Here is a 55,832-nt window from a genome sequence, read left to right on the forward strand (position 1 = left end):
CCAGGTCGAGCACCGCGGTACTCGGGCGCAGCCGGCGCCAGACGGCGGGTCCGGCCGGCAGCGGCCGGAGGCGCCGGGCGGCGGCGCGCGCACTGGTCCAGTTCGACCGACTCATCGCAGCTCCGGGGGTTGGCGTCACCGCTGCGCGGCGACTTGATCGAGCCGAGCCTAGCGACAGTCGGCGCGCCGCACATTGCCCGGGAAGGGTAGGCGGTCCATACCCCTGGTGGGGTACATGCGTGCCCGTCCGCTGAATCGTTGGCTGGCTGGGTGCCCTTGGTTTCGCCGGGTATAGCTGGTATCGCCGTTACCCCTGCTGAGGTACCGAAATCGACCCCCGCAGGTGGACGCAGCGCACGTGGACCGGACCGTAGCTTTCCCGGCATGACTGTTCCCGTCCCCACCAGCAGCAGCCCATCCGCTCCCGCCGAGGCCAACCGGGCAGGCAGAAGCGCGGGGAAGAAGACCCCGCGCCGGAGCCGGAGCGGCTGGATCTGCATGATCTTCCTGGCCACGATGACGGCCGCGATCGCCGCGCGCTATTTCACGCTCGACCCCAAGCTCTTCCTCGCACAGCAGCGCGCCGTCTATGTCGCGAATCTCGTCCCACTGCTCCTTCATGTGGGCGGCGGCATCCTGGCGCTCGCCCTGGGCCCGTGGCAGTTCGCACCACGGATCAGGGCGTGGCACTCGGCGGCGCATCGGGTGATCGGGCGGATCTACCTGCTCAGCGCCCTGGCAGCCGGGATCGGCGGCCTGCTGCTGGTGCCGAAGGGGCTCTACTGGCCGATCGCACCCCTCGGGTTCGCCGGGCTCGCCATAGCCCTGCTGCACGCGTCCGGTATGGCGTTCGCCACGATTCGCCGCCGGGCGATCATCGAGCATCAGATCTGGATGATCAGGTCCTACTCCCTCATCTTCGCCGCGGTCACTTTCCGCCTCTGGCTGGCGGTCTTCTCCAGCACCGCCCTTTCCTTCGACCGGGCATATATGAGCGGAGCGTGGCTCTCCTGGCCGATCAATCTGTTGGTTGCCCAGTGGCTGATCGTTCGGATCCGGTCCCGTCGCCGGGCTTACCGATCCGTGCCAGAGTCCGGCTCGTGACCTCCGGCGCCCTTGCCGGTCTTGACGAGATCCCGTGGGCCAAACTACGCCACGCCTACGGGTCTGCGGCCGACGTCCCGGGCTTGGTCCGGGATCTTGCGCCGTTCCCCGAGTTCAGCGGAGTGCTGATGTTCGCGGCGGTCGGCGACGACGCGATAGCCCAGTGGCAGACCGACCCCGGGGACCCGAACGCCTGGAACATCGTGATCAAAATGGCTGCGTGGATGGCGACCTGGAGTTCGGCGGCGATTTCTCGACCTCGTCATTGCGATGCTCGAAGAAGCACCCGAGGTCGACGACTTGGAGTACTACCCCGCGCTGATGGCCGTGTTCGTTCCCAACAACGGGGCGGTCCCGGACAGCGGCCGCGTGCAGCGCGCGCTTGACCTTGGGCGGTTGGTCTGGCGTCCCTTCGGGGTGACCGACGAGGAGATGACCGCCGGTTCCTCCGCACATCTCCGGCTCATCTGCAAGGAGGGGCTGAGCGGCTTGACCTCCGCGGTGACGACGGCCGTCGCATGGTGGACGGCTTGAGCCAGGGCGTCGGCTGTCGCCCAGGCTGGTGGCGGTGAGTCGGGTCCGTCTGGGCCGTCGAGGCGGATGACGGCGTGGAAGTGGACGACGCCGCGGCGCTGGTATTCGGCGACCTTGGCGAAGGCGATGCTGACGTGTTCGCGCAGGGCTTTGACGGTCAGGCCGTTGAGTTTGGCGAAGCGGCGGCGTACCGCCTGCGAACGCCAACGAGACAAGAAGACCGGCCGCCGGCGGCGCGGCCTGATCTCCTGGCCCGTCCTCGTCCTGACCGGCGCCATCGTCCTGTCCCTGGCCGCCAACCTGCAACAAGCCGATCCGACCGTGTGGGGCTGGATCAGCGCCGCCACACCGGCCGCCGCCTTCCTCGTCGCGGTCTCGATGCTCGAACGCCGGACGTCCGGCCCTCATCCCAACTCGTCCCAGGACGTCTCCGAGACGTCCCCAGGAGACCTCTCACCGTCCCGTCCGCGTCCCGACGAACCCGCAGCCGTCCCCGCCGCTGATCGTCCCGCTCTCGTCCCCGCCCAGGACGATCAACCAGGACCGTCCCCGGCACTCGTCGACTACGCCCGCCGCGTGGCCGACGAACACCAACCGCGCAAGAAGAGCGCACCCAAGCTGCGCGACGGTGTCATGAAGCGTGGCACCACCTGGTCATACGTGATCAGGGTCCGAGACCCCGAAACTGGCGAGAGCAAGCCTCGATGGGTGGGGGGCTTTGCCGCCGAGGACGATGCCAAGGCGGCTCGTGATGAGGCACGGGTCAAGGCCCGACGTGGCGAGTACGTCGACCGCAACACGATCACAGTCCGCGAGTACCTCGACGAGTGGATCGAGGCCCACGCGGTCGAGATCAAGCCCAAGACGCTTGCCGACTATCGCCACATGATCGACCGGTACATCAAGCCCAACATCGGCCCCCTGCGATTGCAGGCAGTCCGGGCGTCCACGATCACGAAGCTGTACCGGGATCTCAGGGCAGGCGGCGGCAAGAACGGACGGCCTCTGTCCTCCCGCACGGTCGACTACGTCCACGCCGTTCTCCGGAAAGCCTTCCGTGACGCGGTGAACGTTGACGAGTTGCTCTCGTCCAGCCCCGTCGAGAAGGCCAAGCGCCCCCGCCGCGAGATCAGCGAGCCGGGCACCGTCTGGACCACAGACCAGCTCAGGGCGTTTCTCCGGCACGCCCGTGAACACCGGCTCTGGGCCTTCTTCCACGTTGCGGCCTACACAGGCACTCGGCGTGGCGAGCTCCTCCACCTCCGCTGGTCCAACGTGGACCTCGACGGCAAACAGCTTGACATCAGCGGCTCAGCCTCGTTCATTGACGGTGAACGCATCGAGGGGACCACCAAGAGCGGCAGGAAGCGCATTGTTAGTCTCGACGACGGCACGATCCAGGTACTTCGTAACCAGCACAAGATGCAGGCCGCCGACAAGCTGAAAGTCGGGCCCGAGTGGCGAGGGGGAGGCGACTACGTGTTCACCACAGGATGGGGCGAACCGGTCCACCCGGACACCGTCAGCTCGCTATTCCCGGTCCTGATCAAGCGCTACAACGAAGCTCACCCGGACACCCCGCTGCCGCATGCCCGGCTGCATGACCTCCGCCACATCCACGCGACTACGCTCCTCCTCGCCGGCGTGCCAGTGCACGTCGTTGCGGCCCGCCTCGGTCATGCCAACCCGTCGATCACGCTCCGCGTGTACGCCCACGTGATCCATGCGGCGGAAGCGTCAGCGGCGGACGTCTTCGCTCAGGCGATCGGCGAGTAGTGGGAGCCACCCGGGAGCCACGCTGTTAGCAAAGGTGTTAGCAAGATCCCGAGATTGTCCTGACAAACAAGAAGGCCCGCTCCAGGTTTTCCCTGGTCGCGGGCCTTTCGTATGTGCGCGGCCGGAGGTACTCGAAACCCCAACCTTCTGATCCGTAGTCAGATGCTCTATCCATTGAGCTACGGCCGCTCGCTGCGTAAGCAAGCATAGCGGGTTCTGGGGGATGCCTCGAACCAGTTTGGGCAATCACGATCGACTTGACTCGATCTTGCGGGGCCAGAGGGTGTAGCTGAGTGGCCAGAGGAGGGCGATCAAGGGGACCTTGAGCAGGCCGAACATGAAGGTGATCAAGGGTTCCGTACGTGTCGGGGCGTTTACCAGCCAGACCAGAGCCAAGACGATCAAAAAGGCTATTCCGTACGCGAGGACGATACGGAGCCATATGCCCCATTCATAGCGAGCCCTGGGCATCCCGCCCGCCGGGGGCTTCCAGGGGGGTGGGCCGTCTGCGAAGCGGTGGTGGAACTTGGCGTCGGCCCATCGGACGGTGCGGTGGCCGAAGACGATCGAGTACGCCAGGTACGCGGCTGCCAGGCCGTGGCGGAAGTCGGCTGTCGCGCCTCCTCTCATGTCGATGACGGCCGCGACCAGCAGGATCACGTCCAGGAGCGGCACGCTGAGGAGGAGGGCGGTGCTGAGTTTGCGGCGGTTCCACAGGTAGCGGCTGGCCAGACCGAGTCCGAGCAGCAGCCAGAAGCCGACTTCGCAGCCGATCAGGATGGCGACAATCACGCTGTCTATAGTCCAGGTTGGCCAGGCCTTTCACATCATCTGTGGATACGAACCTGTGGATACATCGAAGGATGTATCCACAGGCAATCCTTCGAAGGATGGAAGCAGTTGCCGTAGGTGGTGGGATGGGGGCATGAAGCGCGAGGTAGTTGGGGGGGCTCTGGCCTTCTGCGTGGGGTCGATCCTGATCGCGGGTGGGGCCTACAACCATCGCGGGGCGTCCCAGTGGCTGCTTGTCGCGCCGCTCGCGCTGACCTGTGCGGGGGTTCTGGTACGGCGGCGCGCTCCATTGTGGTCTCTCGGGCTGGGCACGGTGGGCATCGCGATCGACGTGGCCGTGGGGCCCTCGCTCGGCACATTGTTGGTGTACACCGACAATCTCTACAGCGCGGCGCTCTACGGGCCTGCCCGGTTGGCGCGGTGGTTACTGGGTGCCACAACGGTGATGGCGGTGGCGGCCGGCGCGGTGGTGGGCTTTCTGACGCGCGACTGGATGGTGCTGGCGGTGATCGGGATCCAGGCGGGGCTGATCCTGGTGACGCCGGTGACCACCGCCATGGTGCTGCGGCAGCATCGTGATCAGGCGGCCGCCGAGCGGGCCAGGGCCGAACAGGTGGCGCGGCTGGCCGACCTCGACCGGCAGGCGGCGATCACGGCCGAGCGAACGCAGATGGCCCGCGAGCTGCATGACATGATCGCCAACCACTTCAGCGCCATCGCCATCCAGTCGACTGCGGCGCTGTCCAGGAGGGATCTCGATCAGGCGACCATCCGCAAGATCATGGAGTCCGTCAGGGAGAACAGCGTGAAGGGGCTGGCCGAGATGCGGACCATGATCGGGCTGTTGCGTCAGGAGGGCGACGAGCCCGAGGCGACCAGGCTGCGGCTGGCCGACGCGGAGAGCCTGGTTGACCGGTCGCGACGGGCCGGGATGGCGATCAACATGCGTGTCGAGGGAGAGCCGCAGGAGTTGCCTGTTCCGATCGATCTGGCCGCTTATCGGATCCTGCAGGAGGCGTTGACGAACGCGCTCAAGCACGGTGAGCAGCCTGCGACGGTCGGGATCGCGTACGAGCCCGAGCGGGTGACCGTGACCGTCGACAATCCGGTGAACGGGCGCAAAGTGCGGCTGCCCGGGGCCGGGGCCGGGCTGGTCGGGATGAGGGAGCGTGCCGGGTTGGTGGGGGGCACGTTTGAGGCGGGCGCGGACGCGGGGGTCTGGCGGGTGGTGGCGGTCCTTCCGACCTCGGCGGAGATCGCGTGAGGGGCCTCGGAGGCTGAGGTGGGGAGGTTTCGAGCCCGGCCGTCAATGGCGGGTTCGAGGAGGTGCTGGGTTCGGGACGTGACGGGGTCGGGGACGTAGCGGGGTCGAGGACGTAGCGGGGTCGGGGACGTAACGGATTCGGGGATAGGGCGGTGGAGGTGCGATGGCGGTCAAGGTGTTGGTTGCGGACGATCATGCGGCGGTTCGGGCGGGGATCGTGCTGATCCTCGATGGCGCCGAGGACATCGAGGTGGTGGGCGAGGCCGGGGATGGCGAGGAGGCCGTTGCTCTGGCGCGGGAGATGCGTCCCGACGTGGTGCTGATGGATGTGCACATGCCGCGGCTTGATGGGATCTCCGCCACTCGCGAGTTGGCAGGGGTGACGGACGTGTTGATTCTGACCACGTTCGACGTGGACGAGTATGTCTTTGGGGCGCTGCGGGCGGGGGCTGCTGGGTTCCTGTTGAAGAACACGGATGCTGAGGCGTTGGTTCAGGCCGTGCGGCTCGTGGCGAGGGGCGATGGGCTGATCTCGCCGTCCGTGACGCGGCGGTTGATCTCCGCCTTCGCCGAGCAGGTGCCGCGCCGGGAGCAGGGTGGAGATACGGGTGCGTTGACGCCGCGCGAGCGGGAGGTGCTGGCCTGCGTGGCTCGTGGGCTGTCCAATGCCGAGATCGCCAAGGAGCTCGACATGGCTGAGGCCACGACCAAGACGCACGTGAGCAGGGTGCTGGGCAAGCTCGGATTGAAGAGCAGGGTTCAAGCAGCGATCTACTATTCAGAGGGGGTATAGGGCCGTAGTCTGAACGCCGTGTACCCGCCACCCCCGCCGCCCCAGCCGCCGCAGCGTCCGACGGGGCTGATCGTGGGCCTGGCGTTCGCCGGCGCCTTTGCCTACCTGGTTCTGAACCTCTTTGTGGGGCTCGCCGTGCTGAGCGCACAGGGACGGGTCGCCATCGGGGTCGCTGCCGCGTTCCTGGCTGCCGTCGGGCTCGGGGTTGGGCTGGTGCTCGTGCTGGTGCGTAAGCCGTGGTCTCAGGGGCTGGGTATGGGGCTGATGATCGGCTGGGCACTCGCCTCGATCGTCTCGGTGGGCTACTGCACAGGGCTCAACCCCGGGCTGTACGGCTAAATGAGCACGCCCTGTGCCGCGAGGCCGCGAGAGGTGGGTGCCGCCCGTTTGGGGGGCCGAATCCGGTGAGCGCCTCCTCCGGAAAGCCGTGCCTGGTGAACCCCTGCGTGGAAACGCCGGGTCGGGTGCATCTCTGCGTGGATTCGGGCCGGGTGAGCCTCTGGGCCGGAGCTCGCGCCAGATGAACGCGCCTGCGTCGAAAGCCGCACCGGGCGAGCGCTCGTGGTCGAAGGTCACTCCCGGACGAGCGTCTGGGCCCGCAAAGCAGGTCAGACGGGTTGTCGTCCTGGAAGGCCGCGTCGGATGAGCGCGTCTAGGGCCGAAGGCCGTATACGCCCTGATGGTGGGCTGGTGGCTGGCGACAGGTTAGAGCACGCCAACGGGCAGGGGCCTGATGCCGGGCTGGAGCCGGGTGTCACGCAGGGGCCCAGTGCCGAGCTGGGGCCTGCAGACGGGCTGGCGCCTGGTGTCGGGGTGGGGGCTTGTGTCGGGCTGGAGCCGGGTGTCACGCAGGGGCCTGGTGTCGGGGTGGGGCCTGCAGACGGGCTGGTGGCTGGTGTCAGGTTGGAGCCTGCCAACGGGCAGGGGCCAGGTGTCGGGCTGGAGGCCGGTATCCGGTTGAGGGTTGGTGGCGGGTTGGGGTTGTGCGGTTGCCATGCCGTTTCATGAGGTTTTCGTAGGGCTGGGGGTGCTGGTCGCCTCCGTGGTGTTCGTGTTTGAGGCTCGGCGTCGTGGTGCGCTCAATGAGCAGTCCTTGGCCGCCGTCACCGGGGCGCTGGTCGGCGGGGCTATCGGCATGCGGCTGGCGGGGTGGCTGGAGACGCTGGATCTGGAGGAGCTCTGGCTGTATGGGTCGCGGAGCATTCTCGGCGGCCTGACCGGCGCGTACGTGGGCGTGCTGATCGCCAAGAGGGTCATCGGCTACAAGGAGAGGACGGGAGACCTGTTCGCGCCCGCCGTGGCCCTCGGGATGGCCGTCGGGCGGATCGGCTGCCATCTGACCGAGGCGCCAGGGCGTCCCACTGATCTGCCGTGGGGGGTGCACGCGCCTCCCTCCACGCCCGAGTGCCCGGGATGTCTGACGGGGCAGGCGATGCATCCGTCCTTCATCTATGAGGTCGTTTTCCAGCTTGTCGCGTACGGCGCGCTGGTGTGGGCGCGCAGACGGGTCACCCAGCCGGGCGAGCTGTTCACGCTCTACCTCGCGGCGTATGCGGCTTTCCGTTTCGTCGTGGAGTTCACGCGGGCGAACGAGACAGTCTGGCTCGATCTCACCAGGCCGCAGTGGTTCCTGATCCCGAGTTTGGCGCTGCTGGCACTCAGGCTGGCGTACGGGTGGCGGCGCGGCCACTACGATCCACTTTTCCAGCGGAAGGTCATGACATGAGCACAGGGATGGGTCTGCGGGGCGACCGCATCCTCCGGTACGTCAACGCGTTCTGCCCGCGTTGCCACGGCCAAGATCTGGGCCAGGTGCAACGGCTCAGCGGCTACCTGGCCGTTCGCGACGGCAGAGTGTGGCTGGAGCGCGGCTGCCGCGAGCACGGGTTAATCCGTACGCTGTACGACGAGGACCCGGAGATCCTGGCGTACCTGGAGGAGTGGACCGCTCCCACCAAGCAGCACGTGCCGGACCTCGCGGGGAACTTCGTGCCCGTCCCCGCCGCCTACCTGCACGGGCTCCCCGAGATGCAGACCCAGCACACCTGCATCCTCCTGGAGGACATCGCCGAGGCCTGCAACCTGCGCTGTCCCACCTGCTTCGCCGACAGCTCACCCGACCTGGCGGGCGTGGTCCCGGTGGCGGAGGTGCTGGCCAACGTCGACCAGCGGCTGGCCCGCGAGAACGGCAGGCTGGACGTCCTCATGCTGAGCGGCGGCGAGCCCACCCTGCACCCCGAGCTCGCGACGCTGCTCGCGGAGCTCGAACAGCGGCCGATCACTCGCATCCTGATCAACACCAACGGCGTCCTCATCGCCAGGGACGACGCCCTGCTCGACCTGCTGACCGAGCATCGCGAGCGCGTCGAGGTCTACCTGCAGTACGACGGGAGCTCGGCCGCGGCGTCCGTCCATCATCGGGGTGGTGACCTGCGGCGGTTCAAGACGCGGGCGGTGGAACGGCTCTCTGCGCGGGAGATCTTCACGACCCTGGTGATGACGGCGGCACTGGGTGTCAACGACGGCGAGATCGGCGACGTGGTACGGCTCGCGCTCGACACGCCGTTCGTGGGCGGGGTGTCGCTGCAGCCGCAGTTCGGCTCGGGCAGGTCCGGGCCGATCGACCCGATGGACCGGCTCACGCACACCGGCGTGCTCAAGCGGCTCGGTCCGCAGACCGGCGGCCTGGTGACGTGGCGTGACCTGACCGCGCTGCCGTGCTCGCACCCGCACTGCTGCTCGGTCGGCTACCTGATCCGCGACGACGCGGGTGAATGGCGCTCGCTGGTCGCGCTGATCGGCCACGACCGGCTCAAGGAGAACCTGGGGCTGGTCTCCAACCGCATCGCCGACACCGAACTCCCCCGCGAGCTGCGGTTGGCCGTCCAGGAGTCGCTGCTGGGGCTGCTGTCGGAGCAGTCGTCGCTGTCGCACCCGCAGATCGGCGACCTGTGGCGGAACATCTGTGAGAACTGCGACCTCGGCGTGTCGACGCTGCTGGCCATGGCCTCGTCGGCGCTGCCCGGCCGGCGGAAGAAGCTGCGCCGGATGCTGGGCGAGCGGGTGGTGCGGGTGACAGTCAAGCCGTTCATGGACGTCTCGACGATGATCGAGGAGCGGCTCACCCAGTGCTGCGTGCACGTCGGCACGCGGTCCGACCAGGACCAGTGCGCGCCGTTCTGCGCCGTGCAGGCGTGGCCGCAGCTGTCGCGGCAGCGCCTGTCGGCGGTGGCCTCGCAGCCCGTGCTCGAACAGGTGATCATGTGAAGGCCGAGCCGTACGATCCGCTCCGGTTGTGCGTGTACGCGACCGTGGCGCTGCTGGCCTGGCTGCTCGGCCCGTGGGCGGTGCTGGGGTTCGCGGGCCTGGGTTTCGCGGGGTACTGGAAGGCGCGGCGAGCCGGGCTGACGCGGAGCAAGTGCCTGCTCAGGGACACCCGGCTGGTGCTGGCCTATCTCGGGCTGCTGGCGCTGGTCGCGGTGGCGGCGATCGTCCGCTCGCTGTGGTGAGGCGCTCCACGATCCGGGCGATCGTGGAGCACGGGGAAGGCGGCTATTCGGCGGCTGGGACGAACAGGCTGAGGGTCTCGGCGATGCAGGCCGGACGCTTCTCGCCCTCGACCTCGATCGTCACCTTCACGTTGGACAGGTACCCGGCGGGGGTGCCCTTGACGTCGGTGACCTCGGCCGTGGCCCTGACACGCGCGCCGACCGGCACCGGCCTGGGGAAACGGACCTTGTTCAGCCCGTAGTTGATCCCCATCGCGACGCTCTCGACCGTCATCAGCTCGTCCATGAGCGACGGCAGCAGCGACAGGCTCAGGTAGCCGTGGGCGATCGTGCCGCCGAACGGGCCGGCCTTGGCCCGCTCGACGTCCACGTGGATCCACTGGTGGTCGTCGGTGGCGTCGGCGAAGAGGTTGACCTGTTCCTGGGTGACAGTGCGCCACTCGGTCGGGCCGAACTTCTCGCCGACGGCCGCCTTGAGTTCCTGTACGTTCGCGAAGGTCCGCATGGTTGCGAACGCTATTGCTCCTCCGGGCCGGCTGCCAAGTTCAGCACCACGAGCTCGTCGCCCTTCTTCGCAGCGTTGTAGAGGATCGGGCCCGGCTCTGACTTGGTGCCCACTCCGACCCAGCTGTCAGCCTTCGGGAGCTCGGCGAACACGCCGGTCTGCAGGTCGTAGAGACCGTCAGCGCCTGCCATCAGCAATTGCCCTCTGTAGGGAGGCCCCCCGAAGCCGGCACCCCTGAGGATCCGGGGGATCACGCGAGCGTGGGTTCCGTCGACGTGCTGGACGAGCGTACCCTTCGGCACCCTGCCATAGCACCAGACGGGGGCACAGCGCAGGCCCCGCACGCCTTCCCGCGCCTTGACGTGCTGGACCTCGCCGGTATCCAGGTTTACGACCTTGGTCTGGTTACGGTTGAAGTCGCTCCTGCTGACGTCACTGGCCCATGGCCAGTCGGTCAGGAAAAGTCCCTTTCCTGCGGCAATCGGCCGGGCGGCTCCACCGGTGAGGGGCATCGAGTAGACGCCCCCCTTCTCCATCGACCACACGACGCTGTCACCCGCCAGCCGCATCACGCCGATGCCCTTGTCCGTGAGACTGCCGAACACCTGGGGCCGGCCGCCAGACCTGGATGACTTCCAGAGGTCGACCACTGCGACGCCCTCGGGCGTTCTCCTGTTGACGTACCAGACCACGTTCTGAACGTCGAGGTCGAGCTGCTGCGGGTAGTTCAGCACCTCACGAGGCGACGGCACCTCCGTCAGGACACGTGACCGGCCGGTGCTGGAGTCGTAGATCTCCAGCCTGCGGTTCTGCGACGACGACTGCTTCGTGGCCAGCAGCAGCACCTCGGTGGCGCTGATGCCGTCGAGCGGGCGATACGCCCAGCCGTCGGCGTGCGTGGCCGGCATGGTGAAGACCGACCCTGGCCACAGCTTCTCGATGGGCACGGACTTGATCGTCCCCGGCAGCTTCCCGGTGGGGACGGCCATACCTGGCGGCTCCTTGGTCGGGATGACCACTTCGCCGGAGGGCTGCACCGCCACGTCGCCTCCGCCCCCGCTGGTGGAGGCGCCCCTGGCGACAGCCGTGCTCACCGCCACCACCGTGACCACGGCCACCGCCGCGAGCGCCTGCGTCCGTCGTCTCGTCCGCCTGCGTCTGCGGTGTGCGACGCCGGTGAGCAGGTCGGGGGCCGGGGCCCGCTCTGCCGCCTCGCGCAGCGCGCGGGTCAGCTCGTCCTCTGTCCTCATGCCCGTTCCCTTTCGAGCACCGCAGGCCTGACACGGAGCGTGGCGAGCGCCCGGAAAGCCTGGCTGCGTACGGTTCCCCGTGAGATGCCGAGGATTTCAGCGATCTCCTGATCCGACAGGTCCTCGTAGTAGCGCAGGACGAGCACGGCCCGCTGCTTCCTCGGCAGCGTCGCCAGCTCCTTCCACAGCTCCCCGAAGGAGTGACTGTCGAGGTAGAAGCCCTCGGGGACGTCGTCGGTCACCTGCTCCCTACGCCGCCTGCGCCACCAGCTGACGTGCTGGCGGGCCATGGTCGTGCGCACGTACGCCTCGGGCGCGTCCTTGTTGCGGACGCGCCCCCAGCTGTCGCTCAGCCTGAGCAGCGCCTCCTGCACCAGGTCGGCGGCGTCGTCGGCGTTGCCGGTGAGCACGTAGCCGTACCGGAGGAGGGCGGCGCCCCTCGCCCGGACGAAATCCTCGAACTCCACAACACCGAGACGCACGGGGCTTCCGCCCTGTTGCAAAGATCTTTACCTGAAAGCATCGCGCACCTGTTCGAGTCCGCGCTACAGTTTCATCCACCGAATCGAACATGGGTTCGGCCAGGTGAGAGGGGGTGTGTTCGATGACCGTACTGGCGACCGGGTCCCCGCGGACACGCCGTAGCGCTTTCTGCCCAAATCTAAGACGGCCGCTATATCCCGCAATAAAGTCCGAGAGCGTGGACCCTGTGCGCAATCCCTACGCCCCCGGAGCCGGGCAGCGTCCGCCGGAGCTGGCTGGGCGCGACCGCGAGTTGCAGCAGTTCGAGGTCGTGCTTGAGCGGGTGGCCCGCGGCCGTCCCGAGCGCAGCATGGTCGTCACCGGCCTGCGCGGCGTCGGCAAGACCGTGCTCCTCAACACCTTCAAGTCCATGGCGATGCAGCGGCTGTGGGGAACGGGCAAGATCGAGGCCCGTCCCGACCAGTCGATCCGCCGTCCCGTCGCCGCCGCCCTGCACATGGCGATCCGCGAGCTGGCCCCGCGGCACCGCGCGCCCGAGCGCATCGAGGAGTTCCTCGGTGTGCTCAAGGCGTTCGCCATGCGCGATCCGGGCGCGGCCAAGGGCACCTCGCACTGGTCGCCCGGCATCGAGGTGCCCGCCAGCCGGGGCCGCGCCGACTCCGGCGACCTCGAGATCGACCTGACCGAGCTGTTCGTCGACGCGGCGAGCGTGGCCACCGACCTCGGCGTCGGCATCGCGCTCTTCATAGACGAGATGCAGGACGTCCAGCCCGCCGACGTGTCCGCGCTCTGCGCCGCCTGTCACGAGCTGTCGCAGTCGGGCGGGCCGCTGATCGTGGTCGGAGCGGGGCTGCCGCACCTGCCGAGCGTGCTGTCGGCCAGCAAGAGCTACTCGGAGCGGCTCTTCCGGTACGCGCGCATCGACAAGCTCGACCGCGAGGCCGCCGACCTCGCGCTGATCCTGCCGGCGCGCGAGGAGGAGGTCGAGTTCACCCAGGACGCCCTCGACGCGCTCTACGAGGCGGCCGACGGCTACCCCTACTTCGTCCAGGCGTACGGCAAGGTGGCCTGGGATCTCGCGCCGCGCAGCCCGATCACCCTCGACGACGTCAAGGTGTCGGCGCCCGAGGCCGAGGAGGAGCTCGCAGTGGGCTTCTTCGGCAGCCGCTACGAGCGCGCCACCCCCGCCGAGCGCGACTACATGCACGCCATGGCCCAGATCGGCGACGAGCCGGTCGCCACCGCCGAGGTGGCCGACGCCCTCGGCCGCAAGCCGTCCAGCCTGTCCCCTGCTCGCGACAGCCTCATCAAGAAGGGGCTCATCTACAGCGCGGAACGCGGCCTGATCGCGTTCACAGTGCCGCATTTCGGGAGGTTCCTGCGTGCGCAACCGATCTGATCGGCACACCTAGACCTCTATTGGGCTGTCTAGTGGGGAAGCTAGATAGCCCAATAGAGCTATACCGTCATGCCTGTCGAGGGAAATCTATGGCTCTCTAGCGCCAGGCCGATACTGGGCTATATTCCGGAAGAGACTCCGGGCTGACGACGGCGACCCTGACGGCGGGTCGGCGTCCGCTGAGGTAGACCGCGAACACGACGTCCGCCTTGTCGTGGTTCTGGAAGACGAAGAACCGCCAGCACAGCTCCCGCCAGCTGTCGTACGGCTCGGCCGAGGCGAGCTGGTCGCGGTGCGCGCGCCAGGTGCCGCTCGACCGGAGCCTGGAGAGGGTGACCTGCTCGGCGGGCGCTCTGCGCTGCTCGCAGGGTGCGCGGTACCTGATCCTGTCGATCATCTCCTCGATCTCCGGCGACAGCAGCGCGAGGACGACCACGCCTCCCGCCGACAGCCACGAGATCTGGGTGAAGGCCATCCAGCCCGGCACGTCCGCCCATACCGACACCAGCGCCATCGCGGTGAGCACCACGGTCCTGCCGATCGAGCGGCGCCCCACGGGCGCCGAGCTGACCTCGCCGAAGCAGCCGCAGCCCGCGTCCGGCCGCCGGCGGCTCAGCTCCAGCAGCACGTACGTGGAGAGCGCGAAGAACGCGACGGTCGCCCACCTGAAGATCGGCGACGTGCTGAACGTGACGCCCACGGCCAGGACCAGCTCCCCCACGGCGCACGCGAGCAGCGCCGGAACCTGCATCCGTCCGGACACCAGGACGGCGGGCCCGAACCGGGTGAGCGCTCGCGCTTCCCCGCCGGAGCGCACCGTGACGACCTTGGCGACCGCGCCCATGACCAGCAGCACGATCAGAACCGGCAGCTGCGATGCCAGCACGTGCGTCACCCCAATCCGATCTGAGCGTTGAAACACCCCTTGACCAGGTCGCCGCCCAGCTCCACGAAGGTGGGCGCCGACAGCTCGGCGATCCGTCCGCGCGGCGAGGTGCCGCATTCCACGCAACGGTCGCAGAAACGTCCGGCAAGGCAACCGCAGGCCACGACCTGCACGTTAGCGGACCGCTCCGCGCAGACGTTCTTGACTTGCAGCAGCGAGCCGATCGCGAGGTACGGCAGACCCACGCAGGACACCTCGGCGTCCGGGCACCCGGTGTCGGAGCTCTCGACCATCGGGTACGCGAGCCCGCGCTCCTCCTCGTCGAAGGCGTCCGACCAGGTGGCGGTGCCGGAGATGCGCGACTGAGTCCCGCCGTAGGCGGGCGGCGGGGCGGGGACGGCCCGCGCGGGGTAGGCGGGCTGCGAGGTGGCAGGCAGCAGCGCGAGGACGGCGCCGTCGCGCCTGACGCCGATCGCGTCGAAGAGGTAACCGGGTTCGAACTGCGGATGGCGGACGCGGAGGCGTCCGGTAGCGCGGTACGGGATGACGATGGTGCGGCGCCCGCGGTGCGAGCCGCAGTCGAGCTCGACCGTCACGTCCCTGCGTCCCTCGATCGACAGGATCGTGCCCGTGACGCGGGTCGTGTCGGCCCAGATCCGCTCGACGACCCTGCCCTCGCGCAGCATGCGCATCATGACCGACGAGCCGACCGGCAGGTCCGCGGGGGCGCTGTCGGCGCCGTGCCAGGCGGTCGCCCACGGCGCGATGACGAGCCGCTCCTCCTCGCCACCGGACGTCTCGACGGTGACGAGGTGCGGGCTGATGTCGAGGATCTTCCCGGCGACCGCGCGTAACGGGTCACCGCCCGCCGGATCGGGGCCGGGGACGCCGGATTCGCGGCCCAACGCGGCTGCCGCCAACACCCGGCGGCGTTCGACGCTCGGATACGCCATCAACACCCCTCCTTCTTCGCCATATCAGACTCACATGACTCCCCGGACGGCTCACGTCGTACGGCTCAGAAGAGAGCAAAATACGCAACCCTCAGGGAAGGTGTTGACACCCGGCGTCGAAGAAACCGCCACCGACCTTGACCTACCTTTATCGTTGGCGGGCCGAATCCTGAATTGCGGTTCAGCCTCAACATGACATCCGGCTGCGATTCTGGCCACGATGCAGACCACGAAATGGGAAGAGGAGTTCCGCGAGTACGTCCAGGCCCGCGGTCCTGCTCTGCTGCGCACGGCCCACCAGCTCACCGGACACCCGCTGGACGCCGAGGACCTGCTCCAGAACGCGCTGACCAAGACCTACCTCGCCTGGGACCGGATCCAGGACCGGGGAGCGCTCGACGGCTACGTCCGGCGGGCGATGGTCAACATCAACATCTCGCAGTGGCGGCGGCGCAAGCTGCAGGAGTACCCGTCGGACGAGCTGCCCGAGGCCACCTCCGAGGGGGAGGCCAGCGGCGACGGGCACGAACTCCTGGAGCAGGCGCTGGACCGGCTGCCCGAGCGGATGCGGGCCGCGATCGTGCTGCGCTACTACGAGGACATGACCGAACCGGAGATCGCCAGGACGCTCGGCATCAGCCTCGGGACGGTCAAGAGCACGGTGTCGCGGGCCATGGCCAAGCTCAGGGCGGACCTGGGCATGCGTCCTCCACAGCCCCAGCCGTAGCGCAGGGACGCACGACGTCCCTGATCGTGCGGAGCGTCTGGAGGAAGCGGTCGAGTTCGTCCGCGCCGAGCAGGCCCGTGAAGGACTGCTCGATGTCCTTCAGGTGCAGTGGCAGCACCGCTTCCAGCCGCTCGCCGCCCAAGGGGGTGAGCGTGGCGTAGGAGGCGCGCCTGTCGGTGGCGCAGGCGACCCTGGCGACCAGCCCCTCACGTTCCAGCCGGTCGACCACTCGGGTCACGCCGCTGGTGGACAGGCCGGTCTGCGCCGCCAGGTCGCTCATCCGCAGGCTCTCGCGCGGGGAGCGGGCCAGCCTGATCAGCGTCTCGAAGTCGATGTCCGACAACCCGGCGGCCTGCAGCACCGGCTGCATCCGCGCGGCGAGGCCGGCGTAGACCTCGGCGAGCAGGCCCATTGCCGTCAGCCGGGGGTCGTCAGTTGGTATCACGCTCATAGCCTATCCGATGATAGTTGACGTGAGGAATATTCCTCCTGTAGACATTTGTTGCCGCAGACATCCGCACCGCAACCTCTCTCTCGTCAAGGAGAACTCCCATGACCACTCGCACCTGGGAAGGCCTGACCATCCCCGCCGCCGGCACGTACAACCTCGACGTCGCCCACACGCGCGTCGGCTTCATCGTCAAGCACATGATGGTCAGCAAGGTCCGCGGCAGCTTCGGCCACTTCAGCGGCTCGGTCACGATCGCCGAGAACCCGCTCGAGTCGTCCGCCGAACTCACCATCAAGACCGAGTCCATCAACACCGGGGTCGCCGACCGCGACGGCCACCTCCGCAGCGACGACTTCCTGTCGGTCGAGAAGTTCCCGGAGATCACCTTCAAGAGCACCCGGGTGACCGGCCACTCCGGCGACGAGTTCACCGTCGTCGGCGACCTCACCGTCCGTGACGTCACCAGGGAGGTCGAACTCACCGTCGAGTACGGCGGCGCCGGCACCAACCCCTGGGGGCAGGCGGTATGGGGCTTCTCCATCAGCACCGAGTTCGACCGCGAGGACTTCGGCCTGACCTGGAACCAGGCGCTGGAGACCGGCGGCGTGCTGGTGGGCAAGAAGATCAAGGTCGAGATCGAGGGCGAGGCCAACCCCGCCGCCTGAACCACCGGCCGAAAGCCCGCCCAACGCGCCGGGGCGGGCTTCGTCCACAGGCGGTTATTCACAGGCGGTGGATAACCTTAGACGTCCCGTGGACAACCCCGGACCGGCCCCGGCTCCGCCCCCGTCCGGCCCTGTTGGACGGCCGCTCGGACGCCTGTCCGATGGACTGACGGCGGCTGAACGACGGTCGGATAGCGGTTGGACGGCGACGCGACCGGCAACCACTTTGCCGCCTCGCCAGAAGGCCGGTACGCTGTCCTGAGCCAGGTGGCTACCGGGAGGATTCGCCTAGTCAGGTCTATGGCGCCGCACTGCTAATGCGGTTTGGTGGCAACACCATCCGGGGTTCAAATCCCCGATCCTCCGCACGTCGGAAGGCCCTTCCCCGTTCAAGGGAAGGGCCTTTTTCGATCTTCGTGGGGTCACGGGTTGCAGTTGGCGTCAGACCGAGGCCCACAGAACCGAGTCCATGCGGTCACTGGCGTCCCTCATCTGGTGGGTTGCGAGGCTCGTCGGTGGCATGGGTCGGCCTCAACGGCGCCGGCGAGAGCACGCTGATCAAGCTGCTGTGCCGCTTCTACGACCCGTGCCGGGGATCGATCCTCTGGGACGGCGTCGACATCCGCGACGTGCCCCGACCGAGCTGCGCGCCCGCATGGGCGTGCTGTTCCAGGACTACATGAGCTACGACCTGACCGCCGCCGAGAACATCGGGGTCGGCGACATCGAGGCCCTGACGGACCGCGGACGGGTGGAGACGGCGGCGCGGGCGGCCGGCGCCCGCGACATCGTCCGGACGCTCCCCTGCGGCTACGACACCATGAGCCGCGTCTTCTTCGGCCCCGAGGACGAGGACCCGCAGGCCGGGTGAAGCTCTCCGGCGGCCAGTGGCAGCGCCTGGCCCCGGCCCTGGCCCTGGCCCTGGTGCGCGAGGGCCGCGACCTGCTGATTCTCGACGAGCCCAGGTGTTTCCCTGGACACCGGCGTGCAAGATCAGATAGGGAGGAACAGCCTTCCTTCCTCCCGATCGGAATCACGCGTGCCCACATCGCCTCGATCATCGCTGCCACGCCCGGAAGCCGCTCCCGCCGCGACCCGGGCGTACCGCGCCGTCCGTGCGGTGACAGCGGTCGCGGCCACGGCGCTCCTCCTCGTCACGACCGCCAAGGACCAGGGGCCGGAGAAGGTCACATCGGCCGCGTCGAAGGAGTGCGCGCCGTGGAGGATGTCGGTGTACATGAACAAGCAGCCCACACCCGGAGAGCGGGAGACCGCGTTCGTCTGCGCGAACAGGCAGCGCTTGACCTTCAACGGCCGCTACGCCCACATACCTGACGTGCATCTGGTCAAGATCGGCCGGCGCCTGTGCGAGGTGTCGTTGCGTAACGACTCGCGGGAGATGCAGACCGTCATGGAGACCCGCGGTTTCGTGGTCAACACGGAGGAGAACACCAAGGCGCTCGGATACCTGTGTCCAGCACTCAACCGGCGCCGGTTCGCCGAGGAGGAGGCGCAGCGGAAGCGGGAACAAGACGTCATCGCGACCGCCGAGCGGCGGTGCGCCTCTCTTCCCGACCACCGGCCGCCGGCGCGCCCCTCGCTGCGGGCCAGGGCCACAGTATGGGTGGCGCAGACGGGCATGCTCAATGTCTTCGAGGAAGGATCGGATACCGTCTATCCGTCCTCTCTGGACCGGGCGTTCGCCAACAAGGTGGTCGGCGCCACACCCGGTGATCTCACCATTCTCACAGCCGACACCTACACGCACGTCTGCGTCGCCGTCGAGGCGTACGACAAGCGCCCTCCGGTGGAGGTCGAAGGCTGGGAGAAGGTCGTCGAGGTCGGATACCAGAGCACCGATGGAGAAATGGTGTTCATCGACGATGAGGGCGAGGTGGAGAAGGGGCTACCCGATCTCGCGATCCACGACGCCGGTCGATACCGGGTGCGGGTGCACATGCGGGGGGCGAAAGCGGCCCTGGCCGACGACGGAGACGCCAGGCAGGCATTCCTCATCATCGTCTATCCCGGGGCGTCCACGCGGACCCAGGTGCTCAGGTAGCCACACTCCGTCCGGCACGCGGGAACGGAAAACGGCGGCCCCCGGTACCGCATCCGTAGATTTTGAGGTGGCGGGTCGCCTCGCTGGCGGTAATGGCTGATCAGGGCGCGGGTTCGGTGCTCCTGCCGGAGTCTGGGCACCCGTTCCCTCCGTCGGGGTAGCTAAATATTTCCGTGTACGCGGAGGCAACGACGAAACCCGAAGCGGGTTGCAGTTTGGGTTGCAGTTCGCTCGCGTTCCAGCCCGTTCCAGGACGGCCGCCCAGCCGTGTTGGTAGCGCAACGGGTACCACGACGTTCTGCGCGATGTGAACGCGCAAATCACGCAGGTTCAGGTCCTACCGTGTTCTGGCGCTGGCCATATCGGTGGCCGACGAACGGAAACGGGAGGATGTATGAAACGAATCCGGCGAATGTTGCTCGTCTTCTTTCTCAGTGCCGCCGCCCTACTCGTGAGCGCCCCCGCACATGCGGCAAGTGGCGGTGGCTGCGATGCTCCACACTGGTACAACGGAGGCCAGAGTAGCGTCAAGGCGTGCATCTCCTATGACTGGAACTGGGGCTGGCCCGTCTACCTCCCTACCGGATACTTCTCCGGACCGACGCCGGGCGGCTGCACCTACGCGATGACCATTGAGTACTGGCGCAACGACGGTTCCTACGGCAACTACCGGTACGGGAACAGCTGTCCTCCCGGTCAGATCCCTGACGGCGGGAACTGGAAAGCCGATGACTACAGCGCGATGCGCATCATCGTGTACGTGTTCGTAAACGGCAACGAGGTGGCCGAGTCATGGTCACCGATCCAGTACAAGTAGCCCCGAAGAAGGCATTGTCCTTCCAGCCCAGGCGAGATATGTGAAACCCAGGCCACGGGCTGACGGCCTCATTTCGATGCCCGTGGCCATACGTCTTTACTGACCGGCACGGCAGCCCACAGCCACATCATTAGCGGCATATGCAGGTCGTTGAGTTCGGTCACGTCCCGGACGGGCTGTGTTGCGGTGTCCGGGGGCCGTTGCTGCTGGGACTGGTGCGGCCGGTGCCCGTTGTAGTGGTTCAGGTACTCGCCGAGCACGAGAGCCAGATGGCGTTCACTGGGGATCAAGATCCGGTCCAGGAGTTCGCGGCGCAGGGTAGTTGCAGTGTTAGTTGCAACGGCTACGGATCTCCCCAGAGAGCGGACACCAGGCGCTCCCCCGCGTCGCGCATCAGCGGTGTGGATTCGTGGGTGTACCGCTCGGTGGTGGTCACTCGGGTGTGGCCGAGGATCTGCTGCACGACCCGGATTCACACCCTGCTCGATGAGGAGTGTCGCGGCGGTGGCGCGCGTCGTATCTCATCACCGGGCAGCCGCTCTCATACCCTCTACTCCGCCGCGAGCCGCGGCGGCTTTCACACCGACGGTGAAAGCGGATCACCTCATCGGTGGAGTAAACAAGTGTGACTGCCAAATCGACGGCTCCGGATCTCGCCGATCCTCGGGGGACGATCAGCGACGAGGTCCTGCTGGAACTGTCGCGCCGACGACCTGAGCGGTTCGGGGAGATCTACGACCGGTACGTCCGCGAGATCCACGCCTACCTGGGCCGACGGCTCGACCGGCAGGCTGCCGACGATCTGGCGGCCGAGGTCTTCCTGGCCGCGTTCCGCAAGCGCGAGACGTTCGCCCCCCGCCGCGGCACGGTCCGCTCCTGGCTGTACGGCTTCGCGAGCAACGTGATCGCGCAGCACCGGCGTACCGAGATGCGGCGGCTGGCCGCGTTGCAGCGCAGCGCGGGCGCCCACGACGGCCGCGAGCACGGCCACGAGGACCGCGTGGTCACCCGCGTGGACGCCGCGAGCGCACAGGGGCGGCTGGCGGCCGAGCTGCGCGCGCTACCCGACGGCGATCGGGACGTGCTGCTGCTGAGCGCCCTGGGCGAGCTCAGCCACGAGGAGGTGGCCAGGGCGCTCGACATCCCGTACGGCACCGTCGGCTCGCGGCTGTCGCGGGTCAGGAAGAAGCTCCGCGCCGCCCTGGGCGGCGTCGATCCCATGTGTGGAGGCTCTGATGGATGACTTCCGGGCAGTGCGGGAGCTGCTGCCCGCACCGCCGCTCTCACCGGAGGTGGAACAGGCGGGCCGCGAGCTCCTGAACGCGGCCTTCGCCGAGGAGCGCAGCCGGCGCGGCCGCCGGTCGGCCAGGTGGAGCGCGCTCGGGCTCGGCCTGGCGGGCGCCGCCGCCGCGGCCCTCCTGATCGCGCAGGCCGCGCCGCCCGCGCCGTCCGCCCCCCGCGCCTCCCTCGCCCAGACGGACGGCAAACGGTTCCTGCTGGCCGCGGCGAAGTCCGCGGCGGCCCTGCCGGACGCCGGCCGTTGGTGGGGCGCGACCGAGGTCCGCGGCCGGCAGTTCCACGACCCCACCGGCCGGTACGTCCTGCGCGAGAGCGAGACGGTCGAGACCTGGCTCCCCGCCGACCCGGAGGGCCGAACCTGGTACCGCCGCACCCTCGCGGGGATCAGTCCCGCCACGCCCGCGGACGAGGCGGCCTGGCGCGCAGCGGGTTCGCCGACGTCGTGGACATACACCCGGCGCTCGGAGGCGGGCCATAAAGGCCTGCTCAGCACGCGGGCCGGGAAGCCCGAGACCTGGTCCACCGAGGACTGGGACTTCCGCATCCTCACCGCCGGCAAGCCGCTGACCAAGATGGACGAGGTACCCGACACCCCCGAAGGGCTCAAGGCGCTCATCGGCGCCGACGACCCCACGACGATCGACACCGCCGCCCGGCTGCTGTTCTTCGCCCCGGTGTCGAGCCGGACCCGAGCGGCGGCCTACCGGCTGCTCGCCTCCCTGCCCGGGGTCGAGGCCGCCGGGCAGGTGACCGACGTGCTGGGCCGCGCAGGGCAGGCCGTCGAGTACGACTCCGGCGAGTTCGCCCCGCCGGACTTTCCGGGGGCGACCAGAACCCGGCTGGTGATCGACCCGACCTCCGGCCGGCCGCTCGCCATCGAGACCCGCTCCGCCGCCGACGGGCTGCTCCTGACCTACACCGCGATCAGAGACGGCCGCTGGACCGACGGCAACCCCTTGAAGAACGCCATGAAGGAGAACTGAATGCGATTCGTAGTGACCGCCGCCGGGCTGGCCCTGGTCGGCGTCACCGCGCTTCCGGCCGCCGCCGACGCGCCGAAGGGCGCGTACTGGCGGGTCGAGACGATCTACACAGCGACGCATCCGCACACGGTGGGCAGCGGCTACCACCTGACCGAGCGCTCTGTGAGCACCGACTGGACGGCTCCCGACGGCACCGGCTGGAGCGGCTACCGCGAGCTGGGGGCCCGGCCCGCCACCGCGAAGGACGAGGCGGCCTGGCGCGCCGACGGCTCGCCGTCCACGTGGGCCTACCGAACCGAGGGCATGAAAGTCCGCCTGTCGACCCGGCCCGGAAAGGGGTCGCTGACGCGGACGAAGGGCCGGCCCGGGTGGCCCTGGGGCGAGGAGAACGTGACGTACCAGCAGGCCCAGGCGTTGCCCGCAAACGCGGAGGCGCTGCGCGAGCGACTGACCGCCGACGTGGACACCTGGATCGACGAGGCCGCCGAGCAGGCCAAGACCACCGCTCCGAAGGCCACCAAGCAGGACTGGCTGGCCTACCGCGACGGGTACGTGGCCGAGCGGGCCGCCGCCCTGCTGTACGCGCTCCCCGCGCCGGACAAGGTGCGGGCCGCCGCGTACCAGGTGATCAAAACCACCCAAGGCGTCACCGACCTCGGCCCGGCCAAGGACGACAAGGGCCGCGCCGGGCAGAGGCTGGCCCTGCCGGTCCACGCCGACGGCGAGTCGGTCAGCAAGGAGCAGCTCCTCGTGGACACCGAAACGATGACCGTGCTGGAGATCTCCACCGAGCTCACCGCCGACGGCAAGCGGGTGCTCGGCAAGCCGGGCACGCAGACGATCACGGCCGGCTGGACCGACGACAAGCGCGTCCCCCGCTAACACCGCCTCGCCGCCGGGGAGCACCCGGACTGGGACGAGTACCGGTCGGTGATGGTGTCCGACCGCAGGGTGCTCATGGCGATGACGGTCGACCACGTGTACAGCGCCAGGATCCGCTGACAGCGCTCCGCCTATCCGGGTTCAGCTGATGATCTGCGTGATCTCGTTGCGGTCCCGGGTGTACACCACCTTGCAGCGGGCGCCGTTGACCAGGGGCAGGAACGGTGGCACGTGGCCGCACTCGACATCGGCGATGATCGGTACGGCGAGGCTGCGCAGGGCGTCGAGCACCGCCTCATGCTGGGTGAGTGAGCCGGTGCCCGGTGCCCGGGTGCGACCGACGAGCACCGCGTTCGCATTGGTGAAGAACCCGGCGAGCCGCATCCCGTGCAGGTTGCGGCAGATCGTCGCCGCGTCGTGCCCGCCCGCCTCGACGTAGACCACAAGCCCTTCAGGCGCCATGGCCCGGGCGAAGGACGCGACGTCGCCATAGGGTGTCCCGGTGAGGTTGCACAGGGTCTCGATGCAGCCTCCGATGAGGCGGCCCTCGACCTCTACGTCGCCGTTGTCGTCCAGGCGTGTCCAACGTCCGGGGGTGTCAAGGGTGAACTCGTGCGCTTCCGGGGTGGTCTGGTAGTCGTCCCAGCCTTGCGCCCGGTAGCGGTTCGGCGGGGTCTGTGTGAACGCCGTCCCCGGCTGCATCGTGGCGATGTCCAGCCAGCTGAGCAGCCCTTCGGGGGTGCGGTACGGCGTGTCCATCAGGTTGTTGCCATGGATGGTCGCCGTCCCGGTGAGCAGGGTGATCGGCGTGATGATCGTCGACATGTCGGAGTAGCCCACCAGCCAGGTCGGATCGGCTTCACGTAGTGCGTCCCAGTCGAGGAGCGGCAAGAGGTCGATCGCGGTCTCCCCGCCCCACGGTGGCACGACGGCCCTGATCTGCGGGTCGGTGAGCATCGTCATCAGTTCGTGTGCCCGTTCGGCCGCCGGAGCGCTGACGTGACTGGTGCCGTCCATGCAGTTTCCGAGGACTACCTGATATCCGTGGGCCTCCACTGTGCGTATGGCAACCTGGAGGCGATCTCGCAGGCTGTCGTCCACTCCGCTGGAGGGGGCGGTGACACCGACACGATCACCGGGACGTAATGGGGCGGGTAAGCGCACATTCATGCCCATGATCCTGGCCAGCCCTCTGCAGGATGGCCAGTTGATTTTCACCAGCCAATCGCTGCAGAGGCAGTCGATCACGACGCCGGTCGAGCAGGCTCTTCCCCGTTCAGGGGAGCATGGAGCAACGTCGTACGCTCGGCCGGCGCCGCACACCTGGCGAATGCTCACGCCACCAGCGACTGCTCGGCCAGTTCGGTCAGCGTCACCGTGCACAGGCCACCGCGCGGCGGGTGCACAACCGCGCCTGGAGAGCGCGCGCAGGCGCTGGGCCGTCGGCCGCGCTGTTCGGACTCGTCACCGGTCTGCGCACCAGCCGCGCGAACAAGGGAGAATCTCGACGATGAGCATAACTCCCGCCCAGTTACGCGACCTCGCCAGTCGTGCCGACGCGCTCTGTTCCGAGGCCCGTGCCCTGTACGCCGATCTGCCCGCCGAATCGCCCGAACGCGTCCACCTCCAGGCGGCGCACCATGCGGCGGAATGGCTGAAGAGAGCGGGCGAAGACCTGGTGCGCGCGGCCGGAGACCTGGCCCAGTTCCGGGCCCTGTCGGAGCAGGAGTGCGGCTTCCCGTGGGGCGTCTGCCCCGAGCACGGCAACACGCTCTCCTCCATGGCCAACGTGTCCACCTGCCGGGTGTGCCGCCGCACCTGGAACTACGACCGGCGCGGCCAGAAGTGCCGCGAGCCGGTGACGTGGAAGGTGACCGACCAGGTCGGAGCGGAGACGCTGATGTGCGACGGGCACGTCCTCGGCGCTCGCGCGGCCATGCACGGCGCCGCCTTCATGCGCCTCGACGTCGGCCAAGAGCCTGACAACCTCACCTGAGGCGCGTGCTGCCCGGTGTGCGCCCGGCGAGGTCAGCTCTGATTCCGGTGAATCCTTTCGCGGTGTGAGGGCCTCTTATGGGGTGATGGCCACACTGGGGAAGGAGATGGGGATGGGTGACGTCGTGATGCCGGCGGTGCGGCAGGCACTACTTTTCAGGACCTCGTGCCGGCGACAGCAAGGGCGTAGACGTGGCTGACCGCTCCTGGGCGAGCGCGCAGCTCATCAAGGCCGCGCAGACTGGTGATCGCGAGTCGATCACTGCGGTGATCTATGGTGCCCATTCCCACGTGCGGCGCTTCGCGGAGCATCTCTGTGCGTCCCCGCAGGATGCCGAAGACGCCGCGCAGGAAGCGCTGATCATCCTCTACCGGAAGATCGGCTCACTGCGCGCCACCGGGGCACTGGCATCATGGATGTTCCGAATCGTCCGGAACGAGTGCCTGCGCCGCGCTCGACTGCTGTTCGAGCACCATGACGAGGCCGAAGCCGGTCTGGCGACGTCAGCCGAGGACGAGGCCATCCGGCGCCTGGAAGCCGAACTCGTCGCGCAGGCGATCCAGGAGTTGCCAGACGTTCAGCGCAGAGTGTTGATCATGCGGGACGTCCTGGGCTACCCGGGGCGGAGTGTCGCAGAGGCGCTCGGCTTGAGCAACGCCGCCATGAAGTCCCAGCTGCACCGGGCCCGCAACAGGCTCCGGCTCAGCTTGGGCGGCGTGACCGGCCCCACCGAAGGCCCGCATGACCCCGGGACCATCAGCGCCTGACCTGTGTAGACCGCATTTCCACAACCTGAGTACTAAGGGGAAGTTCCGCCATGCTCGAAACCGGATCGCCCGCGCCCGACCTAGTGCTGGAGGACACCGACGGCCGGGCCGTCCGCCTGTCCGACTACCAGGGGAACCATGCCGTGCTGATCTATTTCATGCGGTCGACGTCGTGCCCGGTCTGCAACAGGCACGTCCAAGACCTCATCAGGTGCCGCGACGAGTTCGCCGCTGACGACGTTCAGGTGCTTGTCGCGCTTCCTGCGGACCGTCAAGAAGCGGTCGCGTGGAAGGCCAAGCGCCAGGTCCCGTTCCCCGTCCTCGTAGGCCGCCGGGGCACCCCGCACGAGATGATCGGCCTGAGCAGAAAGGTCTTCGGCTCGCTGCAGCAGTCAGGCAGCATCCTCATCGATTCGCAGGGCATCATCCGTCACGCTCACGGCGCCACCATGCCCACCAGCAGCTACGACAAGAAAGGGATCACTGCGGCCATCCAGGATCTCCGCACCCACGCGTGATCCAGAAGGGCACCTGGACTGAACATGCGCGTCCAAGAGTCTGACGACCCCAACGGAGGGATGCAGGCAGGCGAGCAACGCTCACGAGGTGGCGTGCTCCGTCACCTCGTTCCCTGGTTCTTCCTGCGCTCCTCGGCCAGCTTGGCGAACTCGGACTCGGAGGCGGCGAACTTCAGGGCGGACTTCTTCGGGTCGGTCGCGACGAAGTAGAGCCAGGGGCCCTTGGCCGGTCTCAGTGCCGCTTTGATGGCGTCTTCACCCGGATTGTCGATGGGGCCGGGCGGCAGGCCGAATCGCTTGAAGGTGTTGTACCGCGAGCGGCTCTTGAGATCCTCGTTCGAGGCCTCGACGCCGTATTTGTTCAGGCCGTACATGAGCGGGCTGTCCATTTTCAGCCTCATCTCGGGCGTGTGGCCGAGCCGGTTGTAGATGACCCGCGCGACCTTGGGCATGTCGCGGATGTTGCCCGCCTCGGCCTGGACGATGCTGGCGATGATCACGATCTCCAGTGGCGTTCGGCCGACACGTCGGGCGCCGTCCACGAGGTCGTTGTCGTCGGCGAAGCGGTTGAAGCGGGCCACCATCGCGGCGAGGAGCTCGTCGGGAGTCGACCTGGACGAGACCTCGTACGCGGCGGGGAAGGCGAAGCCTTCCAGCTCGCCCCTGGCGTAGGCCGGAAGGCCGAGCGCCTCGCCGTTCCCGGCGGCCCTGACGAACTCCGCCAGCGGCCTGCCGGTGGCGGCCGACAGCTGCCGCAGGGTGTCCGAGAGCCGCAGCCCCGCGTTCACGGTCAGGACCTGTCCGGCCCGCGCCGTGGAGCCCCGCCCGGTGGAGGGCGCTCCCGGTCGGGAGGACATGTCGTCGACCACGAGCGTGGAGCCGAGGGCCAGCACGGCGACCGCTGCCGCCGCCGCGAGGGCGAGGCCGCGGCGGCGCGGTCGGACCTGGAGGTACCGGTCCGGTGGGGGCGGCGGTTCCTCGTCAGCCATCTCGGAGAGGGTCTCGCGGAGCAGGTCCTCAACGTTCATCGGAACTCCCTCACGGTGCTCAGTTCGGGCGCGGCCTTCTTCAGACGCTCCAGGGACCGGTAGATCTGGCTGCGCACCGACCCCACTCCGACGCCGAGCAACTGCGCGATCTCGGTCTCGGACAGGTCTTCGAAGTAGCGCAGCACGAGCATGGTCCGCTGCCGGGGCGTCAAGCGGGCCAGAGCCGCGCGCATCACCAGGCGGAGATCGGCGGCCTCGGCGTGCCCGTCGCCGATCTGGTCGGGCAGCCATCCGGTGGGCACCTCGGTGACGCGGGAACGGCGCCGCCACCAGCTCACTCGTTCGTGGTACATGACGCGGCGGACGTACCCTTCGATGGCAGCCGGGTCGCGCAGGCCGCGCCACTTGGCGGCCGTCTTGGTCAGCGCCGACTGCACCAGGTCCTCGGCGGCGTGCCGGTCACCGGTCAGCAGGTACGCGGTACGGAACAGCGCGGCTGAACGATCGACGACGAACTCCCGGAATGCCGCCTCAAATCCTGGATCCACCCGTCCTCCTCGCGATGTCACCAAGCAAGGACGCGGGCAGAGCACCGATCTATGCCGGTGTCACCGAACTTGCCCTGGCCCGCCGTACCGGGTCGCCTAGCATGTCGGGGATGAGGCTGATCGGCGCCCTGCTCGTCGCGCTCTCCGTGGCCGCGGCGGGGTGCGCGTCCAGCGGTGGCGGGAAGGCCGCCACACCCGCTCCCAGGACCGACCAGCCCACGGCGTCCACGTCCGAAGTCGAGACGCCCACGTCGGGGCCGGTCGTCACGCCCACGGCCGGCGGCTCGGGCTGGCGGCACGTCTACGTCAGCGAGCGACGCCTGGACCGTCCACGGCGTCGGGCAGCCCTACGCCAGGCACTGGGACGGCCAGACCTGGAGCGAGGTGCGGCTCCCCGCTGACGCGCAGTCGCTCAGCGGCACCGGCCCCGGTGATCTGTGGGCCGTGGGCGCCCGCCACGAGGGGCCGGCCGCGCCGCGCACCGGCGCGGTCTGGGCCGTCGGCCACCTGGAGGCCGACGGCGGTTTCTGGCGCCGCGCGGCCATCGCCCAGTACGGCTAGTGGGCCTGGGCGACGGGCGGCCCCTCGCTCGCCTGGACGAGGACGAACCCCTGCCCCTGGAAGGCGAGCTGCATGGCCTCGCCGCTGCCCCGGCCGATCAGCGCACCGACCTTCATGCTGCGGTTGACGCCGACGTGCAGGCCGGCGCTCCAGCAGACGGCCGCCTGGCCGTCGGCGTAGGTCGGCATCCGCGAGGCGTCGAGGAGCACGGGCGTGCCGTGCGCGGTGACCGCGACCCACCCGGTGCCCTTGATCGTCATGTTGAACAGGCCGCCCGCGGCGATGCCCGCCCCCTGGACGCGCTGGATGTCCCAGCTGAGCTGGGGGTCGAAGGCCAGGAGGTTGCGCCCGTTGACGGTGAGGGCCTCGGACTCGAGGTAGAACAAATGGACGTCGTGGGCGTTGTCGGCCAGGTACAGCTGCCCTTGGCCGCTGACGCGCATGAGCGGCGCGCCCTCGCCGGTGACCATCTTCTTGAACAGCTTGCCGACCCCGCCCGCGCCTTCGTAGTCGAAGTCCATCTGGCCCTGGAAGGCGACCATCGAGCCCTGCCTGGCGAGCACCTCGTGCGAGAGCTGGATGCGGAGCATCTTGGCGTTCTGCAGGACGAAGTGGGCGGGGACCTGCTGGGAGTCCAGGTTCCCGAAGAGCGCGCTGCGCATGTGGCCCCTTTCTGGCTGACGTGCTCGACACGGTGATGACGAACGGGCCAAGGTCCAGGTTCCCTACCTGCCGTTATCGGGCCGGTTCCTGCGGTAGTCGCCGGGGGTCGTGCCGTACCACTGGCGGAAGGCCAGGTGGAAGCCGACGGGCGAGCGGTAGCCGACGCGTTCGGAGATCCGGCCGTGCGGCAGCGCCGTCTCGGCGAGCAGCCGGGCGGCCTCCTGCATCCTGCGCGCGGTCAGGTGCCGCATCGGCGCCTCACCGACCAGCTCGCGAAAGGTCGCGGCGAACGCCGAGCGTGACAGCCCGGCCTCGGCGGCCAGCGTCTCCACCGTCCACGGCTCGGCGAACCTGGTGTGGACGGCGAGCAGCGCCTGGCTGATCGCCGGATGGCGCAGGGCGCGCAGCACCGGCTCGTCCGCGGCCAGGTTGCCGAGCGCGGCGCGCAGGGCGAGTACGAAGGTCAGCTCGAACGCGCGCAGGGCGACGAGCTGGGCGCCGGGCTCGGCCGTGTCCCATTCGCCGGCGAGCCGGGCGAGGGTGTCGGCGAGCAGCGGCTGGCCGCTCATCATGGCGCTGTCGAGCACGAGCACCCGGGGCAGCGCCCGGTACAGCGGGGCGGCGGCCGCGGCGTCGTAGTGCAGGCCGCCGCAGAGCATGGTCGTCTCCGGGCCCGGCCCGTCGATCCGCACGGTGCGCACGGCTCCGGGCGTCCGCTGCGGCAGCAGGCGGGCCAGCGGCACGGTCGGCCTGCCGGGTGCGTCGGCCAGGTGGTGGGCGCTCCCGCGCGGGAAGACGGCCAGGTCGCCAGCGCGTAGCTGGATCGGCCCGGTTTCAGGGAGTTCGACCGTGCACGTGCCTTGCTGCACGTAGTGGAGGATCGCGCAGTCGTCCCGCTCGCCTGCCACGCCCCACGGGGCGCGTGCCGACCAGCGGCTGTAGAAGACGCCGTGCAGGCGGAGCGGGGCGAGCAGCTCGCTGAGCAGGTCGCCGTCCACGGACGATCCTTAAAGTTTCGGGGATCTGGGTTTATGGAGGGTATCGCAGCCGCTGGACAGGCTGTCGCCCATGACATTTCTCGTGATCGGCGCGACAGGCGCCCAGGGCGGCGCGGTCGCCCGCGAACTCGTGGCATCGGGGCAGCGCGTACGCGGGCTGGCCCGCTCGGACCGGATGCCCGACGGCGTCCGGCCCTTCGTCGGCGACCTCGGCGACGCGGCTCTGGTCAATGCGGCGTTCACAGGGGTGAGCCACGCGTCGGTGCTGCTGCCGATGGTGTACGAGCCGGAGCTGGTGGCCGCCTACGTGCGCAACGTGATCGAGGCCGCGCAGGCCGCCGGGGTGGAGCGGCTGGTGTTCAACACAGGCAACCGGACTCCCCCGGAGGCCACCGGCGTGGCCGCGTTCGAGACGCGGCGGGCCGCGGTGGCGTCGCTGCTGGAGTCCGGGGTGCCCACGGTGGTGCTGCGCCCGCCGGTCTACCTCGACAACCTGCTCGCGCCGTGGGTGGCGGGCCCGCTGGCGAGCGAGGGCCTGCTGCGCTATCCGCTGCCCGCCGGGCTCCCCGTGGCCTGGCTCAGCCACGCCGACCTGGCCACCATCACGGTCGCCGCGCTCACCCGCGACGGGCTGGACGGCGCCGTCCTGGACGTGGGCGGCCCCGACACGGTGACCGGCACCGAGCTGGCGGCGGCGTTCGGGCCGGAGGTGCGCTACGCGGAGCAGGACGTGGACGAGTTCGAGCACGCCCTGGCCCGCGCCCTGGGCGAGCCGACCGCCGCCGGGGTCGCCGCCACCTACCGCTGGCTCGCGACCACCGCGGGCGCCGTCGACCCCGTCGATCCGGACATGGTCGATCCGGGCCTGGCGGAACGGCTGGGCGTCCGGCTGACACCGCTGCGCGAGTGGATCGCGGCCCAGCCGTGGCCGTCGGCGTGACGCGCTCGCTCGTCGAGGCGGAGGTCGCCCGGCACCCTCGGGTCAACGCGGATGGCAACCTCGAACGTGCGGGCAGCATCTAACGACGTAGTCCGTCGGAGATGCGGAGTGATGAGATGGCGTCGGCCCTGCTTCCTGGAGACCCTCCTCGGTTAGGGGATTTCTGGCTCGCCGGGCGGCTGGGGGCCGGAGGGCAGGGGGTGGTGTACGAGGCGTACGACCCGCAGGGCGTCCGGGTGGCCGTCAAGGTGCTGCACGGCGACGCGGCCGGCGATCCGGACCTGCGCTCGCGGTTCGGCAAGGAGGCCGCCGCCGCCCAGCGGGTGGCCGCGTTCTGCACCGCCCGGGTGCTGGCGGCCGAGTTGGACGCGCCCAAGCCGTACATCGTCAGCGAGTACGTCGAGGGGCCGAGCCTGCGCGAGGCGATCACCGAAGGGCGTCGCTTCACCGGCGACGACCTGTACCGCCTGGCCACGGCGGTGGCCACCGCGCTGGCCGCCATCCACGACGCCGGCGTCGTCCACCGCGACCTCAAACCCGACAACGTGCTGCTGGGCCCCGACGGTCCGCGCGTGATCGACTTCGGGGTGGCGCGGACCCTGGAGATGTCACTGACCGCCACCGGCCAGGTGGCCGGCACGCCGACCTACATGGCTCCGGAGGTGTTCACCGGCCAGCGAGCCGGCGCGCCCGCCGACGTGTTCTCCTGGGGCGCGATCGTGCTCTACGCCGCCAACGGCGACGACCCCTTCCGGGCCGAGAATCTGGGCGCGGTCATGCACCGGGTCCTGTCGGCCGACCCGGACCTCGCCCCGCTGCCCGGCTCGCTGCGTCCGCTGGTCTCGGCGGCTCTGGCGAAGAACCCGCTCGCCAGGCCCACCGCGCGCGAGCTGCTGCTCGGCCTGGTCAGCGGCGCGCAGGGCGGCCAGGCCGAGCTGCTCACCATCGGCAGCGCCGAAGCCGGGCTCCTCGGCCGGGGCACCGCGGCCGACCCCGCGCTCGGCACGCTGGCCGAGGACGCCTACGGGTTCCTCAACCCGTCGGAACGGGACCTGGTTCCCAACCTGTTCCTGCGCCTGGTGACGCTCACGGACGCGGGCGAGCTGGCCGTCCGGGCCGCGTCCCGCGCGGAGCTGGCCGGGACGCCGCAGGAGCGAGCCGCCTTCGACCGGATCCTGGACGTCTTCTCGTACCTGCTCACCGTCCGGGGCGACGACATCGCCCTGACCCGGCCGGCCCTGGTGCAGGCCTGGCCGCGCCTGCGGTCCTGGGTCGGCGACGAGCGCGACGGCCTGCCCACCCACGACACGATCCGCTCGGCCGCCCGCCACTGGGACACCCACGGACGCCGCGAAGGCGACGTCTTCCAGGGCAGCCGCCTGGAAGCGGCGGTGCGCTGGGCCGCCACCGGACGCCGCCATCTCACTCTCAGCCGACTCGAACGCGACTTCCTGGACGCCTGCGACACCGCCACCCGCCACCGGGTCAGGCGTCGCCGCCTCCTCACCGTCGCCCTGGCCGCCCTGCTCGTCCTCGCCCTGGCCGGTGGCGCGGTCTCGGTGTGGCAGAGCCGCGTGGTCTCGGAGCAGAGCCAGGTCGTCGCCGCGCAGCGGGACGAGGCGCTGGCGGGCAAGGTCGCGGCGCAGGCCGACACGATGCGCGCGTCGGACCCGGTGCGGGCGATGCTGCTCAGCGTCGCCGTCTGGCGGCTGGCCCCCGTCTCCGCGACGCGGGCGACGCTGGCGAACGCGTCGGCGCAGCGCGAGCGCGCGGCGTTCTCCGACCCGGACTCCGGCGGTGAGACCGTACGGCAGATCACCGGGGACGGGCGCACCTTCGTCAGCGTGTCCCCGCAGGGGGTGCGGATCTACGACGTGCGCACCGGGAAGCGGATCGGCGGGTGGAACGACCTGAAGATCGGCGCGGACCGGTTCCTGGGAGCCGACCTCAGCCCCAGCGGCAGGCTGCTGGCCGTGGCCGCGGGCCACGCCATCACCGTCTGGGACACCAGGACCGGCAGGCAGACCGGAGCCAGATGGAGGATCAGCGAGCCGGGGTTCTTCAACGGTGTCGAGTTCCAGACCGGCGACCGGTACGTCTACGTGCAGGGGAGCCAGGGCGGCGGCCTGTGGGACACGCGAACCGACGCGACCGTCTCCACCAAGGCGGGCATGATGCAGCCGTCCGTCACGCCGGCCAACGACCTGGTCGCGAACACCGACCTCGAAGGTCATTTCGAGTTGCGGAGGCTGCCGAGCGGGAAGCCGGCGGCGCGGTGGCACGACTCCGACACCTGCGTCAGGGACGCCCGGGCGGCGGCCATCAGCCCCGACGGTCACACGGTCGCGTGCGGCACCGAGTCGGACATCTCCCTCGTCGACCTGCGTACCGGGCGCTCACTCCAGCACCAGCCGTCCACCGGGTGGGACTCCAACGGCGGCCGGATCTGGTTCAGCCCCGACGGCCGCTACCTCGTGGCCGGCGGCGACAACAGCTTCCTGCTCATCCGCGTCTCCGACGGCAACACCCTGCTCGACTACCAGGGCGGGGTGCAGAACGTGGGCTTCGACGGCACGACCCTGCGCTACCTCGCCGACGAGACGGTGGTGAGCCTCGACATCTCCGACCTGGTCAAGCCCGTACGGCTGCCCGGCCACGCCCCGGAGACCGCCGTGTTCAGCCCCGACGGGCGGTTCCTGGCCACGTACCAGAGCGCCGAGTCGCGGGAGCTGGTGCTCTGGGACGCCGTGCGGCGCCGCCCGCTCGGTTCGCCGCTGCGGGTCAGTATCGGGGACAGCGACATGAAGCTCGCCTTCAGCGGCGACGGGCGGCTGCTCGCCTCCGCCAGCAGCATGGGAGCGTCACTGAGGATGTGGGACACCTCCCAGCCGTCGCGGGTGACCACGGCCCGGCTGCCGGGCAACTGGTCGGTGTCCACGCTGGCGGTGAACGGGGACGGAACGCTCGTCGCGGTCGGCGCCAGCGACACCATTGACGACATCGAGGGCGTGGGCCACAGCCGCGTGTTCGTCTGGGACGTGCCGCACCACGCCTGGCTGCCTCCCGTCGAGACCGGAGACCTATGGGAGGTCGTGTTCCGGCCGGGCAGCAGGATGGTCCTCCCGGTGACCAAATCGGCGAACCACCTGATCGATCTCGCCACCAGACAGCCGGTGGGCCCCGGTTTCGGCGCGGGGGGCCTCTACGGCGGGCTGCGGACGATCACCTTCAGCCCCGACGGGGCGACGCTCGCCACCGGCGACATCCTGAGCAGGCTCGCGTTCTGGGACGTGCGCACCGGCGACAGGCGCGGCCCGATGTTCCGGGCGCACGACAACGACGGCGTCGGGGTCGCCCAGATCGTCTTCTCCCCCAAGGGCGACGTGGCCGCGTCCGTCGGCACGGAGGAAGTCCAACTGTGGGACCCCGCCACGCCTCGCAAGCTCGGACCGTCGATGCCGGCGGGAGAGGATCTCGTGTCGGTCGCGTTCGGTTCCGGTGGCGCGGTGCTGCGCACCCTCGACGACAAGGGCGTGCTGCGCGAGGTGTCCGTGGACCCCGGGCGGTCGGCTGCCGCGATCTGCGCCCGCGCCGGGCGGACGCTGACGCGGGCCGAGTGGCAGCAGTACCTGCCCGGCGTGCCGTACCGGCAGATCTGCCCGTGACCGACCGGACGATGGCCGGAACGGGGAGCAGCAGCAGGTAGAGGTTCGGGATCCACCATGCGGGCGAGAGATCGCCGCGCAGGGTCAAGAAAGGGGTCGCGCAGATGGATGCAGGCTCCCCTGGCAGAACATCTTCTGTCGTCTCGGCCGGCTGCTACGGACGCCGCGCCATCGTCGCGACGCAGGCTACGGCAGGGACGGTCTCTCGGGCGCGCTGGATCTGGTGGCCCGGAGGAAGCGGGCGCCCCACTCCTGGACATGCGCAGCGAACTCCGGCGGCCCCAGCACCTCGAACTCGGCGCCCACGTTGCCCAGCGCCTGGGTCGGCCAATCGAGGGAGGTCGAAGTCATGGTGAGCCGACAGGTGTCGTGGTCGAGCGGTTCGATGGTGCCCCACTGACCGACCGCCTGCCGTACCCGGGTCGCGGGGGCGTGGACGAGCGCCTCGACCTGGTACGGAGCTGGGACGTTGCTCGCTGCCTGGACGAAGGCCGCGGCGTCCTCGGCCGGGAGCGGACGCGGCCGGAATCGCGTGCCGGTCCCGGTCGGCTCGGTCAGCCGGTCGAGGCGGAAACTGCGCCAGTCGTGCCGGGACAGGTCGTAGGCGACCAGGTACCAGCGTCCGCCGAGTGCGACGACGCGGTGCGGCTCGACCTCGCGGTCGGTGGGTGCGGAGGCTCTGGCCGTGTAGCCGAACCGCAACCGCTCCTGGTCCCGGCAAGCCTGGGCGACCGCGGTGAGCACCCCCGCCGCGACGACCGGCCCGGACGCGGCGACGGAGAGGGTCATCGCCCGCAGGGCGTCCACCCTGGCCCGCAGCCGGGGCGGCAGGACCCGTACCACCTTGGTGAGCGCGCGCAGCGACGCTTCCTGCATCCCGGCGATCCCGCTCTGTGCCGCGTCGCCGATGCCCACCGCGAGGGCCACCGCCTCCTCGTCGTCCAGCAGCAGCGGCGGCAGGACGGCACCGGGCGCGAGTTGGTAGCCGCCGTCGGTGCCCCGGGCCGCGCCGACCGGGTAGCCGAGCTCGCGCAGCCGGTCAACGTCGCGGCGCAGCGTCCGCTCGGAAACCCCGAGCCGCTCGGCCAGTTCCAGGCCGGGCCAGTGGCGGTGGGTCTGCAGCAGCGAGAGCAGTCTGAGGGTCCGTGAGCTGGTGTTCGCCATATCGCCATCCTCACCCGACTTCCGGTCAAAAAGTGACCGGAAGCCGCTTTAGAGTCGATCTCGAAGGCCGTACCGACCTAAGGACCAAGTAATGATCACCCGTGAGATCCAGCTGGCCGCGCAGATCACCGGCGCACCGGCACTCGACAACTTCACCGTCGCCACGACCGAGGTCGACGGCGAGGTTCTGGTGCGCACTGACCAGGTAGGGCTCGCCGCGACCTACCTGGAGTTGATGCGCGCGGACTGCACCATCCCGGTACCGGCCTGGCAGCCGGGCCAGCGGGTGGGCGTGGCCGCCATCGGCACTGTCATCCGGTCCGCCAGCCCCGAGCTCGCGGCTGGCGACCTGGTCCAGTCGATGACCGGCTGGAGCGAGTACTCGGCGGGCCCAGCCGCCCAGTACGTCAAGCTTGATCCCATCGCGGACCCCGGCTACTACCTCGGTCAGGGGCCGACCGCCTACTACGGGATGGCCGACGTGGCGGGCGTCGGCGAGGGCGACGTGGTGTTCGTCTCCGGCGCGGCGGGCGGGATCGGCTCGCTGGCCGGACAGATCGCCAAGTGTCTGGGCGCGGCGCGGGTGATCGGCAGTGCCGGCAGCCCGGCCAAGGTCGACTATCTGGTGAACGAGCTCGGCTACGATGCCGCGTTCGACTATCACGACGGCTCGGCGGTTGACCGGCTCCGAGAGCTCGCGCCCGAGGGCATTTCGGTGTTCTTCGACGTCGTGGGCGGCGAGCAGTATCAGGCCGCGCTGCAGACGGCCAGGCCCGGCGCCCGCTTCGCGCTGTGCGGCTCGCTGTCCAGCCAGCTCGGCGACGCGGCGGAGCGCTTCCCCAAGCCCGATCATGCCGCGGCCCAGGCCCGGGGCGTCGAGCTGCTGCCGTTCTCCTGCTACCACACCCCCGACCAGATCGCCGCCTGGCGGGAACACTTCAGCGCGTGGCTGGACGAGGGCCGCTTCGTCTACCCGCAGACGGTCGTCAAGGGTGGGATCGAGGACGTGCCGCAGGCGTTCTTGTCCCTGCTCCAGGGGTCCTACCGGGGCAATGTCTCGGTGCGGCTGTCGTGACAACCCTCTCGAGCAGGGCCCTGAACCGGGCCCTGCTGGGCCGCCAGTTCCTGCTGGCACGCACCGATCACACCCCGTTGGAGGTGATCGGGCGCCTGGTCGCGCTGCAGGCGCAAGAGCCCAACTGGCCCTACGTCGGGCTGTGGAGCAGGATCCACGGCTTCACCCACTCCCAGCTCACCACACTGCTGCAGGATCGGAAGGTGGTCCGCTCCGGCCTGCTCCGCAGCACCCAGCACCTCACCGCGGCTGACGACTTCCGCCGGCTGCGGCCGCTGCTGCAGCCCGTGCTCGACCGCACCGCCCGCTCGGCGTACTTTGCCCGCAACAGCGCGGGCCTGGACACCGCCTCGCTGGTCGCCACCGGGCTTGAGCTGCTGGCGGGCGGAGCGACACCGCGAAAGGAGCTGGCCCGACGGCTGGCCGAACGCCACCCAGGCCGCGACGGGCGCATCCTCGCCGGAGAGGTTGAGCTCAGAGCCCCCCTCATCCACAGCCCGGCCACCGGCACATGGGGCTCCTGGGGCACCCGGTCGGCCGTCTCCGTCACGCCCGCCGAGACCTGGCTCGGCCAGCCCATGGCCCCGGTGACCGCCAAGGACCTGATCCGCCGCTATCTGGCAGCGTTCGGCCCAGCCGGGATCATGGACGTACAGGCCTGGTCCGGGCTGACCCGCCTCGGCGAGATCGTCTCCGACATGCGCGCCGAACTGCGCCACTACCGCGACCCCGACGGCAGGGAACTGATCGACCTGGCCGACGCGGAACTGCCCGATCCCGACACGCCCGCGCCCGTGCGACTGCTGCCCGCCTTCGACAACGCCCTGCTCGCCCACGCCGACCGCACCCGCATCATCAGCCACGAGGACCGAAAGCGCGTGATGCCCGGCCAGGCACAGGTACGGCCCACCTTCCTCGTGGACGGCCACGTGCACGGAAGCTGGTCCCTCGAAGGCGACACCCTGCGCCTCACTCCGTTCCGCCCGCTGTCCGCGATCGATCGGGCGGCCTTGGAGCAGGAGACGGAGCGCCTGCTGCCGTTCGTGGGAGGCGAGAATGTGTCCTACAGCAGCCCGATCGCGATCAGGTCGTCCTGAGCATCCACCCCGGGCCTGGTGTCCAGGCCGCCCAAGTAGCGGGCGCCCGCCCACCGGGTCCGCAACATCCGCGCCCACCGCCTGGCCCTCGGCGCGCACGTCACCCTCGTGGACCCCGTCCCGGTGGCCGTGGCCCGGCGGATCACCGAGGTCGGATAGTTACAATACGGGGGTGTACTCAATCGCGGTCACCGCGACGAGCCCCTGATGCCGAGCCGACAGAGTGTGGGAGCGACCGCCATGACCAGCACCACACCGCGCGCCCCCGGCCGGCCACGCAGCCAGGAGCTCGACGCGGCCATCCTCGGCGCCGCGCTCGAGCTGCTGATCGAGTACGGCGCCGGCCAGACCAGCATCGAGCAGGTCGCGCAGCGCGCGGGCGTCACCCGGGCCACCGTCTACCGGAGGTTCGCCGACAAGACGGCCCTGCTGGTGCACGCGATCGAGTCGGTGCACAGCGACCACGCCCCCGGCGCGCTCTTGTGGTCTGACGTCGACCGGATGCTCGACGACTGGGCCGAGTACCTGAGCCGGCCGCGGAACCGGCGCATGCTCCGCCGCCTCTACGCCACCGTGGACGACTGTCCCGAGCTACTCCAGGCGTACCGGAACGCCAACGGGGGGCGGCGCGCGGCGGCGGTGCGCGACACGCTCACGCGGGCCAGGGCCGAGGGCCGGCTCCCGGAGACGGTCGACGTGGAGGTGCTCCAGCAGATCCTCAACGGCGCGATACTCCACCATCTCGGCACCTACCCCGACAGCGACGGCGTCCACGAGATCAGGACCTACCTCGCGGGAGTGCTCCAGCACCTCGGCTACCGCCCCTGACCCGAGCCCGACGCCAGCCAGAGGGCCACCAGGACGTACGGCACGACGAGCAGCGCGAAGCTGACGCCGTGCGAGACGAACGACGAGGTCAGCCCGTACACCGCGTAGACGAGCAGGCCCACCACGTTCGTGCCCAGGCCCGCCACCGAGGTCACGGTGGCCCGGCCGGCCCCGGTGATCCTGTCCTGCAGCCTCGCGTCGGCCACCACCTCGGCCATGTGGAAGGCCCCGAAGGCCACCGCGACGAGCAGGAACCCCGCCGGATGCCCGGTGAGCGCGCCGCCCGCCATGGCCGTCGCCGCCGCCGCGATCACCGCGGCCAGCCCGCGGACCGGCAGGCGCTGGGCGCGTCCCGCCAGCAGGCCGCCGGCCGTGGCTCCCACCCACACCAGCAGGATCAGCAACGGGACGGTGGACTCGGACACGCCCGCTTCTAACCCCAGAAACGGGACGTACTCCTCCAGCGCCCCCCACACCGCCGTCACCACGGGGACCAGCAGCAGGGCCTTCAGGACGCGCCGATCACCGCGCGCCTCCGCGAGCCCGGCCTTCAGCGTGGCCAGGTAGCCGTCGCCGGCCTCGGGTTCGGCGTCGGAGCGGTGCTCGCGGAACGCCAGCGCCATCGCGGCGCAGCCGAGGCCGACCACCACGCTGGCGGCGCCCACGACGGGATAGCCGCCGACCGCGAACACCGGCACGGCCAGGCCGATCGCCGCCGCGTCGGCGCACAGCCCGACCGAACGGGCCCTGCCCATGACGGTCGCGTACCGGCCGGACTCCCCGAGCCGCTCCAGCTCCTCGTACACGAGCGCTTCGAGGGACCCGGACACGAGGGCCTCCTTCGCCCCCCAGAGGACGAACCCCAGCGCGAACGCCCAGTAGGACGGAGACAGGGTCCAGAGCCCGAACCCCGCCGCGCCGAGCAGCGGACCCAGGAACAGCAGCAGCCGCCGGGAGACGGTGTCGGCCCAGGCCCCCGAAGGCACCTCCAGCACCATGCCGGTGACGGACCAGATGACGAACAGCGACGAGGTTTCTGCGACCGATAGCCCTGCATCGGTGAACAACAACGTGTACACCGGATAGAGCAAGACGAACTCGCTCAGGAACATGTAGCTGTAGAGCGTGCCCACCAGCTTGCGGGAAGCACGCGGCGGAGAAGAGATCATGAGGCCTTCCAGGGGAAACGATCAGGGACTCCGGGTGCACTCGCACCCAGGAGGCCCGCGTTGCCCGCGTCGGCCTCTGGCCGTGGATCAATGTCGCCAGGTCATGCGGCGGATTTTAGCGCAGCACGCCCGGCCTGGCCCGGTTCGAGCAGGACGAGATCCAGAGAGGCGGAGCGGTGCGAGGTAGCGCGGAATGGCGCTCGGGACTGCTGATGGCCGTGGCCGCGCCGGTCGCGGGGCTGGCGCTGGCGGTCGTGACGAAGATCGTGGCGGCCGACCCTCCGAGCTGGCTCGACAACTGGGCGGGCGGCCTCCTACAGGTGGTCGCGGTGCTGGCCGCGCTGGCGCTCGTCCTGTTCACCGGCCTGTACTTCCACCAGGTGATCGTCTTCCTGGGGTCGTCGCTCGCGCTCGGCATCGCCCTGTTCTCCGCCATGGACGCGGTCGACGCGCGGGTGCTCGCCGAACGCGGGCAGACGACGCCGTGCACGATCGTCCGCGTCGACATGCGGCAGGAGACCCACACGTCCACCAACGCCGACGGCACGACGAGCACGACCACCTCCACCTCCTACGACCACTCGCTGACCTGCGCGCAGCGGCAGGTCACCTCCATGACCACCGACTCCCCGGCGGGGAAGGCGGGCGAGCGGATCACGGTCGCCTTCGACCCGCAGGGACGGATCAAACCCAAGCCCGCAGACGTCGCCTTCGACTACACCGGCGCGCTCTGGAGGTGCTTTGTGGGGAGCGTGGTGGGCATCGGGCTGCGGGTGTTCTACGTCGCCCGGAGAACGCGCCGCCGGCGAGGGGTCAACCGGCCCGGTTGAGGGTCAGTTGTCGGGCTCTTCGGCCAGGCACGCCTCGAACACGGCGGTCAGGCGCCGCACGTCGGCGGGGGTGGCCTCGATCGGGCCGATGAGGCGGCGTATCAGGCCGACGCCCAGGAACACGGCCGTCGCCATCCGGGCGCGGGCCGCCACGTCGGGCCCGTCGAGCTGCTCTGACAGCTTCGCCACCACGGTGCTGTGCAGGCGCTCGCGCACCAGCGCCCGGATCTCCGGGTCGCCCGCCGAGCGTTCGACGGAGCGCAGGATCGGGCTCTCCGGGTCGGCGTGCATGCGGGCCGCCGCGTACTCGGCGAGCCTGTGCACCAGCCCTTCCGGGTCGCCGTCGATCACCTGGAGGACGGTGGGCTCGCCTGCCAGGACGGCGCCGAACAGCCCGGCCTTCGAGCCGAAGTAGCGGCCCACCAGGGCGATGTTGGCGTCGGCCGCAGCCGCGATCTGCCGGACCGTCACCTGCTCGTAGCCGTGCTCGGCGAACAGGGCGCGGGCCGCCGACAGCAGGCGCTGCCTGGTGGCTTCACGGTCGCGCGGGCGCGCGTCCTTCACCGGGGCTTCCATGTCTCGCATGGTACTCAGCGATACCTACTTGCCGCGCGGCTAGTAAACGAGCGTATACTCGTCCCAGTTAGACGCGTATGAAAGGGATGTGGTGTCTTGGTAGCCCAGGCACAGGCCGCACCCCCCACGAAACGGACCTACACCCACCGCGAAATTCTCGAGGTCATGTCCGGGCTGATGCTCGCCATGCTGACCTCGATGATCTCGACCTCCGTGGTGGGAACTGCGCTGCCGACGATCGTGGGAGAGCTGGGCGGCCAAGACCAGTACTCATGGGTGGCCTCGGCCACCATGTTGACCATGACGGTGTCGACACCGTTGTGGGGCAAGCTCTCCGACCTCTTCGGCCGGAAGCTGCTCTTCCAGACCGCCCTCGGACTGTTCGTCGCCGCCTCGCTCGTCGCCGGCCTCTCGCAGGACATGGGGCAGCTCATCGCGGCGCGCGCCGTGCAGGGGCTGGGCGTCGGCGGCCTGTCGGCCCTCGCCCAGGTGATCCTCGGCGACATCGTCTCCCCCAGGGAGCGGGGCCGCTACTCCGGCTACATGGGCGCGGTCTTCGGCATCTCCACCGTGGCCGGGCCGCTGCTCGGCGGCTTCATCGTCGACACCGACTGGCTCGGCTGGCGCTGGTGCTTCTACGTGGTCGTGCCGTTCGCGGTGATCTCGTTCGTGGTGATCCAGAAGGTGCTGAAGCTGCCCAAGGTCAAGCGCAGCACCTCGATCGACATCTGGGGCGCGACGACCATCACGGCCAGCGCGAGCGCCCTGATGCTGCTGCTGACGCTGGGCGGCCAGGAGTTCGAGTGGAACTCCTTCTGGACGTACGCGCTGGGCGCGCTCACCCTGCTCATGCTGGCCCTGGCCGTGCTCGCGGAGCGCACCGCGCGCAACCCGATCCTGCCGCCGCGGCTGTTCAGGAACCGCACGTTCGTGCTCACCGGCCTCGCCTCGCTCTTCGTCGGCATGGCGATGTTCGGCGCGATGATCTACCTGCCGCAGTACCTGCAGATCGTCAAGGGGCTGAGCCCGACCCTGTCGGGACTCATGACCCTGCCCATGGTGGTCGCGCTGTTCCTCGCGGGCGTGATCTCCGGGAAGATCGTCACGAACACCGGCAAGTGGAAGATCTTCCCCGTCGCGGGCCTGCTGATCGTGGCCGTCGGGCTGTTCATGCTGTCGCGGCTGCACGTCGACTCCAGCGAGTGGCTCATCGGGTTCGACGTGGCCGTGCTGGGCGTCGGGCTCGGCCTGTCCATGCAGATGCTGATCCTCGCCGCGCAGAACGGGTCCGAGCTGCGTGACATGGCGTCCACCACGTCCGGCGTCTCCTTCTTCCGGTCGCTGGGCGGCGCCGTCGGCGTGGCCGCGTTCGGCGCCATCCTCACCAACCGCCTCAAGGACGAGATGGCCTCGATGCTGGCGGCCGCGCACATCGCGCTGCCCGGCGGCTCGTCCCCCAAGCTGGGCAGCCCCGGCGCGATCCAGCACCTCCCCGAGCCCATCAAGCACATCGTGCTCGAGTCCTTCACCCGCGGGCTGGAGACGGTCTTCCTGGTCGGCGTGCCGATCGCGCTGCTCGGATTCGTCGCGACGCTGTTCCTCAAGGAGCTCCCGCTGCGCGGGTCCGCGCCCGCCCCGGCCGGCCCGAAGCCGCTCGGCAAGGACGACGTCGTCCTGGCCGGGCTGCTGCTCGAACTCATCGCGCAACGCGTCGAGCGGGCCAACGGCCAGCCGTCCGCGCTGCTCACCGCGGTCGCCAGGATGGCCCCGCCGGACGACCGGTCCGAGCGGGAGCGAGCCAGGGCGGTCGCGAGGACCGTGCTGCGTCCCACCTCACGGGCCCTGATCGCCCAGGCCGCACCAGCACAGAAAGACCTCGTAACAGGAGGAGTCTCCCAATGATTCGCAAGTTCGTGGGCACTGTCGCTGCCGCGCTCGCGCTGATAGCCGGGCTGTGGCTGATGATCGCCCCGTTCGCCCTGGGCACCCAGCCCGAGAACGCCGACTGGACGGACCCCACCATCTCCGAGTTCTTCACCGGGCTCGGCGTCGCCGTCGTCGGGCTCGTCGGCGTGGCGGCCTTCGTCGCGGCCATCCATGAGGAACTCGTCGCGCGGGGCCTCGTCACCGTCCGGGAGCGTCGTCCCGAGCCGGAGCCCGAGCCCGCGCCCGCCGCGCCGCAGGTGTCGTCCGCCGAGCTGGCCGGCCTGCTCGCCCCGCTCGTCGAGGCGCTGCGCGAGGACCTGAACAACAACGCCGCCCGGACAGGCGAGCACCGCCAGAACGGCACGGCCCCCCTGGTGGGAGTGGAGGACAACCGATGAAGGCCAAGCTGGGCGTCTCAGCCCTCGTCCTGCTGTTCCTTGGCGGCCTGTGGCTGGTCGCGGCGCCGTTCGCGGTCGGCTACCAGCCCCGCGGCGCGGCGTACGCCGACGCGACCGTCAACGACCTGTGGGTCGGCGGCGGGCTCGCCGCCGTCTCGTTCGCGGCACTCGTGGCCTACGCGGCCGACGCGCTTCGTGAGCTCGCCGGCCGCGGTAAGCACTCCGACAGCTGACCCGCGAGACATGCCGTGTTCAGCGGTAGCACCGACCCCAGATGGGAACCACTGGCAGTTCCCAGCGGGCAGTTCGAGATCGGCAAGGACGGCGCCGGTCTCCTAGTGGTCGGCTACGACGGATCGGGCCCGAGCCGCAACGCCCTCGCGTACGCGGCCGGGCTCGCCCGCCGCGACAACGCCTCGCTGCTCGTCGCCTTCGTCGAGACGCTCACCAGCGCCACGCTCTGGTTCTACGCCGGGGCGCCGATCATCCCCGACTCGGCCGCCGACCTGTCGGACGACCTGCGAACCGAGCTGAGCGGGGTGGGCGTGCCGTGGCGGTTCGTCAGCATGCGCGGCGACACCGCGAGAGAGCTGGAAACGCTCGCCGCCGCCACCAGGGCCGACGCCATCGTGGTCGGCAGATCACGCTCCCTGTGGCGGACGTTCGGCGGCTCGGTGGCCGTCGGACTGGCCAAGCGCGCCCAGCGAACCGTGCTGATAGTGCCCTGACCGGTTCGCCCGCACCCGCCGAACCGCGCCGAAAGTGCCCTGACCTGGTGAGATGTCGCATATGGTGGCGAGATGAAGCTTGCTGCCGTCTTCGCCATGATGGCGCTCGCGCCGATCGCGTGCGCCGAGCAGGGGCCGGTCGCGCAGTCGGCGCAGAGCCCGACCCCTCCGCCGACCACCGCCGCCTCCCCGGCCACCCCCTCACCCACGCCCACCAGGACCGGCCCACCCCCATTCACCGCCAAGGTCACCCGGATCTCCCGTGACCGCCTGCCCTACTCCTGGCGTCCGGGCTGCCCGGTCTCGTACCAGGACCTGCGGCTGGTCACCATGACGTACTGGGGCTTCGACAACAAGGCGCACACCGGCGAACTGGTGGTCAACAAGACCGTCACCGACGACATCGTGACGGCCTTCGGCAAGCTGTACGCTCAGCGCTACCCCATCAAGCAGATGCGCCTCGTGGACGTCTATAAGGGCGACGACTACGACTCCATCGACGCCGACAACACCTCCGCCTTCAACTGCCGCCAGGCGACCGGCTCCAGCCACTGGTCCAACCACGCGTACGGGAAGGCGGTGGACATCAACCCGCTGGAGAACCCGTACGTCACCGCGGACGGCGGCACCGCGCACGCGAACGCCAAGAAGTTCACGAAACGGCCCATGAAGGGCAAGGCCGTGATCAACCCCGGCGACAAGGTCGTCCGCACGTTCGCCCAGGTCGGCTGGGAGTGGGGCGGCGCCTGGGCCGGCACCAAGGACTTCCAGCACTTCAGCAAGGGCGGCGGCTGACCCCTGGGCCGATGTAACGATGATGGCCCTGACCTGCGGTTCGCCCACTCACCGGCTCTCAACGTTTCCGGGCTTCTCACACCCTCATGTGCCCTCGTTGTGCCCAGCCCTCGCAGATCTGGGTGATCTCCGACGCCCTGCCTGCCCATCTGAGGAAACATGTCGACCAGGAGTCTGAGCAGGGGTTACGGTTGCGACTGGCTCTCGTCGTTTCTCGCTGCTCTCGGCCATCCCACGGAACAGTGACGGAACAGAGCAGGAGGTTGCCTCATGGCGATCCCGAAGAAGGGTTCGCGGTTCATCACCGTCGACGGCACTAGATTCCGCTGGCACGTCCGTCGTAAGCCCACGTACTGCCAGGGGAACAGCTGGGGCCCGATGACGTACGTGGTGGAACCAGCCGACGCGTCGGGTCGCGTACTCCTGGTCTCACTTCCCTGTTCACGGCCGGACGTCTGGTCGGGAGAGCGGACGATCACCATACGGCCGACACTCGTGACGGCGACCATACGCATGGCGCTTGATCGCGGCTGGGATCCGCGGCAAGCAGGCAACGCCTTCCACCTCCAACTCACCGATGGTGACCTGACCGACTTGATGAACGGTCCGCCTGCATACGCCATCCCTTTCATGCGGAGATAACTTCCCGCAACCCGATGGGCGAAGCGAGCGATCGTCACAGCCCCGACTGACGGCATCGCGTCCCGCGCCAGTGCCGCGTGAGCGCCAACTTGCAAACGGGAGCCGGTCACCACGTGCCGGGTTCCTGGCCCTTTCAGATGGTGGATACCGACCGGGGGCGTGTGATCCCGTAAGGCGGCGTTGCTGTACAACATTCGTTCAACGTGTTGTACCGCTGTTGATCGGCGCCGACCTTTCGGCGTCTCAGCCGTCGGCTGACGGGTACCGGCATGCCGCAAGGTCGTCGGCGAGGTCCCTCACGGTGAGATCGGCGTTCAGCTCGGTGACCACCGCCTGCGTCAGCGGGCGAAGGGCGTAGATGTGCCCCACCGCATCGAGGTTCGCGGGAACTTCGTAGTAGTCCTCGGTGAACCGCCGGAACGCCTCTGGAGACGGATCGACGAGCCGCGCGAACAGGTATGCCGCTCCATCGGGGTCGCTCACGCCGTCCGGGTAGCCGATCTCGCCTACCTGCCAACGCTCATCACCGGTTTCGCGCCACAGGCAAGCGGTCACGATCGGCATGCCGTCCTCGGCGCAGAACGCTGGCTCCTGCACGCAGTGGCGGAACACCTCGGGGACGGAGTCGAGCACCCCCGGCCACGGCCCGTCGTTGCCGTATGGGCTCATCACCGCCTCGTAGAAGAAGCCGCGGATACTCGCGACGGACAGAGCAAGCGGAGTGTGATCCAAATCACATATCTAAATGCGACAGGGAAAGCGGTTGCCGTGACAGCGCGGTTGACCAGGGAACATGATCGCGGTTGTTGGCTGGCCATGACTGTTCGCATTGGGAAAGCAACCTTCCCGGCGTTGACCGATCTTTGATCGGCGCTCATAGTCCCCATTGATCATCCTTATGTCCGCTTTAGGCGCTTGGAGGCCTCGATACCCGAGGTCTGCGTCAGCGTGCCTAGAAGGGGTGCGGTATGCAGGTTCGGCATATGCGGATGTGGTTAGTGACGCTCGTGGCCGTCTTAGTGGCTTCCCTCCTGGTGTCCGGACTGGGTGTCCCGGAACCACTGATAACACCGGCATCCGCGGCCGGACCGGATCCGGAACGGTCGGTTGACGGGCAACCACCCCCGCACAAGAAGACCGTGAAGGGCGCCGAGGAGACCTCCCCAAAGGTGACCACCTCCAAGCCGACCTGGCCCAAGCCAGGCGGCGCCGTGGTGAACCTGCCCCAGGAGGGCAAGGTGGTTAGCGTCGGGTCCCTTCCAGTGCGGGTCGGTGCGGTCAAGGGCGGTTCGCCTGGCAAGGTCAAGGTGGAGACGCTGGCCCCGGAGGCGGTCCGCACGCTGGGCGGGGTCGGCCTGGCCGCGCAGCTCGTGCGAGCCGATGACGTTGGTACGGCGGGTGCGGTGCGGGTGGAGTTCGCCTACGCCGCCTTCCGCGATGCCTACGGCGGCAACTGGGCCAGTCGGCTGCAGCTGTTGCGCCTTCCCGCCTGTGCCCTGCAAAGCCCCCGCGCGCGCGAATGTGTCGTCCGGCCGACCGTGGTCAAGGCCGTCAACGATGTCAAGGCCGGAACGCTGACGGCCGAAGTGGAGGCGTCGCCCGCCAACGCGACACAGCCTCAGCCCAAGCCGTTCACACGTGGCAAGGATGCCAAGGCCAACGCGCTCCAGGCCGCGGACGCCGCTCAGGCGGCGCAGCTGGCCGCCGGATCGGTGTACCTCCTGGCGGGCGGGTTGACCGGTTCGGACGGTAACTGGGGCGCCACCGATCTGAAGCCGTCAGGGACCTGGCAGGCCGGGACCTCCGGCGGTGGGTTCAATTACGATCTGCCGCTGCCCGAGGCGCCAGTGGTCGCCGGGGACGGGCCGGATCTGGCGCTTTCCTACGACGCCTCCTCCGTGGACGGGCAGGGCGACTGGACCAACAACCAGTCCACCGCCGTGGGCATGGGCTGGGAGCTGAGCGCGGGCTTCGTGGAGCGGCGCTACCGCCGCTGCTACGCAGACAACTACTACGACCCGAACACCTCCGAGCTGATCTGGACCGCGGAGGAGAAGGGCATCGGCGGGCGCGCGCTCTGCTGGGAGTCGCCCGATTCCACCGATCCGGCGGGATCGGAACTGGTGTTGAACGTGAGCGGCAGGTCGGCTCAGATCGTCAAGGACGCCACCTCGGGAACGTGGAAGACGGTTCCGGACTTCGGCTGGCGGATCGAGCAGGTCGCCGGTGGCGCGGACGGCCAGCCGTACTGGAAGGTCACCAATCAGCAGGGACAGGTGTGGCGGTTCGGCTTCACCAAGGACGCCCAGTGGCAGGTGCCCTACATCGGCAACGACGCGGGGGAGCCCTGCTTCGCCAAGTACCAGAACAACGACATCCCGCCGACGTGTACCGGGGTGTGGCGGTGGAATCTCGATCAGGAAGTCGACCGCAACGAGAACGTCGTCGACTACAGCTACGCCTCTGAGACCAACTACTTCTGCCTGCCCTCGTGCGCGCACGAGCTGTACAAGGTGCTTCCGTACAACAGCGGCGGCGTGCTGGCCCAGGTCCGCTGGGGCCACAACAGCCAGATCAGCGGGAGCGTGCCTACCGCGCGCACCACGTTCACCACAGTGGACCGAGAAGTGGCCGACTGGCCCACGGACTTCCGCTGCACCCAGGCCCAAGGCTGCGCGAACGACAAGATCGCGTTCTACGGCACGAAGAAGCTGACCTCGGTACTGGCCGAGTCGTTCAATCCCTCCACCAACGGTTGGGACCAGGTCGACCGGGTGGATCTGAAGCAGTCCTGGATCTATCAGCGCACCGATTTCGGCCCGCCACGCGACCCCGCTTTGTGGTTGGACACGGTGCAGGAGACGGGCTTGGCCGGCTCGCCGGTCAAGTTGCCGCCGCAGGATTTTGACGCGGTGATGCTGGCCGGAGCGATGGATTACACCAACAACTCCGACTGGCCTGACCAGCTGTCGTGGCGGATGGTGCCGCGCATATCCTCCATCGCCAACGGCATGGGAGGCCGCGTCGAGATCACCTACGCCCAGAACGATCCGTGTGGCGGTGGCAAGGGCCGGGACGGCTCCAACTACTTCACCGACAAGACCGGCGACTGCTACGACAAGGACAAGGGCAGTGAGCCCGAATCCGGCTACGAATCCTGGACCCGCTACTTCAAGCAACTGACGACCAAGGTCGTCGAGCGGGATATGGTGGGCGGCTCGCCCGACATGGTGCACGCCTACCAATACCTCGGCGCTCCCTTATGGCTCACTCCGCCCCAGGTCGTCGAGCCCGGCAAGGCACCCGAGAAGTCCGACTGGCGCGGGTACGGCGCAGTCCGCACGGTTGAGGGGTCCGGTAGCGACGCGTCGGCCTACACCGTGCGCACCACCACGTTCTTCCGCGGCGGCGGGGGACAGGTCACCGACTTCGACGGCAACACTGTCAACGACGCGGCGCTACTGCAGGGAAACGTGCTACAGGAGCAGGCGTGGAAGATGACCGCGCTCTCCCCGCGCGCCTATACCGAGATCTCGTCGACGCGGTACGAGTACACCATCCAAACCTCCGGCAACGGACCTGGCACCAACGATCCCGCATTCATCCTGAAGACTCGGGAGCGTTCGCGCGAGCTGGTGACCGGCGGAGCATGGCGATACACCGACACCAGGACCGCCTACAACTCCGACGGCCTCCCCATCAAGATCAACGATTACGGCCAGGACGGCGTCAGCACCGACAACAGCTGCGTTTCCACCACCTACGCCCGTAATACCGATCCCGGCCAGTACCTGGTCGCCTTCCCTTCAGTGGTGGAGAAGCGCGCCGGCGACGACTGCACCGCCGGTGCCCTCATCGGTAAGACGGTCACCCTGTACGACCAGGGATCAGACCCGGCCACCAACAAACCCAGCGACGGCAACACCACGGAGAACCGGTCCTACACGGACGCCTCCACCTTCTCCGCAACGAAGGCGTCCTTCGACGGATACGGCAGGCCGCTGACCACCACCGACCCGCTCGGTAAGACCACCAGGACGACGTACACTCCGGCGATCGGCTGGCCCAAGGACGGCATCGCCACGACCAACCCGCTCGGCCAGGTTGCCACCGCCAAACGGTCCCACCTGAATGGCGCCGTCGTCTCGTCCACGGACGCCAACGGCAAGGTCACCGAATCGGACTACGACGCGCTGGGCCGTACCACCGCGCTGTGGCGGCCGGGACAACCCCGCAGCGGCGGCACTCCCAGCGCGACCGTCACCTACGACATCCCCTGGGACGGCAATCTGGGCCAGCCCAACGCGACGGCCAAGACGACGACGAAGCGGTTACTGGCCGGGACCGGATCCTCCGCCGAGTGGACCAGCACCGTTGGATACGAGGACGGGCTCGGTCGCAACCGTGAGGTACAGACCGCCTCTCCCTCGGGTGGCCGGATCGTTGCCGTCACCGCCTATGACGCCCGCGGTCTGAAGCTCGCGGCTTCCGGGCCGGTCTACAACAGTGGTGTGCCGGGCAGCAACCTGCTCAATCCGGCGTTGACCGACCTCCCGCAGTGGACCAAGACCCTGTACGACGATCAGAAGCGCCCGGTCGCGGCCATCTCTTACCACCTGGGCACCGAGCTTCGCCGGACCACCACGGCCTACCCGGGCATGGACAGGACCGAAGTCGCCCCGCCGACGGGGGGCAAGACCGCCACCGTCACCGACGCCTTCGACCGCAAGGTCAAGGTCGAGGAGTGGGTGGATGCCAGCAGTCACAACGACACGAGCTACGGCTACGACCTCAACGGCAACATGACCACGATGACGGACGCCAACAGCAACGTCCGCACCAACACCTACGACTGGCTCGGCCATCCCGCCACCGCCTCCGATCCCGACGCCGGCAAGTCCAGTTACGGCTACGACGCAGCCGGACGCCTGGCCTGGAGCATCGACGGCAAGGGCCAGAAGGTCTCGCACAGCTACGACGACCTCGGGAGACCCACGCTCCTGTGGTCCGGTGACGCCGACACCGGCGTCAAGCTCGCCGAATGGACCTACGACGCCGTCGCCCAGGGACAGCCCGCCGCCTCGACCCGCTATGTCGACGGGCAGGCCTACACCGACGCCGTTACCGGCTACGACAGCGACTACCACGTCACCGCCAGAAAGGTCACCATTCCCACCAGCGAGGGGGACCTGGCCGGAGAGTACGCCTTCACCTCCAGCTACGACGCGGCCGGGAATCTGCGTGAACAGACCCTGCCGGCCGCCGGCGGCCTGCCCGCTGAGAAGCTCACCCACAGCTTCACGGCGCTCGGCCTCGTCAAGGGCCTGACATCAGACCTGGGCAGCGGTTTCACCTACCTCAAGGACACCACCTTCACGTCCACGGGTCAGCTCGCGACCCGTCTCCTGGGCGCCGCAGGCCAGGTCAAGCGCAGCCTGGAGCGCGACCCGGCCACCGAATGGCTGGCGCGACTCACCACCCAGACCAAGGCCGACACCACTAGCCCACAGACCGTTCAGGACGACCGCTACAGCTATGACACCGCAGGGCAGGTCAGCCGAGTCCGGGACGCCACCTCCGCCCTATCCGGCAGCAGCGACGGCCAGTCGGAATGCTTCAGCTACGACGCCCTGCGTCACTTGAAGACGGCCTACACCACCACGGCCAGTTCCTGCGCTGGCCAGGGAGACGGCCAGGGCGTCGACCCCTACCAGCAGTCCTACGGCTACGACAAGGTCGGAAACCTCACCAGCCTGACCGACAACGGCCAGACCGCTACCTACACCTATCCCACAGCCGGGGCCGTTCGCCCGAACGGTGTCACCTCCATCACGCGCCCCGGCGGCACCGACAGCTACGCCTACGACGACAACGGACAGCTCACCACCCGCACCGTTGCGGGCAAGCAGTCCACCTTCGACTGGAACGAACTCGGCCAGCTTGCCTCGGCTACGGTCGACGGTAAGAAGACCTCGATGATCTACGGCGCCGATGGCAACCGCCTCGTTAGGCGTGATCCCGACGGCAGCAGCACCCTCTACCTGGGCAGCACCGAACTCAAGCTCTCCGCCGGACAGATCACCGCAAAGCGGTACTATACGAGTGCGGACGGCGCCCAGATCGCCCTACGCGAGGCGAGCGGCGTGACCTGGCTGCTGTCCGGTTCACACAACAGCGCCCAACTCGCGATCAACGACGCCAGCGGCGCCGTGGGCCGCCAGCGCTACCTGCCGTACGGCCAGCGCCGCGGTGGTGACCAGCTGCCCTTCACCGACCGCGGCTTCCTCGGCAAGGTCGAAGATGGCGCCACCGGCCTGGACTACCTCGGCTCCCGCTACTACGACCCCGCCATCGCCAGATTCGTCTCCACCGACCCCGAACTCGACCCGCGAACGCCTGAATGGGCCAATCCGTACTCCTACGCGGGCAACAACCCCATCGGGATGTCGGACCCGAGCGGTCTTCGAACCAATCCCTGCGGCGAAACACTCGCCACGCCGTGCGACGACAAGCCCGCGGGATACGAGTACTCCAACGAACTCCTCCTCAAGCTGGACCCGGTTCAGAAGGAAAGCCCGGTCGAGTACTTCTCGGTGCATCCGCACTGGTCACCAACGGACTATGGACGTCCGTACGGCGTCGGCAAGGCGAAGACGCGGGACTGGTGGGTCAAGCAGCAGCTGAAGGCGCTCGCCGTCGGCGCGGTCTTCAAGAAGTGGCCCATTTCGGCCTACCTGCTCAGCCACTGGCTGGACAACACGGGTCAGGCCGTTCGGGTCAGCGTGGAGGCGTTGATCAAGCTCAGCGCCACGCTCGCGAAGAACATCGAGAAATTCCTGAAGAAACACGAAGGGGATATAGTCTTCGATTCCGGCTGGCGTAGCACGAGATTCAACGAGAAGGAGAGCCTGGATCTGTACTACGCCTTTAACGGATATCAGTACCGGATCCATGGATACTCGTTCACCAAGAACGGAAAGACCTATCAGGCGTACACTGTGGAGTTCTACAAGCGATACAACTTCGGAAACAGTCGCGAGAATCGTGGCCCGGGTCCTGTGTTCGACACGCCCCAGCCTGCGATCTCGAATCTACACACGGTCGGACTGGCTCGGGACTTCGATGTCTACGGCTCGATGCGGTCGACCCGCGCCACGCCGAACGTAAAACCGAAGGATATCGACTGGCCGGGACCGGGCTAGGCCCATGATAAGGTGAGAGCTCTGCGTAAGGAGCGGTGCGTGGATATGGATTTAAGTAGAATTCGAGCAAGTTTCTTGCTCGCGCTTCTCGTCGGCACTCTGGGCGCATGCTCCTCGAACCCTCCGCTGACCGATAACAATCCGGATCCACGTGCGCTCCCCGGCACGGTGCCCACTCTCAAGTTCGACAACGTGCTGGCCGATCATCAAATATCACTCCCGAAGGTTGCCTTCGGCGTGAAATTCAAGTCCAGAATGGACAACGATCCGTACTGGCTGGAGCTGACTTTCTCGGTGGACTGCGCTCAGGGATCCGCCTTCTTCAAGAAGGAAGGGCTCGAACGGCAAGATGACGATGGGGATCTCTATGACGAAGCCAGGGTCGAGGAAGTAGCGCGTTCCTTCGGGATAGAGCTGAGCAAATACTCGGTGCGAGGAACGTACGTCAAGGCTCCCGACGAATTCCGCAACAGTAAAATGGGAGTGCTACTGGCCGATGCGGACAAATGCCAAGTGATCATCTTGTCTGATCGGTACAACTAGTAGACGGTCCCGGGGAAGGATATGCTCCTTTCCCGGGAGCGTGAACGCTTAGCTCGCTGAGAGCCGCCCAGGTAACGCTGCAGCTCATCCAGCCGCGCCGGTGCCGCGGCGGCGGCCTCGCGGACTTGATCGGCATCGGCCGACTGCAGCAGCCACCACTGCGGCACCAGCGCGCGAATCGCCTCATAGGCGCAGCGGGTCTTGCCGACCGAGGAGTCGCCGACCAAGACCACCAGCCCCCCGCGCTCAGCGGCTTGGCCGATCAAGGCCCGCACCCCGCGCGCACCGGCGTCGGCGTCCCGCTCGATGTAGACCGGCAGCTCACCGACCGCGCCGGGGGCGTCGATCGCGGCGTGCACCCCCAACCGGCGCGGATCGGCCTGCTCCACCCTCTTGAGCCCGTCCAGGCCCAACGGTGCCTGGCTCAGTGCACGGACGCGCGCCTCCTGCCAGTCCTTGCACTGCTCGCGCGGCACGCCACAGGCGCGCAGGAACACCTCCAGTGTCTCCACCGTCGACCGGCCCGTGCTGAGCAGGCCGTTGAGGGTGCTGGACGGCAACCGGTCCGGCCGGGCCGCCTTGTCCAAATCCCTATAGGACAATCCCGCCCGCAGCGTCTGCAGTGCTGTGGCCAGTTCGTCCGTGGTTTGCACACTTGCAGGATCCACTCGGCCTGCACCAGGCGCACCGCTAGACGTCCGCGAGGGCTGTGCTGGCATCTTCACCTCTCACCCCATCCCCCGGTTCCTACCGGAGGCGGACAGTCATCCGGAACCGGCATCAGCGGCGCTCACGCTCTTCGGCTAGGCATCCGAACCCCGTCGAACCCCCGCGCTCCACCACTGGCCAGCAGCGTCCTGAACCTGGCCACCGCCCTAGTCAACTGGGCCACCACCCGTCGTGTCACGCTGGCCGGTGGTGTCTCGGTCAAGGAGCTCGCCGAATACCTTGGCCACGCCGACCCCAGCTTCACCTGATGCCAGGCTCCCATGACCGGGCCCGCTCGGCGATCGACGACCGTCTGTTCGTCCGCGCGGCGTCTCTCACGGAACAGGCACGGAACAGTGATCGTCAAGCTCACGACCACGAGGCCGCGAACCCCGCCTATAACAGTCAGCAGGCGGGGTCTCCGCATGTCAGAGCTACTTGAGGAGTTGGCGGGCCATCACCATGCGCTGGATCTGGTTGGTGCCCTCGTAGATCTGGGTGATCTTCGACCCGCGATGTAGTCACCTGGGAAAACGGCTCGATCATGTTGATGAACAGCGGTTACGCTTGCTGGCGTCTCGCATCGTTTCTCGCTGATTTCGGTGCTCCCACGGAACAGCGACGGAATAAGAGCAGAGCCTGGAGGCGGATGTGGCACTGCCGAAGAAGGGCTCACGGCTCATCACCGTCGACAGGACCATTTACCGGTGGCGGGTCCGCGGCAAGCCCATATATTGCCGGGGAAACGGCTGGGGACCGCTGACGTTCACGGTCGAATTCGCGGACGCGCCGGATCGTGTGCTCCTGGTGTCTTTTTTGTTCAGCCGTAGGGACCGAATTCCTTTCCGCGGCGGCCTGCCCTGTCACGTGCATGAGTGCGACGAGCACCACATCATCCGATCCGTAGTGCTTGGCCGCGCTTACGTCGAGCACCACGCCGTGAAGAGTGAACCCTTTTCAGCCTCCCCGGCGGGTGCCCTGATCACAGCGTGACCGCGATGTCGGTGTTCGGCCGGTGGCATGAAGAAGCTCCTGGTAGACGGGTTGATCACCACAACCCACACCGTCACAACCAGGAGCTTCCGGTGCTGTTATATCGTGCCGTCGTTGATTTGTCGCGTCAGACCCTGAACTACGTCGCTGGAATGATCCGGCGGCACCGTAAGGCGATCGGGTCGATCTGGCGGCTGCTCAACCCCGGCCAGCAGGCCCTGCTGGTGCTGGTCTACCTGCGCAAAGGCGAGACCTACACCGAGCTCGGGGCCGGCTTCGGCGTCTCAACGGCCACCGCATGGCGATACGTGGAGGAGACGGTGGCGTTGCTGTCGGCACGCTCGCCCAAGCTCGGACAGGCGCTCCGCAAGGCCCAACG

General features: G+C 68.8%; 56 protein-coding genes, 2 tRNA genes and 4 pseudogenes (1 of these 62 running past the window's edge). 40 read left to right on the top strand and 22 right to left on the bottom strand.

Annotated elements, in window-relative coordinates:
* The first annotated feature begins 384 nt into the window (after positions 1-384).
* The gene (locus ABZ297_RS13910; RefSeq protein ID WP_355344526.1) at positions 385-1,104 is read left to right on the top strand and encodes a DUF2306 domain-containing protein; all 720 of its coding nucleotides are present in this window, start codon (positions 385-387) and stop codon (positions 1,102-1,104) included.
* A gap of 270 nt (positions 1,105-1,374) precedes the next feature.
* Positions 1,375-1,638 (top strand): hypothetical protein, encoded by a 264-nt coding sequence (locus ABZ297_RS13915; RefSeq protein WP_355344730.1) that lies wholly within the window; start codon positions 1,375-1,377, stop codon positions 1,636-1,638.
* Here ABZ297_RS13915 and ABZ297_RS13920 read toward each other — a convergent pair.
* Positions 1,620-1,844 (bottom strand): annotated as a pseudogene (locus ABZ297_RS13920) (replication initiator); the annotation flags it as partial. The gene ABZ297_RS13915 and the pseudogene ABZ297_RS13920 overlap by 19 nt on opposite strands.
* A gap of 427 nt (positions 1,845-2,271) precedes the next feature.
* Between ABZ297_RS13920 and ABZ297_RS13925 the strand changes: the two are divergent.
* Entirely contained in the window at positions 2,272-3,414 is a 1,143-nt protein-coding gene (locus ABZ297_RS13925) for a site-specific integrase (RefSeq protein WP_355344724.1), read from the top strand.
* A 116-nt stretch (positions 3,415-3,530) separates the two neighbouring features.
* On the opposite strand, the gene ABZ297_RS13930 is transcribed toward ABZ297_RS13925, so the two are convergent.
* Positions 3,531-3,603, bottom strand: a tRNA-Arg gene (locus tag ABZ297_RS13930).
* 57 nt (positions 3,604-3,660) lie between these two features.
* Positions 3,661-4,206: a hypothetical protein gene (locus ABZ297_RS13935; protein ID WP_355344529.1), complete on the bottom strand. Its 546-nt coding sequence runs from the start codon at positions 4,204-4,206 to the stop codon at positions 3,661-3,663.
* 313 nt (positions 4,207-4,519) lie between these two features.
* Between ABZ297_RS13935 and ABZ297_RS13940 the strand changes: the two genes are divergently transcribed.
* The 6 genes from ABZ297_RS13940 (at position 4,520) to ABZ297_RS13965 (ending at position 9,772) form a co-directional block, all read left to right on the top strand.
* Positions 4,520-5,470: a histidine kinase gene (locus tag ABZ297_RS13940; protein WP_355344532.1), complete on the top strand. Its 951-nt coding sequence runs from the start codon at positions 4,520-4,522 to the stop codon at positions 5,468-5,470.
* Between the two features lie 163 nt (positions 5,471-5,633).
* Positions 5,634-6,263, top strand: a complete 630-nt coding sequence (locus ABZ297_RS13945; protein WP_355344535.1) for a response regulator transcription factor — start codon at positions 5,634-5,636, stop codon at positions 6,261-6,263.
* A gap of 18 nt (positions 6,264-6,281) precedes the next feature.
* A complete protein-coding gene (locus ABZ297_RS13950) occupies positions 6,282-6,602 on the top strand; it encodes a hypothetical protein (protein ID WP_355344538.1) in 321 nt (106 codons plus the stop codon).
* Between the two features lie 655 nt (positions 6,603-7,257).
* The gene (locus tag ABZ297_RS13955; RefSeq protein ID WP_355344541.1) at positions 7,258-7,989 is read left to right on the top strand and encodes a prolipoprotein diacylglyceryl transferase family protein; all 732 of its coding nucleotides are present in this window, start codon (positions 7,258-7,260) and stop codon (positions 7,987-7,989) included.
* Positions 7,986-9,530 carry a radical SAM protein gene (locus ABZ297_RS13960; RefSeq protein ID WP_355344544.1) on the top strand — a complete coding sequence of 515 codons (1,545 nt, stop codon included), beginning with the start codon at positions 7,986-7,988 and terminating at the stop codon, positions 9,528-9,530. Before ABZ297_RS13955 ends, ABZ297_RS13960 begins: the two co-directional genes overlap by 4 nt.
* Positions 9,527-9,772, top strand: coding sequence for a hypothetical protein (locus ABZ297_RS13965; protein WP_355344547.1), 246 nt, complete (start codon positions 9,527-9,529; stop codon positions 9,770-9,772). The genes ABZ297_RS13960 and ABZ297_RS13965 overlap by 4 nt, the downstream gene beginning before the upstream one ends.
* A 43-nt stretch (positions 9,773-9,815) precedes the next feature.
* Here the strand turns inward: ABZ297_RS13965 and ABZ297_RS13970 are convergent, their stop codons facing one another.
* From ABZ297_RS13970 to ABZ297_RS13980, 3 genes are read right to left on the bottom strand one after another with little or no spacing between them, the layout of a single operon-like run.
* Entirely contained in the window at positions 9,816-10,277 is a 462-nt protein-coding gene (locus ABZ297_RS13970) for a MaoC family dehydratase (RefSeq protein ID WP_355344549.1), read from the bottom strand.
* Between the two features lie 11 nt (positions 10,278-10,288).
* Complete coding sequence (locus ABZ297_RS13975) at positions 10,289-11,527, bottom strand: hypothetical protein (protein WP_355344552.1); 1,239 nt, start codon at positions 11,525-11,527, stop codon at positions 10,289-10,291.
* On the bottom strand, positions 11,524-12,009 hold the full coding sequence (locus ABZ297_RS13980; RefSeq protein ID WP_355344555.1) for a SigE family RNA polymerase sigma factor: 486 nt from the start codon (positions 12,007-12,009) through the stop codon (positions 11,524-11,526). The genes ABZ297_RS13975 and ABZ297_RS13980 overlap by 4 nt, the downstream gene beginning before the upstream one ends.
* Before the next feature lie 218 nt (positions 12,010-12,227).
* On the opposite strand from ABZ297_RS13980, the gene ABZ297_RS13985 reads away from it, so the two are divergent.
* Complete coding sequence (locus tag ABZ297_RS13985) at positions 12,228-13,409, top strand: ATP-binding protein (protein ID WP_355344558.1); 1,182 nt, start codon at positions 12,228-12,230, stop codon at positions 13,407-13,409.
* A gap of 97 nt (positions 13,410-13,506) precedes the next feature.
* Here the strand turns inward: ABZ297_RS13985 and ABZ297_RS13990 are convergent, their stop codons facing one another.
* The gene (locus ABZ297_RS13990; protein WP_355344561.1) at positions 13,507-14,295 is read right to left on the bottom strand and encodes a MauE/DoxX family redox-associated membrane protein; all 789 of its coding nucleotides are present in this window, start codon (positions 14,293-14,295) and stop codon (positions 13,507-13,509) included.
* A gap of 5 nt (positions 14,296-14,300) precedes the next feature.
* Positions 14,301-15,248, bottom strand: coding sequence for a hypothetical protein (locus tag ABZ297_RS13995; RefSeq protein ID WP_355344564.1), 948 nt, complete (start codon positions 15,246-15,248; stop codon positions 14,301-14,303).
* A gap of 220 nt (positions 15,249-15,468) precedes the next feature.
* Between ABZ297_RS13995 and ABZ297_RS14000 the strand changes: the two genes are divergently transcribed.
* Positions 15,469-15,975: a SigE family RNA polymerase sigma factor gene (locus ABZ297_RS14000; protein ID WP_355344567.1), complete on the top strand. Its 507-nt coding sequence runs from the start codon at positions 15,469-15,471 to the stop codon at positions 15,973-15,975.
* Here ABZ297_RS14000 and ABZ297_RS14005 read toward each other — a convergent pair.
* The gene (locus ABZ297_RS14005; RefSeq protein WP_355344570.1) at positions 15,932-16,426 is read right to left on the bottom strand and encodes a MarR family transcriptional regulator; all 495 of its coding nucleotides are present in this window, start codon (positions 16,424-16,426) and stop codon (positions 15,932-15,934) included. The genes ABZ297_RS14000 and ABZ297_RS14005 overlap by 44 nt on opposite strands.
* A gap of 101 nt (positions 16,427-16,527) precedes the next feature.
* Between ABZ297_RS14005 and ABZ297_RS14010 the strand changes: the two genes are divergently transcribed.
* From ABZ297_RS14010 to ABZ297_RS14035, 6 genes are all read left to right on the top strand, one after another.
* On the top strand, positions 16,528-17,091 hold the full coding sequence (locus ABZ297_RS14010) for a YceI family protein (protein WP_355344573.1): 564 nt from the start codon (positions 16,528-16,530) through the stop codon (positions 17,089-17,091).
* 277 nt (positions 17,092-17,368) lie between these two features.
* Positions 17,369-17,457, top strand: a tRNA-Ser gene (locus ABZ297_RS14015).
* Positions 17,409-17,774, top strand: a complete 366-nt coding sequence (locus ABZ297_RS14020) for an ATP-binding cassette domain-containing protein (protein ID WP_355344727.1) — start codon at positions 17,409-17,411, stop codon at positions 17,772-17,774. Before ABZ297_RS14015 ends, ABZ297_RS14020 begins: the two co-directional genes overlap by 49 nt.
* Positions 17,660-17,962 carry a hypothetical protein gene (locus tag ABZ297_RS14025; protein ID WP_355344576.1) on the top strand — a complete coding sequence of 101 codons (303 nt, stop codon included), beginning with the start codon at positions 17,660-17,662 and terminating at the stop codon, positions 17,960-17,962. Before ABZ297_RS14020 ends, ABZ297_RS14025 begins: the two co-directional genes overlap by 115 nt.
* 249 nt (positions 17,963-18,211) lie before the next feature.
* Positions 18,212-19,153, top strand: coding sequence for a hypothetical protein (locus tag ABZ297_RS14030; protein WP_355344579.1), 942 nt, complete (start codon positions 18,212-18,214; stop codon positions 19,151-19,153).
* A gap of 394 nt (positions 19,154-19,547) precedes the next feature.
* Positions 19,548-19,970: a hypothetical protein gene (locus ABZ297_RS14035; protein ID WP_355344582.1), complete on the top strand. Its 423-nt coding sequence runs from the start codon at positions 19,548-19,550 to the stop codon at positions 19,968-19,970.
* Positions 19,971-20,038: 68 nt separating this feature from the next.
* Here the strand turns inward: ABZ297_RS14035 and ABZ297_RS14040 are convergent, their stop codons facing one another.
* The gene (locus tag ABZ297_RS14040; protein ID WP_355344585.1) at positions 20,039-20,446 is read right to left on the bottom strand and encodes an integrase core domain-containing protein; all 408 of its coding nucleotides are present in this window, start codon (positions 20,444-20,446) and stop codon (positions 20,039-20,041) included.
* A 149-nt stretch (positions 20,447-20,595) separates the two neighbouring features.
* Between ABZ297_RS14040 and ABZ297_RS14045 the strand changes: the two genes are divergently transcribed.
* From ABZ297_RS14045 to ABZ297_RS14060, 4 genes and pseudogenes are all read left to right on the top strand, one after another.
* Positions 20,596-21,213 carry an RNA polymerase sigma factor gene (locus ABZ297_RS14045; protein ID WP_355344588.1) on the top strand — a complete coding sequence of 206 codons (618 nt, stop codon included), beginning with the start codon at positions 20,596-20,598 and terminating at the stop codon, positions 21,211-21,213.
* Positions 21,206-22,252: a hypothetical protein gene (locus ABZ297_RS14050; RefSeq protein ID WP_355344591.1), complete on the top strand. Its 1,047-nt coding sequence runs from the start codon at positions 21,206-21,208 to the stop codon at positions 22,250-22,252. The genes ABZ297_RS14045 and ABZ297_RS14050 overlap by 8 nt, the downstream gene beginning before the upstream one ends.
* The gene (locus tag ABZ297_RS14055) at positions 22,253-23,134 is read left to right on the top strand and encodes a hypothetical protein (protein ID WP_355344594.1); all 882 of its coding nucleotides are present in this window, start codon (positions 22,253-22,255) and stop codon (positions 23,132-23,134) included. It begins immediately after the preceding gene.
* Positions 23,135-23,254 (top strand): annotated as a pseudogene (locus ABZ297_RS14060) (PPOX class F420-dependent oxidoreductase); the annotation flags it as partial. It lies immediately after the preceding gene.
* A gap of 21 nt (positions 23,255-23,275) precedes the next feature.
* On the opposite strand, the gene ABZ297_RS14065 reads toward ABZ297_RS14060, so the two are convergent.
* Positions 23,276-24,310: a S66 peptidase family protein gene (locus tag ABZ297_RS14065; RefSeq protein ID WP_355344597.1), complete on the bottom strand. Its 1,035-nt coding sequence runs from the start codon at positions 24,308-24,310 to the stop codon at positions 23,276-23,278.
* A gap of 334 nt (positions 24,311-24,644) precedes the next feature.
* On the opposite strand from ABZ297_RS14065, the gene ABZ297_RS14070 reads away from it, so the two are divergent.
* From ABZ297_RS14070 to ABZ297_RS14080, 3 genes are all read left to right on the top strand, one after another.
* Complete coding sequence (locus ABZ297_RS14070) at positions 24,645-25,130, top strand: hypothetical protein (RefSeq protein ID WP_355344600.1); 486 nt, start codon at positions 24,645-24,647, stop codon at positions 25,128-25,130.
* Positions 25,131-25,321: 191 nt separating this feature from the next.
* Positions 25,322-25,897, top strand: a complete 576-nt coding sequence (locus ABZ297_RS14075) for an RNA polymerase sigma factor (protein WP_355344603.1) — start codon at positions 25,322-25,324, stop codon at positions 25,895-25,897.
* Between the two features lie 50 nt (positions 25,898-25,947).
* Complete coding sequence (locus ABZ297_RS14080) at positions 25,948-26,415, top strand: peroxiredoxin family protein (protein WP_355344606.1); 468 nt, start codon at positions 25,948-25,950, stop codon at positions 26,413-26,415.
* 101 nt (positions 26,416-26,516) lie between these two features.
* Here ABZ297_RS14080 and mltG read toward each other — a convergent pair whose 3' ends face one another.
* Complete coding sequence (gene mltG / locus ABZ297_RS14085; protein WP_355344609.1) at positions 26,517-27,443, bottom strand: endolytic transglycosylase MltG; 927 nt, start codon at positions 27,441-27,443, stop codon at positions 26,517-26,519.
* Positions 27,440-27,952: a SigE family RNA polymerase sigma factor gene (locus ABZ297_RS14090; RefSeq protein ID WP_355344612.1), complete on the bottom strand. Its 513-nt coding sequence runs from the start codon at positions 27,950-27,952 to the stop codon at positions 27,440-27,442. The genes mltG and ABZ297_RS14090 overlap by 4 nt, the downstream gene beginning before the upstream one ends.
* Positions 27,953-28,062: 110 nt before the next feature.
* On the opposite strand from ABZ297_RS14090, the gene ABZ297_RS14095 reads away from it, so the two are divergent.
* Positions 28,063-28,353: a hypothetical protein gene (locus tag ABZ297_RS14095; protein ID WP_355344615.1), complete on the top strand. Its 291-nt coding sequence runs from the start codon at positions 28,063-28,065 to the stop codon at positions 28,351-28,353.
* Positions 28,337-28,513 carry a hypothetical protein gene (locus tag ABZ297_RS14100; RefSeq protein WP_355344618.1) on the top strand — a complete coding sequence of 59 codons (177 nt, stop codon included), beginning with the start codon at positions 28,337-28,339 and terminating at the stop codon, positions 28,511-28,513. Before ABZ297_RS14095 ends, ABZ297_RS14100 begins: the two co-directional genes overlap by 17 nt.
* Here the strand turns inward: ABZ297_RS14100 and ABZ297_RS14105 are convergent.
* Both ABZ297_RS14105 and ABZ297_RS14110 read right to left on the bottom strand, forming a co-directional pair.
* Entirely contained in the window at positions 28,510-29,175 is a 666-nt protein-coding gene (locus ABZ297_RS14105) for an AIM24 family protein (protein ID WP_355344621.1), read from the bottom strand. The two genes, ABZ297_RS14100 and ABZ297_RS14105, sit on opposite strands and share 4 nt — an antisense overlap.
* A gap of 63 nt (positions 29,176-29,238) precedes the next feature.
* Entirely contained in the window at positions 29,239-30,174 is a 936-nt protein-coding gene (locus ABZ297_RS14110; RefSeq protein WP_355344624.1) for an AraC family transcriptional regulator, read from the bottom strand.
* Between the two features lie 70 nt (positions 30,175-30,244).
* Between ABZ297_RS14110 and ABZ297_RS14115 the strand changes: the two genes are divergently transcribed.
* Both ABZ297_RS14115 and ABZ297_RS14120 read left to right on the top strand, forming a co-directional pair.
* The gene (locus tag ABZ297_RS14115) at positions 30,245-31,114 is read left to right on the top strand and encodes an NmrA family NAD(P)-binding protein (protein ID WP_355344627.1); all 870 of its coding nucleotides are present in this window, start codon (positions 30,245-30,247) and stop codon (positions 31,112-31,114) included.
* A gap of 101 nt (positions 31,115-31,215) precedes the next feature.
* Positions 31,216-34,779, top strand: coding sequence for a WD40 repeat domain-containing serine/threonine protein kinase (locus tag ABZ297_RS14120; protein ID WP_355344630.1), 3,564 nt, complete (start codon positions 31,216-31,218; stop codon positions 34,777-34,779).
* Between the two features lie 186 nt (positions 34,780-34,965).
* Here the strand turns inward: ABZ297_RS14120 and ABZ297_RS14125 are convergent, their stop codons facing one another.
* Entirely contained in the window at positions 34,966-35,943 is a 978-nt protein-coding gene (locus ABZ297_RS14125) for a YafY family protein (RefSeq protein ID WP_355344633.1), read from the bottom strand.
* Between the two features lie 91 nt (positions 35,944-36,034).
* On the opposite strand from ABZ297_RS14125, the gene ABZ297_RS14130 reads away from it, so the two are divergent.
* A complete protein-coding gene (locus ABZ297_RS14130) occupies positions 36,035-37,018 on the top strand; it encodes an NADP-dependent oxidoreductase (RefSeq protein ID WP_355344636.1) in 984 nt (327 codons plus the stop codon).
* On the top strand, positions 37,015-38,115 hold the full coding sequence (locus ABZ297_RS14135; protein ID WP_355344639.1) for a winged helix DNA-binding domain-containing protein: 1,101 nt from the start codon (positions 37,015-37,017) through the stop codon (positions 38,113-38,115). Before ABZ297_RS14130 ends, ABZ297_RS14135 begins: the two co-directional genes overlap by 4 nt.
* Here the strand turns inward: ABZ297_RS14135 and ABZ297_RS14140 are convergent.
* Positions 38,082-38,261 carry a hypothetical protein gene (locus tag ABZ297_RS14140; protein ID WP_355344642.1) on the bottom strand — a complete coding sequence of 60 codons (180 nt, stop codon included), beginning with the start codon at positions 38,259-38,261 and terminating at the stop codon, positions 38,082-38,084. The two genes, ABZ297_RS14135 and ABZ297_RS14140, sit on opposite strands and share 34 nt — an antisense overlap.
* 94 nt (positions 38,262-38,355) lie before the next feature.
* Between ABZ297_RS14140 and ABZ297_RS14145 the strand changes: the two genes are divergently transcribed.
* Positions 38,356-38,943 (top strand): TetR/AcrR family transcriptional regulator, encoded by a 588-nt coding sequence (locus ABZ297_RS14145; protein ID WP_355344645.1) that lies wholly within the window; start codon positions 38,356-38,358, stop codon positions 38,941-38,943.
* Here ABZ297_RS14145 and ABZ297_RS14150 read toward each other — a convergent pair.
* Positions 38,931-40,112, bottom strand: a complete 1,182-nt coding sequence (locus ABZ297_RS14150; RefSeq protein WP_355344648.1) for an MFS transporter — start codon at positions 40,110-40,112, stop codon at positions 38,931-38,933. The genes ABZ297_RS14145 and ABZ297_RS14150 overlap by 13 nt on opposite strands.
* Positions 40,113-40,288: 176 nt before the next feature.
* Here ABZ297_RS14150 and ABZ297_RS14155 point away from each other — a divergent pair, with 176 nt between their 5' ends.
* Complete coding sequence (locus ABZ297_RS14155; protein ID WP_355344651.1) at positions 40,289-40,942, top strand: hypothetical protein; 654 nt, start codon at positions 40,289-40,291, stop codon at positions 40,940-40,942.
* 3 nt (positions 40,943-40,945) lie between these two features.
* Here the strand turns inward: ABZ297_RS14155 and ABZ297_RS14160 are convergent, their stop codons facing one another.
* A complete protein-coding gene (locus ABZ297_RS14160) occupies positions 40,946-41,518 on the bottom strand; it encodes a TetR family transcriptional regulator (RefSeq protein ID WP_355344654.1) in 573 nt (190 codons plus the stop codon).
* Positions 41,519-41,683: 165 nt separating this feature from the next.
* Between ABZ297_RS14160 and ABZ297_RS14165 the strand changes: the two genes are divergently transcribed.
* The 5 genes from ABZ297_RS14165 to ABZ297_RS14185 all read left to right on the top strand — a co-directional run bounded on the left by ABZ297_RS14165 (position 41,684) and on the right by ABZ297_RS14185 (position 45,365).
* Entirely contained in the window at positions 41,684-43,420 is a 1,737-nt protein-coding gene (locus ABZ297_RS14165; RefSeq protein ID WP_355344657.1) for an MDR family MFS transporter, read from the top strand.
* Positions 43,417-43,842 (top strand): hypothetical protein, encoded by a 426-nt coding sequence (locus ABZ297_RS14170; protein WP_355344660.1) that lies wholly within the window; start codon positions 43,417-43,419, stop codon positions 43,840-43,842. The genes ABZ297_RS14165 and ABZ297_RS14170 overlap by 4 nt, the downstream gene beginning before the upstream one ends.
* Positions 43,839-44,075: a hypothetical protein gene (locus ABZ297_RS14175; RefSeq protein ID WP_350809830.1), complete on the top strand. Its 237-nt coding sequence runs from the start codon at positions 43,839-43,841 to the stop codon at positions 44,073-44,075. The genes ABZ297_RS14170 and ABZ297_RS14175 overlap by 4 nt, the downstream gene beginning before the upstream one ends.
* 15 nt (positions 44,076-44,090) lie before the next feature.
* Positions 44,091-44,570 (top strand): universal stress protein, encoded by a 480-nt coding sequence (locus ABZ297_RS14180; protein WP_355344663.1) that lies wholly within the window; start codon positions 44,091-44,093, stop codon positions 44,568-44,570.
* Between the two features lie 72 nt (positions 44,571-44,642).
* Positions 44,643-45,365 (top strand): M15 family metallopeptidase, encoded by a 723-nt coding sequence (locus tag ABZ297_RS14185; RefSeq protein WP_355344666.1) that lies wholly within the window; start codon positions 44,643-44,645, stop codon positions 45,363-45,365.
* A gap of 885 nt (positions 45,366-46,250) precedes the next feature.
* Here ABZ297_RS14185 and ABZ297_RS14190 read toward each other — a convergent pair.
* Entirely contained in the window at positions 46,251-46,739 is a 489-nt protein-coding gene (locus ABZ297_RS14190) for a hypothetical protein (RefSeq protein WP_355344669.1), read from the bottom strand.
* Positions 46,740-47,176: 437 nt separating this feature from the next.
* Between ABZ297_RS14190 and ABZ297_RS14195 the strand changes: the two genes are divergently transcribed.
* Positions 47,177-53,209, top strand: a complete 6,033-nt coding sequence (locus tag ABZ297_RS14195; protein WP_355344672.1) for an RHS repeat-associated core domain-containing protein — start codon at positions 47,177-47,179, stop codon at positions 53,207-53,209.
* 39 nt (positions 53,210-53,248) lie between these two features.
* Positions 53,249-53,752: a hypothetical protein gene (locus tag ABZ297_RS14200; RefSeq protein ID WP_355344675.1), complete on the top strand. Its 504-nt coding sequence runs from the start codon at positions 53,249-53,251 to the stop codon at positions 53,750-53,752.
* Here the strand turns inward: ABZ297_RS14200 and ABZ297_RS14205 are convergent.
* Both ABZ297_RS14205 and ABZ297_RS14210 read right to left on the bottom strand, forming a co-directional pair.
* On the bottom strand, positions 53,749-54,405 hold the full coding sequence (locus ABZ297_RS14205; protein WP_355344678.1) for a hypothetical protein: 657 nt from the start codon (positions 54,403-54,405) through the stop codon (positions 53,749-53,751). The two genes, ABZ297_RS14200 and ABZ297_RS14205, sit on opposite strands and share 4 nt — an antisense overlap.
* 489 nt (positions 54,406-54,894) lie before the next feature.
* Positions 54,895-54,981 (bottom strand): annotated as a pseudogene (locus ABZ297_RS14210) (acyl-CoA dehydrogenase family protein); the annotation flags it as partial.
* 564 nt (positions 54,982-55,545) lie between these two features.
* Between ABZ297_RS14210 and ABZ297_RS14215 the strand changes: the two are divergent.
* A pseudogene (locus tag ABZ297_RS14215) lies at positions 55,546-55,832 on the top strand (transposase family protein); its annotated part runs 306 nt beyond the window's last position; the annotation flags it as partial.

Source organism: Nonomuraea sp. NPDC005983 (assembly GCF_040614375.1).
GTDB lineage: Bacteria > Actinomycetota > Actinomycetes > Streptosporangiales > Streptosporangiaceae > Nonomuraea.

Bases quoted from the DNA above. Each gene is read 5' to 3' on its own strand.
- ABZ297_RS14000 (WP_355344567.1), top strand. From the start codon at position 15,469: ATGCAGACCACGAAATGGGAAGAGGAGTTCCGCGAGTACGTCCAGGCC.
- ABZ297_RS13960 (WP_355344544.1), top strand. From the start codon at position 7,986: ATGAGCACAGGGATGGGTCTGCGGGGCGACCGCATCCTCCGGTACGTC.
- ABZ297_RS13955 (WP_355344541.1), top strand. From the start codon at position 7,258: ATGCCGTTTCATGAGGTTTTCGTAGGGCTGGGGGTGCTGGTCGCCTCC.
- ABZ297_RS14055 (WP_355344594.1), top strand. From the start codon at position 22,253: ATGCGATTCGTAGTGACCGCCGCCGGGCTGGCCCTGGTCGGCGTCACC.
- ABZ297_RS13975 (WP_355344552.1), bottom strand. From the start codon at position 11,527: ATGAGGACAGAGGACGAGCTGACCCGCGCGCTGCGCGAGGCGGCAGAG.
- ABZ297_RS14010 (WP_355344573.1), top strand. From the start codon at position 16,528: ATGACCACTCGCACCTGGGAAGGCCTGACCATCCCCGCCGCCGGCACG.
- ABZ297_RS13945 (WP_355344535.1), top strand. From the start codon at position 5,634: ATGGCGGTCAAGGTGTTGGTTGCGGACGATCATGCGGCGGTTCGGGCG.
- ABZ297_RS14150 (WP_355344648.1), bottom strand. From the start codon at position 40,112: ATGATCTCTTCTCCGCCGCGTGCTTCCCGCAAGCTGGTGGGCACGCTC.
- ABZ297_RS14130 (WP_355344636.1), top strand. From the start codon at position 36,035: ATGATCACCCGTGAGATCCAGCTGGCCGCGCAGATCACCGGCGCACCG.
- ABZ297_RS14065 (WP_355344597.1), bottom strand. From the start codon at position 24,310: ATGGGCATGAATGTGCGCTTACCCGCCCCATTACGTCCCGGTGATCGT.
- ABZ297_RS14170 (WP_355344660.1), top strand. From the start codon at position 43,417: ATGATTCGCAAGTTCGTGGGCACTGTCGCTGCCGCGCTCGCGCTGATA.
- mltG (WP_355344609.1), bottom strand. From the start codon at position 27,443: ATGAACGTTGAGGACCTGCTCCGCGAGACCCTCTCCGAGATGGCTGAC.
- ABZ297_RS13970 (WP_355344549.1), bottom strand. From the start codon at position 10,277: ATGCGGACCTTCGCGAACGTACAGGAACTCAAGGCGGCCGTCGGCGAG.
- ABZ297_RS14005 (WP_355344570.1), bottom strand. From the start codon at position 16,426: ATGAGCGTGATACCAACTGACGACCCCCGGCTGACGGCAATGGGCCTG.
- ABZ297_RS14125 (WP_355344633.1), bottom strand. From the start codon at position 35,943: ATGGCGAACACCAGCTCACGGACCCTCAGACTGCTCTCGCTGCTGCAG.
- ABZ297_RS14080 (WP_355344606.1), top strand. From the start codon at position 25,948: ATGCTCGAAACCGGATCGCCCGCGCCCGACCTAGTGCTGGAGGACACC.
- ABZ297_RS13925 (WP_355344724.1), top strand. From the start codon at position 2,272: ATGAAGCGTGGCACCACCTGGTCATACGTGATCAGGGTCCGAGACCCC.
- ABZ297_RS14105 (WP_355344621.1), bottom strand. From the start codon at position 29,175: ATGCGCAGCGCGCTCTTCGGGAACCTGGACTCCCAGCAGGTCCCCGCC.
- ABZ297_RS14165 (WP_355344657.1), top strand. From the start codon at position 41,684: ATGTCCGGGCTGATGCTCGCCATGCTGACCTCGATGATCTCGACCTCC.
- ABZ297_RS14050 (WP_355344591.1), top strand. From the start codon at position 21,206: ATGGATGACTTCCGGGCAGTGCGGGAGCTGCTGCCCGCACCGCCGCTC.
- ABZ297_RS13910 (WP_355344526.1), top strand. From the start codon at position 385: ATGACTGTTCCCGTCCCCACCAGCAGCAGCCCATCCGCTCCCGCCGAG.
- ABZ297_RS14160 (WP_355344654.1), bottom strand. From the start codon at position 41,518: ATGGAAGCCCCGGTGAAGGACGCGCGCCCGCGCGACCGTGAAGCCACC.
- ABZ297_RS14035 (WP_355344582.1), top strand. From the start codon at position 19,548: ATGAAACGAATCCGGCGAATGTTGCTCGTCTTCTTTCTCAGTGCCGCC.
- ABZ297_RS14095 (WP_355344615.1), top strand. From the start codon at position 28,063: ATGAGGCTGATCGGCGCCCTGCTCGTCGCGCTCTCCGTGGCCGCGGCG.
- ABZ297_RS14070 (WP_355344600.1), top strand. From the start codon at position 24,645: ATGAGCATAACTCCCGCCCAGTTACGCGACCTCGCCAGTCGTGCCGAC.
- ABZ297_RS14185 (WP_355344666.1), top strand. From the start codon at position 44,643: ATGAAGCTTGCTGCCGTCTTCGCCATGATGGCGCTCGCGCCGATCGCG.
- ABZ297_RS14175 (WP_350809830.1), top strand. From the start codon at position 43,839: ATGAAGGCCAAGCTGGGCGTCTCAGCCCTCGTCCTGCTGTTCCTTGGC.
- ABZ297_RS14145 (WP_355344645.1), top strand. From the start codon at position 38,356: ATGACCAGCACCACACCGCGCGCCCCCGGCCGGCCACGCAGCCAGGAG.
- ABZ297_RS13915 (WP_355344730.1), top strand. From the start codon at position 1,375: ATGCTCGAAGAAGCACCCGAGGTCGACGACTTGGAGTACTACCCCGCG.
- ABZ297_RS14120 (WP_355344630.1), top strand. From the start codon at position 31,216: ATGCGGAGTGATGAGATGGCGTCGGCCCTGCTTCCTGGAGACCCTCCT.
- ABZ297_RS14115 (WP_355344627.1), top strand. From the start codon at position 30,245: ATGACATTTCTCGTGATCGGCGCGACAGGCGCCCAGGGCGGCGCGGTC.
- ABZ297_RS13995 (WP_355344564.1), bottom strand. From the start codon at position 15,248: ATGGCGTATCCGAGCGTCGAACGCCGCCGGGTGTTGGCGGCAGCCGCG.
- ABZ297_RS14020 (WP_355344727.1), top strand. From the start codon at position 17,409: ATGCGGTTTGGTGGCAACACCATCCGGGGTTCAAATCCCCGATCCTCC.